We start from the raw sequence: 56533 nt of genomic DNA on the forward strand, positions 1-56533 counted from the left end.
GCTCCTACGGCGACGGGGTCATCTGTAGGAGCGAGCTTGCTCGCGAAAAACCTGAGGCCGCTGCGTTAATCCTGGCTTACCGCGTCATCGTTAACGATCCTCGCGGGCAAGCTCCGCTCCTACGGCGACGGAGTCATCTGTAGGAGCGAGCTTGCTCGCGAAAAACCTGAGGCCGCTGCGTTAATCCTGGCTTACCGCGTCATCGTTAACGATCCTCGCGGGCAAGCTCCGCTCCTACGGTGACGGGGTCATCTGTAGGAGCGAGCTTGCTCGCGAAAAACCTGAGGCCGCTGCGTTAATCCTGGCTAACCGCGTCATCGTTAACGATCCTCGCGGGCAAGCTCCGCTCCTACGGCGACGGGGTCATCTGTAGGAGCGAGCTTGCTCGCGAAAAACCTGAGGCCGCTGCGTTAATCCTGGCTTACCGCGTCATCGTTAACGACCCTCGCGGGCAAGCTCCGCTCCTACGGTGACGGGGTCATCTGTAGGAGCGAGCTTGCTCGCGAAAACCCCGAGAGCGCCGCGTTGACCCTGGTTTTACGCGCGATCGGCAAGCCCCAACCCGCCAAACTCCTCCAACGCATCCCGCAACGCGCCGTCGAAGTAGTCCTTCGAGGCGCGGTCCCAGAGGATGTGGAACGCTGGCGCGTCCACGCTTCCCGAGTGGATGACGATCACATTGATCCGTGCCGCCGCCGTCTGCGCCACCGCTCCCGGCTTGAAGGCCGGAAAACTGAGATCGACGCCGCACAGCTTGGCCATCACCTGGGCAATCACCGCGCCGCTGAGCAGCACGCAAGCATGACTGTCCTGGCGCGGCAGCAGGTAGTGGGCGCGGTGGTCGAGTTCCCAGCGCGCTTCTTCATCGGCGATGCGCTGGCCCTGGTCCGCAGGGCTGCCCAGCAGCAGGTATTCGTTCTGTGACAGGCGCGCCACCCAGCTGCCGTCCGCCTGTGCGGTCGCTCGGTTGGGCGCGTCGGGCAGGGTGAAACCGCGGGCCGTGAGGTACTCGGCGCTGTGTGCGCCGCGAAAGCCGACCCGGGGCAGGTCGGTCTGGTCGATCAGGCGGCAGGGCGGCGTGAGCAATTCGTGGGCTTTCAGACTGGTCATGGCTTAACCCTCCTGGCGTTGGTTGGTGGGGTCGAAGAACGGTAGCTGCACCACTTCGGCCTGGACGACGATGCCGCCTTCGACGCGAATCGGAATGCATTGCCCCGGTGTGCTCTGGTCGATCCCTGCGTAGGCCAGGCCGATGATCCGGCCCAGGCTGGCGGAGTATTCACACGAGGTGACGTTGCCGCTGATGTCCGGGCCGTTGAGCACCAGGTGGCCTTCCAGCGGCTGCACGCTGCCCTTGGGCAAGCTGAAGCCGACCAGTTTGCGTTTCAGCGGCTGGGCTTCGAGGATGTCCACCGAGCGGCGGCCGACGAAGAACGGTTTGTTGCGGCTGACCGCCCAGCCCATGTCGATTTCCGCCGGGTGGGTCATGCCGTCGGTGTCCTGGCTGATGATCACGTGGCCTTTTTCCAGGCGCAGCAGGCGCTGGGTTTCGACGCCGAAGGGACGAATGTCGAAGGCTTTGCCGGCGGCCATCAACGCATCCCACAATGCCAGGCCATGACGTGCGGCAACGTGGATTTCATAACCCAGTTCGCCGACGAAACCGACCCGCAGCAGCCGCGCCTTGATCCCGGCCACCGTGCCCTGGCGCACGCCGAGGTAAGGGAAACCCTCGGCGCTCAGGTCGAGGTCGCTGCACAGCTGTTCCAGCACTTTGCGCGAATCCGGCCCGGCCACGTTCACCGCACAGATCGCGGCGGTGACGTTGGCCACATCCACGTCCAGGCGCCATTGCGCGTTCCACTTGAGCATCTGCTGGTAGATGCGGTCGACGCCGCTGGTGGTGGCGGTGACGTAGAAGTGCTTGTCGGCCAGCCGCGCGCACACGCCGTCGTCGATCACCACCCCGTGTTCATTGGTCATCAGCGCATAACGCGAACGGCCCACCGGCTGCTTGAGAAATGCGAAGGTGTACATCCGGTTGAGCAGTTCGGCGGCATCCGGGCCGCGCACGTCCAGGCCGCCGAGGGTGGACACATCGATCAGCCCGACCTTGTTGCGCACATGCAGGGCTTCGGCCTGCATGCACGCGTCGCGGTCCTCGGCCTTGCCGTAATAGGCCGGGCGCTGCCAGATGCCGGCGGGCATCATCTTCGCCCCGGCCTGCAGGTGCCGCGCATGCATCGGCGTTTGCCGGTAGGGGTCGAAGGCGCGCCCGGCGACGTGGGCGAGTTTCTCCGCCACGAACGGCGGCCGTGCGGTGGTGACCCCGGTTTCGCTGATATTGCGCTGGGTCGCCCAGGCCACCAGGCGCGCGGTCGGCAACGCCGAGTGGCGGCCCTGGGACGGGCCCATGCCGACGGTGGAGTAGCGTTTCACCAACTGCACATCGCGGTAGCCGATGCGGGTGGCGTTGATGATATCCGCCACTTGCAGGTCTTCGTCGAAGTCGACGAAATCCTTGCCCTTGGGGTGCGGGAAGATCGGCCAGTTGAAGTTGACCTGGGCTTCGCTGCGCAGCGGGGTACGCGCTGCGGCAGGGCTCAAGCCGAGGGCGAGGGCGATGTCGTGGGCGGCGTTGCTCGCGTCCGCCAGTACATTGTCCAGTTGGTGCCGACCGTGGACCGAACCGGCCACATTCAGGTTCTGCGGCAGGCCGCTGAGGCTGAACTCTGCACGCGAGTCCTCATAGGCCAATTTGCCGCCGGCCTGGCACAGCAGTTGGTACACCGGCATATAGCCGGCCGACATGCACAGCAGGTCGCAGTCGATCACCTGCCCCTTGTCACTGACCTGGCCCTGAGCGGTGATCTGGCGCACATCGACACCCTTCACATGGCGCAGGCCTTTTTCATGCAAGGCCTCGAACACCGTGCTGTTAGTCAGGCAACGGATCTTGCGCTGCGCCAGCGCGCCGGCCAGGGCCTGGTCGGCGGGGGCGTGGCGCAGGTCGACCACGGCGGCGACGTCCACGCCCTGGTCATGCAGGTCGAGGGCGGCGAGGTAACCGTCATCGTTGCCGGTGAGCACCACCGCGCGTTTGCCGGGCTTGACGGCGTAGAGCTTGATCAGGCGTTGCGCGGCGCTGGTCAGCATCACCCCCGGCAGGTCGTTGTTGCGAAAGATCACCGGCTGGTCGAACGAGCCGCTGCACACCAGGCACTGCTGCGCGCGCACCTTGTACAGGCGCTTGCCCTGGATCACCGGCAGGTAGTTGTCGGTGAACCAGGCGTTGCAGGTGGCCTCGGTGAGCACCTGGATATTCGCGTGTTGCTGCACCGCGCTGAGCAATTCGCGGCGCAGGTTGTCGGCGCGGGTGCCGGCGATATCGAAGCGCGCATAAGTGAGCGAACCGCCGAGGATCGGCTGCTGCTCGATCAGCAGCACCTTCGCCCCGGCATTCGCGGCGGTCAGCGCCGCCTGCAAGCCGGCGGGGCCGGCGCCGATGACGGCGAGGTCGGTGAACAGGTAGGCCTTGTCGTAGTACTCGGGCTGGAAGTTCAGGTCGAGGACGCCCAGGCCGGCTTTTTTACGGATGATCGGCTCCCACACTTTCCACATGCCCTTGGGCTTGTAGAACGAGCGGTAGTAGAAACCCACCGGCATGAATTTGGAGAACTTGCCCATATAGGCATCGCGGTCGTGGTCCAGCGTGCCGTTGACGTTCTGCGCGGTCACCGCCAGGCCGTTGCTCAGCGCGTGGGCATCGGCCAGCACGTTGGGTTCCTGGGGCAATTGCACCAGGCTGTTGGCGTCCTGGCCGGCCATGCTCAGCGGCCCGCGTGGGCGGTGGTATTTGAACGAGCGCGACATCAGAAAGCGCCCGTTGGCGAGCAGGGCGCTGGCGATGCTGTCGCCCTGCAGGCCCTGGTAGGGGTGGCCGTCGAAACTGAAATCGAGTGGCTGATCGCGTTGGATCAGCAGGCCCATGGGGGCGGGGAGGCGGTTCATCCGGCGATCTCCTGGGGGGTGTTGAAGTCGACGCGGTGGGTGAACAGTTCCTTGGGATCGAAGGTGCGCAGGATCTCGTCGGTGACGGTGTGGCGCTCGGCGAGGAACCAGTAGCTGGACGGCGTGTGCATCCACCATTCACGCACTACACCGGCGAGGTTGTCGGTGTTGAACACGTAGTCGGCCCATTCGGCGTCGCTGCAGTTGACCGGATCGGGCATGGGCTTGAACTCGCCGCCGTAGGTGAACTCGCTGATATTGCGCGGCCCGTTGAGCGGGCACATCATGATTTTCATAGTCCGCTCTCCATCAGTGACTGGCCGCCGTGGCGCCCATCTCATTGACTTGCTGGAAGGTCGAGAAACGTTCGAGGCCAAAGGGTTTGATCAGCTCCGGTACCTTGCCGCCGCTGGCGACCAACTCGGCCATGGTCTTGCCGCAGATCGGCGTGGCCTTGAAACCCCAGGTGCCCCAACCGGCGTCGAGGTAGTAATTCTTCACCGGCGACAGGCCCATGATCGGGCTGTAGTCCGGGGTCATGTCGGTGATCCCGGCCCACTGGCGCATCAACTTGGCGTTGGCCAGGAACGGGAACATTTCGATGGCATGGGCCAGCAGGCTTTCCTTGAGGTCCAGGGTCGAGCGTGTGTTGAACAGCGGGTAGGGGTCGGAACCGCCGCCGAACACCACTTCGCCGCGACTGGTTTGCTGCACGTAGCAGTGCAGGGCCGAGGAACTCACCAGCGGGTCGAGGAACGGCTTGAACGGCTGGGTGACCATGGCCTGCAGCGGGAAGGTCTGGATCGGCGAGCGGATGCCGGCCTTGGCCATCAACAGTGAGCTGTGCCCGGCAATCGCCTGCACCGCGCAGCCGCACCGGATGGTGCCGCGATTGGTTTTCACCGCGGTGATGGCGCCGTTTTCAATGATCAGGTCTTGCACTTCGGTGAGCTGATGGATTTCCACGCCGCGCTTGGCCGCCTGCTTGGCGTAGCCCCAGGCCACGGCATCGTGGCGCGCGGTGGCGCCGTCGATGTGCCAGAGCCCGGCGAGCACCGGCAGGTGGCCGGGGTCGAGGTTGAGGCTGGGCACCAGTTCGCGGATCTGCTGGCGGTCGATCATCTCGGTGCGCCCGCCGAAGTGCTTGTTGACCTCGGCGCGCTGGCGGAACGAACGCACGGTGGCGTCGGTGTGGGCCAGGGTCAGTTGGCCGCGCTCGGAGTACATGATGTTGAAATCGAATTCGTTGGACAGCGCCTGGAACATCTTCACTGACTCGGCGTAGAAACGCACCCCTTCGCTGGTCAGGTAGTTGGAGCGGATCACCGCTGTGTTACGCGCGGTGTTGCCGCCGCCCAGATAGGACTTTTCCAGCACGGCAATGTTGCTGATGCCGTGGTACTTGGCCAGGTAGTAGGCGGTCGCCAGGCCGTGGCCGCCGGCGCCGATGATCACCACGTCGTAACTCGACTTGAGTTCTTTGGGCGGCGGCAGATCCACCTCCACCGGGTACTCCGAACTCAGCCCGTATTTCAATAGATTGAATGGCATACGGCCTCCGATTGGCTGCGTAGGGCGTGATGTTGCGCAAGGGCGGCGGTCACGGTGTTTTTCATCAGGAAGGCAATGGTCATCGGGCCGACACCGCCGGGGACCGGGGTGATGGCGGCGACGTGGGGCAGGGCGGCGTCAAAGTCGACATCGCCGACCAGGCGGCTGCGGCCGTCGTCATCGATACGGTTGATGCCGACGTCGATCACCACCGCGCCGGGTTTGAGCCAGCTGGCATCGATCAAGCGTGGGCGGCCCACGGCGGCGATCACGATGTCGGCCTGGCGGCACAGGGCCTGGGCGTTGTGGCTGCGCGAATGCAGCACCGTCACCGAGCAATCGGCCTTGAGCAGCAGCGCCGCCATGGGCTTGCCGACGATGTTCGAGCGGCCGACCACCACCGCGTGTTTACCGCGCAGGTCGCCACAGGTTTGCTCCAGCAGGTACAGGCAACCGCTGGGAGTGCAGGGCGTGAGCACGGCGCGCCCCTGGCTGAGGCCGCCGACGTTCTGGCTGTGGAAACCGTCCACGTCCTTCTGCGGCGCGATGGCTTCCAGGGCGCGCAGTTCGTCCATCTGCTTGGGCAGCGGCAATTGCAAGAGAATGCCGTGGATCGCCGGGTCGGCATTCAACTGGGCGATCAGGATCAACAGTTGTTCGGTGCTGGTGTCGCTGGGCAGCCGATGCTCCACGGAGCGGATGCCCACTTCTTCGGCGCGCAGGATCTTGTTGCGCACATACACCTGGCTGGCGGCGTCGTTGCCCACCAGGATCACCGCCAGGGCCGGTTGAATGGCTTGCTCGTGCAGGCGCGCCACGTCTTCGCGCACTTGCAGCAGTACCCGTGCGGCGGCGGCTTTGCCGTCGATCAGTTTGGGCGCGCTCACCGGAACACCACCGTTCTGTCCTGGTTGAGGAACACCCGATGCTCCAGGTGGTACTTGACCGCCTTGGACAGGGCCACGGTTTCGGTGTCGCGGCCGATGGCGACGAGGTCGTCGGGCTTGTACACGTGGTCCACGCGCTGCACTTCCTGTTCGATGATCGGGCCCTCATCCAGGTCGCTGGTCACATAATGCGCGGTGGCGCCGATCAACTTCACGCCACGCTGATAGGCCTGGTGATAGGGCTTGGCGCCTTTGAAACCGGGCAGGAACGAATGGTGGATATTGATCGCGCGCCCCGACAGTTGCCGGCACAGGTCGTCGGAGAGGATCTGCATGTAGCGCGCCAACACCACCAGTTCGGTGCGGGTGTCGTCGACGATCTTCATCAGCTCGGCTTCCTGCGCGGCCTTGGTGTCCTTGGTCACGGGCAGGTAGATAAAGCGGATGCCCTCGCGCTCGGCCATGGGCCGCAGGTCGAGGTGGTTGGAGACGATGGCGGTGATGGTCATGTCCATCTCGCCCTTGTGGTAGCGGTAGAGCAGGTCGGTGAGGCAGTGGTCGAACTTGCTCACCATCAGCAGCACACGCATCGGCTCGCGGGTGTCGTACAGCGCCCACTGCATGTCGAAGGCCTGGGCGACGTCGGCGAAACCGGCGCGGATCTGTTCCAGGTCGCCGGCGTGCCCATCGTTGAAACGGAACACGGCACGCATGAAGAAGCGACCGCTGAAGTCATCATCGAACTGCGCCATCTCCCCGATGTAGCACGCGTTGTCCGCCAGGTACGTGGTGACGGCAGCGACAATGCCGGACACCGCGGGACAAGTGACCTTGATGATGAAATGGTTTTTTTCGTGTTGCATGACACGTCCTCGGGATGATGGCGGCAGCTCATCGCATAGCGAAAAAACGTCAGAGGACAGCAGGCTCATTCCGTGAGCGCATTTTCTTGTGAGGAATAAAATATTCCTGAAGTGGCTTTATAGGGGAATGGACGCAGGGCGTCTAGGGGTTTTGGGAAAGTTTTTTAACTGAGGGGAAATTTTCCACAGGCCCAGTGGCATCGAACGCTGTTGAAAATGTGGGAGGGGGCTTGCCCCCCTCCCACAATTGGATCTCTGTGCTTCAGGTGTATCGCGAGTCCGGATTATTCTTTGTCGTTGCCGTAATTCATGATCGACAGCAGGCGAATCGGCACCCGCACCAATTCTTCCGGCCCATGGGGAATCTCGCCCTCGAACGTCAGGCTGTCGCCGGCTTCCATCCGATACAGCTGATTCCCATGCCGATAAATCAGCTCCCCTTCCAACAAGTGCAGAAACTCGGTCCCAGGGTGGGCAAAGGTTGGGAACTCCTCGCTGGCGTCGTCCATGCTGACCATGTATGCCTCGAAGCTCTTCTTCGGCCCCCGGGTATGGTTGAGCAGATGGTAGGTATGCCCCTTTTCCGTCCCCCGGCGCACCACTTCCATGCCTTGGTCGGCCTTGACCAGCAAGGCACTGCCGTCCTGTTGATCGTATTCGGCGAACAATTTCGACAACGGCAGCCCGAGCACATCGCACAGGCGGCTGAGGGTGTCGAGGCTGGTGGAGACCTGGGCGTTTTCGATCTTGCTCAACATGCCCTGGCTGATATCGGCAATCTTCGCCACGTCGGACAGCTTCAGGTCCTGGGCCTGGCGCTGGCGTTTGATCTGCAAACCCAGGTATTGCTCGAGTTTGAGGCGGGGGGCGGTTTCGGTGGACATAGTCATCAGATCCTGCACGCTTTCCGTTCAGTAATATTAGTTTCGCACTAGGAAAGTGCAAGCAGCGGCGCTTGGCGGCCGTGCCCAGGCACGTATTCCCACGGGGAAAACAATTTTCCCATATATACAGCACAAAAGCGCTTTCACCGGCACTTCAATCGGCCGCTCGCGAATCTGGCAAGGGTATTGCATTCCTGTGGAGAAACTAACTTTCTTTTTAGGAATAAAAAGACAGTCCAGGCCCACCCACACGGTTTTGCCTTTCGCGAGGAGTGACACGCAATGTTGCCAGCAGAAACCCAGCGCATCATCGACAAGTACGGCATCAAGTACGTGCTTGCGCAGTTTGTGGATATACACGGTGCGGCCAAGACCAAGTCGGTGCCGATTTGCGGGCTCAAGACGGTGGCCGAAGAGGGCGCCGGGTTTGCCGGGTTTGCCATCAGCGGCATGGGCATGGAACCCCACGGCCCGGACTTCATGGCGCGGGGTGACCTGTCCACGCTGACCCCGGTGCCCTGGCAGCCGGGTTACGGGCGCGTGGTGTGCGTCGGGCATGTCGACGGCAAGCCCCATCCCTTTGATAGCCGCTACGTGCTGCAGCAGCAGGTGCAGCGCCTGCAGGACAAGGGCTGGACGCTGAACACCGGCCTGGAACCCGAATTCAACCTGATGCGCCGCGACGAGCAGGGCAAGCTGCAACTGGTCGACCCCAGCGACAACCTCGACAAGCCCTGCTACGACTACAAGGGCCTGTCGCGCTCGCGGGTATTCCTGGAACGCCTGACCGAAGCCTTGCAGGCGGTGGATTTCGAGGTCTATCAGATCGACCACGAAGACGCCAACGGCCAGTTCGAGATCAACTACACCTACAGCGACGCCCTGACCTCGGCCGACCGTTTCACCTTCTTCCGCATGGCTGCCGGCGAGATCGCCAATGACCTGGGCATGATCTGTTCCTTCATGCCCAAGCCCGACCCGAAACGCGCCGGCAACGGCATGCACTTTCATCTGTCGATCAGCAGCGCCGAGAACAAGAACCTGTTCCACGACGCCAGCGACCCGAGCGGCATGGGCCTGTCGAAGCTGGCCTATCACTTCGCCGCCGGCCTGCTCGCCCATGGCCCGGCGCTGTGTGCGTTCGCCGCGCCCACCGTCAACTCCTACAAGCGCCTGGTGGTGGGCCACTCGCTGTCCGGCGCCACCTGGGCCCCGGCCTTTATCGCGTTTGGCGCCAACAACCGTTCGGCCATGGTGCGCGTGCCTTACGGCCGCCTGGAGTTCCGCCTGCCGGATGCCGGCTGCAACCCTTACCTGGTCAGCGCCGCAATCATCGCGGCGGGTCTGGACGGTATCGATCGCCAGTTGGAAATCGACCACGTCTGCAATGAAAACCTCTACAGCCTGAGCCTGGAACAGATCGCCGAGCGCGGCATCAAGACCTTGCCGCAATCCCTCAAGGAAGCCTGCGACGCGCTGGAAGCCGACCCGCTGTTCGCCGAGGTGCTCGGCCCGCAGATCGTGGGTGAGTTCATCAAACTCAAGCGCATGGAGTGGGTGGAATACAGCCGCCATGTGAGCGACTGGGAAGTCCAGCGCTATACCGAATTTTTCTGACACCGTGTGACGGAGACTTGATATGTGTGGAATCGTAGGTCTGTACCTGAAAAACCCCCGGCTGGAACCCCAACTCGGCCAGCTGTTTGAACCGATGTTGCAGGCCATGACCGACCGTGGCCCGGACAGTGCGGGCTTTGCCATCTACGGTGATGAAGTCGCCGATGGCTGGGTCAAGCTGACCCTGCAAGCGACCACCGAGGCCTTCGACTGGAAAGCCCTGATGGGCGAGCTGGAAGGGCGCCTGGGCTGTTCGCTGGACTGGTTTCAGAACGCCAGCGCCGCCGTGTTGAAGGTCCACGCCGACGAAGCCCCGGTACGCCTGGCCCTGGCCGAACTGGCGCCGAGCGTGCGGGTCATGAGCGCCGGGCAGAGCATCGAGATCCTCAAGGGCATGGGCCTGCCCCAGGAGATTTCCCAGCGCTTCGGCCTGGCGAGCATGCAGGGCAGCCACATCATCGGCCACACCCGCATGGCCACCGAAAGCGCGGTGACCATGGAAGGCAGCCACCCGTTTTCCACCGGTGCCGACCTGTGCCTGGTGCATAACGGTTCGCTGTCGAACCACTTCCGCCTGCGCCAGGAACTCAAGCGCGAAGGCATCCATTTCGAAACCGACAACGACACCGAAGTCGCCGCCGGCTACCTGACCTGGCGCCTGCAACAGGGCGACTCGCTCAAAGACGCGCTGGACCACGCCCTGGAAGACCTCGACGGCTTCTTCACCTTCGCCATCGGCACGCGCAACGGTTTTGCGGTGATCCGCGATCCGATCGCGTGCAAGCCGGCGATCCTCGCCGAGACCGACGACTACGTCGCCATGGCCTCCGAGTACCAGGCGCTGTCGAGCCTGCCAGGCATCGAGAATGCCCGCATCTGGGAGCCCGCACCGGCCACTTTGTACATCTGGGAACGCCAGTCAGCTTAAGGAGCGCACACATGAAAACCATCGACCTTTCCACCGCCACCGTGCGTGACCTCAACCAGGCGCTGCACGCCCAGGCCATCGACAACGAGTGGCGCGTCACCCACTCCAACGGCAAGCACAACCTTGCGGTGGGGGTGAATCAGGCGGTGTCCATCGATATCGAAGGCCACGCCGGCTACTACTGCGCGGGCATGAACCAACAGGCGTCGATCACCGTACACGGTAACGTCGGCGTGGGCTGCGCCGAGAACATGATGTCCGGTTCGGTGCGCGTCAAAGGCAGCGCGTCCCAGGCGGCCGGGGCCACGGCCCATGGCGGCTTGCTGGTGATCGAAGGCGACGCGGGGGCGCGTTGCGGGATTTCCATGAAAGGCATCGACATCGTGGTCGGCGGCAGCATCGGCCACATGAGCTGCTTCATGGGCCAGGCCGGGCGTCTGGTCGTCTGCGGCGATGCCGGCGATGCGCTGGGCGATTCGCTGTACGAGACCCACATCTACGTGAAGGGCACGGTCGAGTCGCTGGGCTCCGATTGCGTCGAAAAAGAGATGCGCAGCGAGCACCTGCAAGAGCTGCAGGAGCTGCTCGATCGCGCCGGTTTCGCCCACCGCGCGGCGGATTTCAAGCGCTACGGCTCGGCCCGCCAGCTGTACAACTTCAAAGTCGATAACGCCTCCGCGTACTGAACCAGGAGCTACACCATGAGTGAAAAAAACCCTCCAGTGTTGCGCGAGTCGGCCACCTTCGACCGCCTGACCATCCAGGAAATCCAGCGTGCCGCCGAAACCGGCATCTACGACATTCGCGGCGGCGGTACCAAGCGCAAGTTGCCGCACTTCGATGACTTGCTGCTGCTGGGCGCCAGCGTGTCGCGTTACCCGCTGGAAGGCTATCGCGAGAAGTGCGGCACCGATGTGATCCTCGGCAACCGCTTCGCCAAGAAGCCGATCCACCTGAAGATCCCGGTGACCATCGCCGGCATGAGTTTCGGTGCGTTGTCGGCCAACGCCAAGGAAGCCCTGGGCCGTGGCGCGAGCATCGCCGGCACCAGCACCACCACCGGTGACGGCGGCATGACCCCGGAAGAGCGCGGCCAGTCCCGGCACCTGGTGTACCAGTACCTGCCGTCGCGCTACGGCATGAACCCCGATGACCTGCGCAAGGCCGACGCCATCGAGATCGTCCTCGGCCAGGGCGCCAAGCCCGGCGGTGGCGGCATGTTGCTGGGCATGAAGGTCACCGAACGCGTGGCCGGCATGCGTACCTTGCCGATCGGCGTGGACCAGCGCAGCGCCTGCCGCCACCCGGACTGGACCGGTCCGGACGACTTGGCGATCAAGATTGCCGAGTTGCGCGAAATCACCGATTGGGAAAAACCGATCTACGTGAAAATCGGCGCCAGCCGGCCGTATTACGACGTGAAGCTGGCGGTCAAGGCCGGTGCCGATGTGATCGTGCTCGACGGCATGCAGGGTGGCACCGCGGCGACCCAGGAAGTGTTTATCGAACACGTCGGCATCCCGATTTTGTCGGCGATCCCGCAAGCGGTACAGGCTTTGCAAGAGATGGGCATGCACCGCAAGGTCCAGTTGATTGTGTCGGGCGGGATTCGCAACGGCGCCGATGTGGCCAAGGCCATGGCGATGGGCGCGGATGCGGTGGCCATCGGCACGGCGGCGCTGATTGCCCTGGGCGACAACCACCCACGGCTGGACGCGGAACTGAAAAAGATCGGCTCGGCCGCCGGCTTCTACGACGACTGGCAGAACGGCCGCGACCCGGCCGGCATCACCACCCAGGACCCGGAGCTGTCGAAACGCCTGGACCCGGTGGAAGGCGGGCGTCGTTTGGCCAACTACCTGCGGGTGATGGTGTTGGAGGCCCAGACCATGGCCCGTGCGTGCGGCAAGTCGCACCTGCACAACCTCGACCCCGAGGACCTGGTGGCGCTGACGGTGGAGTCGGCCGCCATGGCCCGGGTGCCGTTGGCGGGGACCCGTTGGATACCGGGTTCCGGTTACTGAGTGACGAGCCGGCTTGCCGGCTGCTACGGCGTTCCACCCCTGTAGGAGCGAGCCTGCTCGCGAAGGTCGTTAACGATAACGCGGGCATCCTGGATGACCGCGTTGCCTGGACGTTTTTCGCGAGCAAGAACTAGGCGTCCCCCTCGCTCCTACATGCATCTCCCCTATCTTTTGCAGGAGCTTTGAACATGATCAATCGTCTTCTCGGCAAATCCCTCTTCGGCTTATTGGCCGCCTGTGCCTTCGCCCCCTTGGCGCAGGCCGCCGATGCGCCCACCTTGAACACCGGCAGCACCGCCTGGATGGTCACCGCCGCGGTGCTGGTGCTGTTCATGTGCCTGCCGGGGCTCGCGCTGTTCTACGGCGGGCTGGTCCGGGCGAAAAACATGCTCTCGCTGTTCACCCAGTGTTTTGGCGTCGCCGGGCTGGTGGGCGTGCTGTGGGTGATCTACGGCTACAGCATGGTGGTGGACACCACGGGCATGGTCGAAGGGCAGGTGACCTTCAACAGTTTTGTCGGCGGCCTGAGCCGCGCGTTCCTGGCGGGGATGACCCCCGAGAGCTTGGTGGGGGATATTCCGGAAGGCGTGTTCGTGACCTTCCAGATGACCTTCGCAATCATCACCCCGGCGCTGATCGCTGGCGCCTTCGCCGAACGCATGAAGTTCTCGGCGGCGCTGCTGTTCATGGCCATCTGGTTCACCCTGGTGTATGCACCGGTGGCGCATATGGTCTGGGGCGGTTCGGGGGCCTTGATGCATAACTGGGGCGTGCTCGACTTTGCCGGCGGCACCGCCGTACACATCAACGCAGGTGTGGCCGCGCTCGCCGCATGCCTGATCCTCGGCAAGCGCAAGGGCTACCAGAACACGCCGATGCCCGCGCATAACCTGAGCCTGACCATGGCCGGTGCGGCGATGCTCTGGGTCGGCTGGTTCGGCTTCAATATCGGCTCCGGCGGCGGCCTCAACGGCACCTCGGGGATTGTCATGCTCAACACCCAACTGGGCGCGTGTGCGGGGATTCTCGGCTGGATGTTCACCGAGTGGTTCAAGGTCGGCAAACCCAGCGCCCTGGGCCTGGCCAGCGGTGCATTGGCCGGTCTGGTGGGGATCACCCCGGCGTGCGCCTATGTCGGCGTCGGCGGCGCGTTGGCCATCGGCTTGCTGTGCGGGGTGTTCTGCTACTTGAGCGTGACGGTGTTGAAGCGGCGCTTCGGCTACGACGACAGCCTCGACGTATTCGGCTTGCACGGCATCGGCGGCATGATCGGCGCGGTGCTCACCGGGGTGTTCTGCGTGCCGTCCATGGGCGGCCTGGTGGAAGGCGTGACCATGGGCGGCCAAGTCGTCGCCCAGATCAAGGGGGTGTTGCTGACCACGGTGTACTGCTTCGTGGTCAGTTGGATCATCCTCAAGGTGGTCAATGCCCTGGTCGGCCTGCGTGCCCATGAGTCGGTGGAAGAGATGGGCCTGGACCTGGCCGAGCACAACGAGCGCGCCTACAACCACTAACGGCCCCCTGTAGGAGCGAGCTTGCTCGCGAAGGTCGTTAACGATAACGCGGGCATCCTGGATGACCGCGTTGCCTGGGCGTTTTTCGCGAGCAAGCTCGCTCCTACAGGTACAGCGCCTGCGCTCGGGGCAGGGCTTTGCGTTGCAACTGGCTCGCCACCAGGGTGTTTTTCAGCCTGCGAGCCCATGAGTCGGGACCTGGCCGCCTACAACCCCTGAGAACCCTGTAGGAGCGAGCTTGCTCGCGAAGGTCGTTAACGATAACGCGGGCATCCTGGATGGCCGCGTTGCCTGGGCGTTTTTCGCGAGCAAGCTCGCTCCTACAGGTGCAGCGCCAGCGCTCGGGGCAGGGCTTTGCGCTGCAACTGGCTCGCCACCAGGGTGTTTTTCAGTAGGTAGGCAATCGTCATCGGCCCCACACCACCCGGCACCGGCGTAATCGCGCTGGCCACGGTGCGTGCGCTGGCGTAGTCCACATCGCCCACCAACCGCGTACCGGTCTCGGTGCTGATGCGGTTGATCCCCACATCGATCACCACCGCGCCAGGCTTGAGCCAGCTGGCATCGATCAACTGCGGCCGACCGACCGCAGCGACGACGATATCGGCCAAGCGGCACAATGCCTGAGCATCGACGCTGCGCGAATGCACCACGGTGACCGAGCAGTTGGCCTGCAACAGCAGGGTCGCCATCGGTTTGCCGACGATGTTCGAGCGGCCAATCACCACCGCGTGCAAGCCACTCAAATCGCCGCAGGTTTCATGCAGCAGGCGCATGCAGCCGCTGGGCGTGCAAGGCGTGAGCACCTCGATGCCTTGCACCAGGCCGCCGACGTTCTCACGGTGGAAACCGTCCACGTCCTTGATCGGGTCAATCGCATGGATCACGGCCGCCTCGTCGATATGCGCCGGCAACGGCAACTGCACCAGCACGCCATTGACCGAAGGGTCGGCGTTCAACTGGGCCAGCAGGTCGAGCACTTGCGCCTGGCTGGCGTCATCCGGCAGCCGGTATTCAAGGGAGCGAATCCCGACTTCCTTGGCCCGCAGCAGTTTGTTGCGCACATACACTTCGCTGGCCGGATCGTCGCCCACCAGCACGACAGCCAGGGCCGGGAAGATTTTTTGCGCGGCAAGCAGCAGGACCTCTTCGCGAACCTCGTCGAGAACCTGGGCAGAAATGGCCTTGCCGTCGATATCGCGGGCAAGGGAAGGGAGAGTGCTGGTCAAAAGCGTCACCGTTGTCTGGAGAAATAGGGGCGCTGAGGGATAAATCCCTCAGCAATAGGCAGCCCAGGGCATTCAGGCTACCAGTTGATGGCAGGCATACACCACCAGCACACCGGCGATCAGTGTGGCGTAGGGCAGCCAGCCGGCGCGGCGTTGGCCGTCATCGGCCTGGATATACAAGTCACTGAGCATGGCCGCGGGGAAGCGACCTTTGTCCTGCACATAGTGGCGGTAGCAGAACACCGGCAGGATCAACAGCGCCAGCAGCAAGCCGGTGACCAGCGTGCCTGCGCCCCAGATATCCGCACCCAGGCCCATGCACGCCAGGTTGACGAAGCTCAGCACGCCGCCGGCCGCCAGCAGCACGGTGGGGGCTTTGTACGGGCGCACCCAGTCGGGGCGGTCGAGGCGGTGGATCCAGCCGGCGTTGAGGTTGAGGAAGTTGAAAATGATGTAGCTGACGTTGGACGCCGCCAGCACGAACACATAGTCCGACATCAGCAACAACAGCAGGTTGAACGACAGGTCGGTCCACATCGCCGCCGTGGGCGCACCGTGTTCGTTGGTGCGCCCCAGGTATTTGGGCAGCCAGCCGTCCACCGACGCCTGATACAGGGTGCGCGACGAGCCGGACATCGAGGTCATGATCGCCAGCAACGTGGCGAGCACCAGCATGATCAGCACGATATTGGCGACCACCTTGCCGCCGCCGATGCTGTCGGCCATCACCTGACCAACGCCCATGCCGCTGTAGATCGCCGGCGACAGCAGGCCGCTGTACACCGCCGGAGTCACTACCGCGCCGCTGGCGTCGAGCACCGCCGGGGTCACCAGTTGGCCCAGCCCCAGGCTGCCTTGAAACGCCAGCGGCACCAGGGTGAACACCAGGATGCACAGCAGGCCGGCGTAGAAGATCGCCTTGAAGGTGTCACGCTTGGGGTCCTTGAACTCGCGGGTGTAGCACACCGCCGTTTCGAACCCGTAGGTGGACCACGCGGCCATGAACAGCCCGCCGGCCATCAGCGACCAGCCGGACATATCCCACGGGCCGTCGATGACTTGCCCGGCCGCGTCATGGGCCAGCGGGTACAGCGGCAGGAAGTTGGCCTGGGTCGCGTCCCCGGTGAACAACGGCACCACGCCCACCAGCAACAGCGGGATCAGCGAGGTGACCCCGAGCACCAGCGTCAGGCGCGCCGAGCGCAGGATGCCGCCATGCTGCACGGCAAACACCGTGAGCAGAATCAACAGGCCAATGGCGAACGTCGCGTTGATGCGCAACGACAGGCCGCTCTTGACCCAACCCAGGTCAAGCAGGGTCAGTTGCCAGGTGTTGATCAGCGCATCGGCGGGAAACAGCGCGGTGAGGATATACCCCGCCGCCAGCCCCGAACCGATGGACAGCACCGGCGACCAGGCCAGCCAGTTGCACCACACCGACACCGGCGCGATCAACTTGCTGTAGCGCACCCAGGCCACCGCGCCGTACACCGAGGCGCCGCCGGACTTGTGCGGGAACAGCCCGGCGATCTCGGCATAGGTGAAGGCCTGGATAAACCCGAACAGGATCGACACGATCCACACGATCCAGGCCGGTTTGCCCACCGTGGCGGCAATCGCGCCGATGGAGAACAGCACCAGCGCGGGCACGCCACTGGCGACCCAGAATGCACCGCGCCAATCGATCTTGCGGTGCAGGCTGCCCACTGAGCTGGCAGCCTGCGGTACAGCCTCGAACGTCGTCGCTTCCATCTTCGTATTCCCATGTCTGAGTAGCGGTTAAGAAGGGCAATCAAAGTGGGCAGTCAAAGTGGGGTGGCACACATCGGTATCGGGACGATCAGCTACGCACGCGGCTCTTGTCCGGGTCATAGAAAATCGCTGCGCTGACCGTGGCGCTGATGCGCTTCTGTAGGCCATCGACTTTGCCAATCTCAAGCAGGGTGCCGGGCTCGGCGCAGCTCACGTCGACCCGGCACAGCGCGATATTGCTGGCCAGCAACGGTGAGCGGCAGGCGCTGGTGATGACGCCGACCTGGGCGCGGCCGTGGTACACCGGGTCGCCGTGGTGGGCCGCCTCGTTGCCGCCGAGGTGCAGACCGACCAGCTTGTGGCTGGGATGGGCGCTGCGCCGCAACAGGGCGTCGCGGCCGATAAAGTCATCGGTCTTGCTCTTGAGTGGCACGCTGAAGCCGATGCCGGCCTCGAACGGGTCGGTCTGGTCGCTGAACTCGTAGCCGGCAAAAATCAGCCCGGCTTCGATGCGCAACAGGTCCAGCGCTTCCAGGCCGAGGGGCACCAGGCCCAAGGGTTGGCCGAGTTGCCAGATGCGGTCCCACACCCGTTCGGCGTCTTCGGGCTGGCACCACACCTCAAAGCCCAGTTCGCCGGTGTAGCCGGTGCGCGAAATCATCAACGGGCAGCCCTCGAAACCGTCCAGCCGGCCGACCAGGAAGCGGAACCAGCCGAGGCTGTCCACGCTCGGTTGGGTGGGCGGCGTCCAGACCATCTGCTTGAGCAGCTCGCGGCTGAGCGGCCCTTGCACCGCCAGGTTGTGAATCTGCTCGCTGGCGGACTTGACCCACACCTTCATCCCCAGTTTGTGGGCCTGCTCGCGCAGCCACACACCGGCGTAGTCTTCGCCGCAGATCCAGCGGAAGTTGTCCGGGCCCAGGCGCAGCAGGGTGCCGTCGTCGAGCATGCCGCCGTGTTCGTGGCACATTGCCGAATAGACCACTTGGCCCACCGCCAGGCGCCGCACGTCGCGGGTCAGGCAGTATTGCAACAGGGCTTCGGCGTCGGGGCCGATGATCTCGAATTTGCGCAGGGCGGTCAGGTCCATCACGGCCACGCGTTCGCGGCAGCCGAGGTATTCCTCGGTGGCGCCATAACCGTCGTAGCGCAACGGCAGCCACCAGTTGCGGTAGTCGATGAAGCTGCCGGTGAGGGCGCTGGTGCGTGAGTGGAACGCGGTCTCACGGGTCAGTATCGGGTCGGCATCGGCCGTGGTTCGAGTGCTCATGGCGATGGAAAAACGCTCCTTCTCGCGGTAGATACGGACATGGATATCGGTCGGGTTCCAGCCATTGGCCGGGTCGATGTCATCCGGGCACGAGGTACTGCCGCACACCAGCTCGGTCATGGCCCGCAGTAGTACGTAGTCGCCGGGCCGCGACCACGGCTCATCCAGGGTCATCTGCTGGTGTGCATCAATGCCGGTGTTGAAGAAGAAATTGATCGCCGGCCAGCCGTTGCGCGCTTGCACGCCGTAGGGCGCGAGTACGCGGCTGAGGTTGTCGCTGCAGTTGTCGTGCCCGAAATAGCCATGGGATTCGTAGTAGCGCGCCGCGCAGGCCAGGGCGAAGGCGTCGTGGCGCCCGACGGTGTCCTGCACCACCTCCAGCATCGGCTGCATCCGGCGGTCGAAAAACTTCGAGAACAGCCCCGGCGCCGGGTAGGCGCTGCCGTTCAGCGTGCGCGTCACGGTCTGGTCGAGGTCCAGCTCCACGCCGCGATCCAGGGCGCGGCGGTCGAGGGCGACGAAGTCCGAACACTGGCGGCCGGCGACATCCAGCACCTGCACGTACTGGCCCTTGGCGACGGTGTAGCCGTGGGCCGTGCCCGCGCGCACGGTGAACTCGTCCAGCACCTCGCCCAATGGCTCGGGCAGGGCAGGCACCAGCAGGGGCGACGGGTTGGCCCGTGTCACCAGCAGGCGCAGTTCGCTGGGCCGGTATTGCCGGTCGACGGCGGTGGGCCCGGCGGGAGCGGCGGCGATCACCAGCAGGCGGTCATGGGCGACAAACTGCCGAGTGTGACCGGGCGGGCTGGCGTCGTCCCACAGCGCGGCGGCCAGGGGCAATGCCTGCGCGTCGATGCCGCGCCGCTTGAGCGCCTGGCCGACACGCGGTGGCACGCGGCAGGCGCTCGAGCCGCTCAGCCCCCAGCTCGCCAGGGCGCTGCGGCCGCTGGCGTCGAGGGCCAGCAGTTCGCAGATTTGCCGGCCTTCGAGGTCGATCACCTGCAGGCCGTCGCCGGGCTGCAGGTCGACCAGGGTCACACCGCCGACGGCCACGCGGTAGCGTTCGAGGTTCGGCGCCCGGGCAAACAGCCCGGGTTCTCGCGGGTGGGAAACACGCGGAGCATTCATCGTGGGCACCCGCTCAGCCGACTGATTTGATGGGCGTCACGGGCTCGCCCAGGTACGCCGCCATCGAGTCGTCCAGGGCCAGCAGCCACGGGGTGTGGTGCGGCGGCGACTGGGTGCCGGTCATCAGCGAGCGGTAGGACTTGTCGCGATAGCCCATGATGTTTTCGGCCTTGTCGTGCTTCCAGTGCAGAAAGGTCTCGTTGACGGCGGCGATGTCGAAATCCGGGTAGTCGGTGGCGTCCACCAGGTGCTGGATGTAGGCGCCCTGGAACTCGAACATCTGCTGGTTGGTTTCCAGGGTCAGTTCCCGTGCCTGCCATTGTTGGCTGTCGGCGATCATCGCGGCCTGGCTGGGCAATGGGATACGCCCCAGGATCACATCGCGGGCATACCAGGCCTGGGCGTCGAACATGTTGAACGAGTACCACTGGTCCTGCATGCCGAGGTAGATCAGCCGCGGGTTGGGTTCCCAGAACACGCCCTTGTAGAGGTTCATCGGCCACAGGCGGTTGTCGGTCCTGAGGCTCAGCTCATCCGGCAGGAACGGGAAGTGGTGCTTGTAGCCGGTACACAGGATCACCGCGTCGATGTGCTTGCTGCTGCCATCGGCAAAGAACGCACGGTTGTTTTCCAGGCGCTGCAGCAGCGGTTTTTCTTCCCAGTTGTCCGGCCACGCATAGCCCATGGGCGTGGTGCGGTAGCAACTGGTGATGCTGCGCGCGCCATATTTGTAGCATTGCGAGCCGATGTCCTCGGCCGAATAGCTGCTGCCGATGATCAGCAGGTCCTTGTCCTTGAATTCCAGCGCCTCGCGAAAGTCATGGGCATGCAGGATGCGCCCGGCGAACTGCTCGAAGCCTTCGAAGTGCGGCACCTTGGGCGTGGAGAAGTGGCCGCAGGCGTTGATCACGTAGTCGAATTCTTCACAGGTCAAGGTGTCGTGGGTGTAGTCGTGGGCGTACACGGTGAAGCGCTGGGTCTGTTCGTCGAAGGTGACCTGGCGCACCACATTGTTGAAGCGGATGTAGTCGCGCACGCCGGCCTTTTCCACGCGGCCCTTGATGTAGTCCCACAACACTTCGCGGGGCGGATAGGAGGCGATGGGCCGGCCGAAATGTTCTTCGAAGGTGTAGTCGGCGAACTCCAGGCATTCCTTGGGGCCGTTGGACCACAGGTAGCGGTACATGCTGCCATGCACCGGCTCGCCGTTTTCGTCCAGGCCGGTGCGCCAGGTGTAGTTCCACATGCCGCCCCAGTCCTGCTGTTTCTCGAAGCACACCAGTTCGGGAATGGCGGCGCCCTTGTCGCGGGCCGACTGGAAGGCGCGAAGTTGTGCCAGGCCGCATGGGCCGGCGCCGATGATTGCTACACGTAGAGTCATGAGCGTGCCTCCTGAAGGGTTTCAGCGAAAGATCACTGTCTTGTCGTGGTTGATGAACACCCGGTGTTCCAGGTGGTATTTCAGGGCTTTGGAAAGGGCGACGGTTTCGGTGTCGCGGCCGATGGCGACCAGTGAATCGGGCAAGTGCGTATGGTCGACGCGCTGGATTTCCTGCTCGATGATCGGGCCCTCGTCGAGGTCGCTGGTGACGTAGTGGGCGGTGGCGCCGATCAGCTTCACCCCCCGGTCATAGGCCTGGTGATACGGCTTGGCGCCCTTGAAACCGGGCAGGAACGAGTGGTGGATGTTGATCGCCCGCCCCGACAGTTGCTGGCACAGGCCGTCGGACAGGATCTGCATGTAGCGCGCGAGCACTACCAGATCGGTCTGGGTGTCTTCGACGATACGCATCAGTTCGGCTTCCTGGCCGGCCTTGGTGTCCTTGGTGATGGGCAGGTAGATGAAGCGGATGCCCTCACGCTCGGCCATCGCCCGCAGGTCCAGGTGGTTGGAGACCACGGCGGTGATGGTCATGTCCATTTCACCTTTGCGGTGGCGGTAGAGCAGGTCGGTGAGGCAATGGTCGAACTTGCTGACCATCAGCAGCACGCGGGTCGGCTGGCGTGAGCTGAACAACTGCCACTGCATGTCGAAGCCGCCGGCGAGCTCGCCCAGGCCTTTGCGCAGGTCGCCGATATCACCGCTGACGCCCTTGTTGAAACGGAACACCGCGCGCATGAAAAACTGCCCGGTGAACTCGTCGTCGAATTGCGCCAACTCGCTGATGTAGCACTGCTGCCGGGCCAGGCAGGCGCTGATCGCGGCGACGATCCCGGACGCCGCCGGGCAGGTGATCTTGAGAATGTAATGTTCGCTTGAGGCGTCCATCGAAGGCTCCTGAATGCGGTGAAGGAAGGCTCAGCCCTTGGCCGTGCGCTTGGTTTTTTGCGGGTCGTCGAAGGGCAGGGCGTGGGTGGTGGCGGCGCCTTCGAAGCTGCCGCGCACCTGCAACGCGATGCCGGGTACGGCGCAGGCGACGCTCATGCGCGCGATGGCCATCGAGCGTTTGCTCAGGCGCGAATACATGCCGCAGGTGATCACGCCGACTTGCTGGTTGCCCTGCCACAAGGTGTCGCCAGCCTCGGCCGGACGCACGCCGTCGAGCAGCACGCCGGTGATCTTGAAGCGCTCCTGGCCGCGCAGGCGCAGGTGTTCCTCGGCGCCTCGGAACGCTTGTTTGCCGGGCGAAACCGTGAAGTCCAGGCCCATCTCCCACAGGGTGTCGCCGGCCTTCTGGTCGGCGAAGGGGTACATCTGCGAGTTGTCGTAGGGGAAAAACATCAGCGAGCTTTCCACTCGCAGCCAGTCCAGGGCGGTGAAGGCGCAGGGAATGATTCCCAGGCTCGCGCCCTGTTCGAGGATGCTGTCCCACAGGAACGGGGCGTCCGCGGCCTTGCAGAAAATCTCGTAGCCGCGCTCGCCGGTGTAGCCGGTGCGGGAGATCATCACCGGGCGCTCGAACAGGCGCGTTTGCAGGTGATGGAAGTACGGCAGCTGGCGGATGCCAGGCACGTGCTCGGCGAGAAAATCCACCGCCAGCGGGCCTTGTAGCGACAGGTCGTGCAGGTCGTCGTCGAACAGCACCGCCACTTGCCGGCCCTGAGCCGAGCGCACCAGCATTTCATGCCCGGTGCCGGCGCCATGCACGACCATGAACGCATTGGGCCCGGTGCGGTAGACGATGCAGTCATCGACGAATTTGCCGTCCTCGTCGAGCATCGACGCATACACCGATTTGCCGGGATAGAGCTTGGCGATGTCGCGGGTGGTGGCCCACTGCAACAGGCTTTCGGCGTGCGGGCCGACGTAGTGGACTTTTTTCAGGCCCGATACATCCATCAGGCCGGCGCGGGTGCGGATCGCTTCGTGGTGGTCGGCCAGCGCGCTGCTGTAGGTCCAGGCGGTGCCCATGCCGTTCCAGTCTTCGAGGTTCGAGCCGAGCGCGCGGTGCCGCTCGGCCAATGCAGAAATACGCCAGGAGTGGGTCATGTGAGATTCCTTGCTGTGAAAAAGAGCACCGGGAAAAGGTTCAGGCGAGTGGATCGAACTGGCGCAGCCACTCGACCAGGGTTTGTCGATAGCGGGTCATGCCCTTGTAGTCGGCGATGGCATCGGGCAGGTCGCGCAGCACGCGGTGCAGGCGGCAGCCCCAGCCGGGGTGGCTGACCAGTTCGTCCAGGCTGATCAGGTAGGTGCGAATGCTGAACATCACTGCGTTGCTGCGCGGCAGGCGCGCCATCACTTGCAGTTCGACCCGCAGATGCACCTGTTGCCCGACGTTCTGCGCGGTGATCCGGCCGCGGTCGGCGCCCCATTGATGGAAGGTTTCCGGCGACGAATCCAGGCGCGGGTTGATGGTCAGGGTCCAGTTCAGGCGCCGGACCGGCTGGCCGGCCTGCAGGTTGAGCAGGTACTTCAGCGCGCGCTCGAACACGCCCATCTGGTGGGCCATGGGCACCGGTGCATGCCACTGTTTGAAACTCATCCCGGCATCGAACGCCAGTGACCAGTCGGCCGGGCTGGTGACCAGGCCGGCGTCCATGTACAGGTCGCCGTCGCGCTGGTCGAGCAGGGCGAAATCCCCTTGTACCTGGCGGCCGATGTATTCCAGCGGTGCGCAGGGCAGGCTGGCGGCATCGCCGAAGATGAACGGTTGATCGATCCGCAGCAGGTGGTTGCGCCAGTGCCAGCGGTCGCCGTCACGCGCCAGGCTGAACCACTGCGGGTAGTCGACGGCGAGGTTTTCCATGAGCATTTGCAGCGCATCCCAGGCCGCCGCTTGCATGTGCGGCATCACCAGGTAGCGGCGCGGGTCGTTGTCCAGGATCAGGGCACGTTCGGCCATTTCCGAGCGGTAGTGCTCGTCGATGTCGAAGGCGTGCTCGTAGACGGAACCCGGGTCGCGGGAGGTGGCTGGTTCGATGTTCACCGAGTACAGGTAGCTGTCCTCGATAAACGGGAACGGGAAGCGACGGATCGCCGCCGGGCTGTTGCGAAAGCTGAAATCGTCGCGATAGCTCAGCACAGGGCTCGATTGCAGGGGCATGGCACTCACTCCTATAGGTCCAGCGAAACGCAGGGGCCGCTGCCGCGTGAGACGCAGGGCATCAGAAATTCGGCCTGCTCGGCCGGGCTGAGGAAACTGTCGCGGTGTTCGATGGCACCGCCTTGATGGCGCGTGATGCACTGGCCGCAGACCCCGCCACGGCACAGGTTGGGCACCTGCAACCCCGCGTGCTCCAAGGCTTCGAGCAGGCTCTGCTCGGCCTCCACGCGCAGGGTGCGGCCACTGCGCAGCAGTTGCAGGTCGAACGGCTGGCCCGGTTGCGCGCCTTTGAACGCCTCGGCATGCAGCCGATTGCGCGGCCAACCGAGGCGATCGGCGTGTTGCTCGACCGCCTCGATCAAGGGTTGCGGGCCACAGGTGTAGACGTGGCTGCCCAGCGGCCGGTTGGCGAGGATGCGGCTCAGGTCCGGGCGGCGGTCGTAGGCGTGCAGGCGCGGGCCGAGGCGCTGTTGCAATTCATCGAGGTAGGCATCGCTGAGGCCTGGCCGGAACAGGTAATGCAGTTCGAAGTCGGCCTGCTGTTGTTCCATCGTGGCGATATAGGCCATGAACGGCGTGATACCGATGCCGGCGGCGATCAGGATGTGCCGGCGTGCGGTGCCATGGGGCGCGAACAGATTGGCCGGCGGCGAAATCCGCAAGGTGTCGCCGACCTGCACCTGGCGATGCAAGTACTGCGAACCGCCGCGAGACGCGTCCTGCAGGCGCACGGCGATGCGGTAGTGGCGCGTGTGCGCCGGGTCGCTGGTCAACGAGTAGGCATTACGCACCGTGCCCTCGGCCAGCGGCAGATGTACCTGGACGTGGCTGCCGGGCGAGAAAGCGGGCAGGGCACCGTCGCAGGCAGTCAGGGTGAACTCGCGCACCACGGGGGTGAGCATTCTGGCCGCACTGACCTGAACCTTGAGGGCGGCGCTCATGGCTGGAACCCCGCGTAGGGCTGGTCGGGGTTGATGCACACGCCGAGGTAAGCCCCCAGGCGCCGGGAAAAGTGTGCGCGCACTTCCAGCCCGACGTTGCAGCCGATGCAGTTCAACACCGGCTCTGGGCCTGCGGTCTGGGTCAGCCCGCAATGGGCGCAATACACCTGGCGCAGGCCGGGCATCGTGCAGGTCACGCTGATCTCGTCGTCTTCCAGGCCGGCGGCGCGGGCCTCGGCGTGAATGCGCCAGACAAAGGCCTCATCGCCCAACAGGTAGAGCCGACAACCCACGGTTGCGCTGGCCAATGCCTGTTGTAAACGCCGGCTGAAGTCGGGTTGTTCGCCGCTCAGCAGCAAAGGCTTGTGCAGGTCGGCGGCAACCGCCATGCCGGCGGTTGCCGATTGCATCACCACGATGGGGCGGTTGTGGGTGTGCGTCATGCGGGCTCTCCAAGGTGCGTTTTGTTTCCTGTTGGGAGAGATACTTTCCTATGAGGAAAATCTTCTCAATCTGGAAAAAGGGCTATGCCTTTGGAGATAAGCCTTGCCGCACTGGCGTTCGGGGCATGGAAGTTGCTGGTCTTGCACTAATGCTCAGCAACCGGACGGGGAGTTATCGAAGAGTGCGAACGCGACCGAAGAGCTGGCCGCTCTGGTTGGGGCCTGTGCGCCCCGAACAGGCGCGCAGCGTGCGCAGGCTGTTGGCCGGGTTGCCCCTGCACGCTGACGGTGCCTTGTCGGGTTTTCTGGACCGTTTCGACGCACTGCTGCCCGCCGCCAGGCTCAACCTGATCCTGGGCGGCGAAGACCTGGGCCCGACGCGACGTGGTTTGATCGAGGGCTGCCAGAACGTGGCGCGCTGCCCCTGGCGCGACGCGAGTGCGATGGACACGCCCCAGGCCTGCGGCCCTTGCCGGCAGCGCGGGGTACACCGATTGGTGTGCGCCTTGCCCGAGGGTGAAAAAGGCGCGTTACTGCTCGACACCCCCAGACGGGCCGGTGCCAGTTGGCGCCAGTTGCTGGAGGAAGCAGCGCAGGCCGTGGCGGTCAGCGTGCGTCTGCGCAGCGACAACCGTGAGCAGCAGCGCAGACAGGCAACGTCGCGCCACGGCGCGCTGGCCCGTGAGCTGCACGATTCGGTGGCGCAACAGTTGGGTTACCTGGCGTTCCAGGCCCACGGCTTGCAGTCACAGCTGGGCGCGCCTGCCCTGCAGGACCTGTGCGCCGGCCTCAGCCAGTTGCAACGCCAGGTGCGCGAGCTGATCACCAGCGCACGCCTGACCATGGACGGACGCTCGCTGCGCCAGGCCCTGGCCGACTCCGTCGCGGAGTTTTCGCGGCGTTGCATCATCGTGTTCGAGTTGGATAACCGCCTGGCCGACGATGCCCTGAGCCCGGAAACCGAATTGCAGATCCTGCAGATCGTTCGCGAGGCCCTGGCCAATGCGGTGCGCCATTCCCACGCGCGGCATGTGCGTATCGAACTGCGCCAGACCCAGGACGGCGATGCCTCGGTGTCGGTGGAGGACGATGGCATCGGCTTGAGCCCGGCTTGCGATGAGCATAACCATTTCGGCCTGGCGATTATCCGCGAGCGCGCCGCCAGCATCGGCGCGCGGCTGAGCATTGAAGCGATCCGCCCGCACGGCGTGCGCGTGCATCTTGGCCTGCGCCGCCACCACGACCTGCCACACGGGAGTCTCGATGGACTGCACGACCTTATTACTGATCGATGATCACCCACTGTTTCGCAAAGGCCTGGCGCAACTGTTCGATGCCAGCGACGACTTTGAAGTGGTGGGGCAGGCGGCCAGTGGCCGGGAGGGCATCAACCTGGCCGTGAGCCTGACGCCGCAGCAGGTGTTGCTGGACCTGCACATGCCTGGCCTCAGCGGCCTGCAGGTGCTGGACGAACTGCGCCAATTGCGCCTGGACTGCCAGGTGGTGGTGCTCACCGCTTCGATGGACCGCGCCGAACTGCTCAGCGCCCTGCGCCTGGGCGCCAGCGGTTATGTGCTCAAGGAAACCGAGCCCGAGGCGTTGCTGGCGTATATGCGCAACTGCCACAAGGGCGCGATCATGCTCGACTCAACCCTGATCGCCTTGCTCGCCGACCCGGCCGAGCCCAGGCCACACGGTGAGACGCCGGGCGGTGAAAACCTCACCGAACGCGAAGGCCAGACCCTGGCGCTGATCGCCGCCGGCATGAGCAATAAACAGATCGGCAGGGAGCTGGGGATCAGCGACGGCACGGTGAAAATCTATGTGCGCAGCCTGTTGCAGAAACTCAACCTGCATTCGCGCCTGGAGCTGGCGGCCCGGGTGCACAGCGGCGCCTTGCTCAAACACGAGGAGCGTCACTAGATGAGGGAAAGCTCTGACGCTTGGGTGCAGACATCGCCCGCGCACCTGATGGATTGTTTTCCCGCCGCCTTGCTGCACCTGCGCGACAACGGCCAGATCGCTCACTTCAACCTGGCCTGGGCCGAGTTGATGGGCGCGCCGGGCGCGGAACGCAACGTCGTCGACTACGTCCACCAGGAAGACCGCCCGCTGTGGCGCCAGGCCTTGCATGAGCTGCGCCGGCGTCCCGAGACCTCGTTCAACCAACGCCTGCGCTTCGTGCATCCGTGCGGCGAGCTGCGCTGGTTCGAGGTCAGTCTCAAGCGCGGCCCGCAGGGCTTCTACCTGGTGGCCGGAGATATCACCGCGCACAAGCGCCGCGAAATCGCCCTGCAGGCCAGCCAACGCAGCAGCATGAGCTTGCTCGACAGCATGCCTGGGCTGATCTATCGCGGCCGTAACAACCGCGACTGGACCATGGAATTCGTCAGTGCCGGCTGCCTGCAATTGACCGGCTACCCCGCCGAGCGGTTGGTGGACAACCATGAGTTCACCTACAACAGCCTGATCCTCGCCGAGGATGCCGACTACGTATGGCGCGAGGTGCAATATGCGTTGTCGCGCCAGGAACCGTTCGAACTCAATTACCAGATTCGTTGCGCCGACCAGTCGATCAAACACGTATGGGAGAAGGGCGTGGGGATCTATGCCGATACCTGCGAGGTGCTGGGCATCGAGGGCGCGATTTTCGAGCGCAGAGTTCTGTAGGAGCCGGCTTGCCGGCGATGGTCGTCAACGATGACGCGGGAAGCCTGGATGCCCGCGTCGGCTGTGGTTTTTTCGCTGGCAAGCCAGCTCCTACCATGGGGCATAACCCTGTAGGAGCCGGCTTGCCAGCGATGGTCGTCAACGATGACGCGGCAAGCCTGGATGCCCGCGGCGGCTGTGGGTTTTTCGCTGGCAAGCCAGCTCCTACCGTGGGGGCATAACCCTGTAGGAGCCGGCTTGCCAGCGATGGTCGTCAACGATGACGCGGCAAGCCTGGATGCCCGCGGTGGCTGTGGGTTTTTCGCTGGCAAGCCAGCTCCTACCATGGGGCATAACCCTGTAGGAGGCGGCTTGCCGGCGATGGTCGTTAACGATGACGCGGGACGCCTGGATGCCCGCGGCGGCTGTGGTTTTTTCGCTGGCAAGCCAGCTCCTACCGTGGGGGCATAACCCTGTAGGAGCCGGCTTGCCGGCGAGGGTCGTTAACGATGACGCGGGAAGCCTGGACGCCCGCGGTGGCTGTGGGTTTTTCGCTGGCAAGCCAGCTCCTACCATGGGGCATAACCCTGTAGGAGCCGGCTTGCCGGCGATGGTCGTCAACGATGACGCGGGAAGCCTGGATGCCCGCGGTGGCTGTGGGTTTTTCGCTGGCAAGCCAGCTCCTACCGTGGGGGCATAACCCTGTAGGAGCCGGCTTGCCGGCGATGGTCGTTAACGATGACGCGGGACGCCTGGATGCCCGCGGTGGCTGTGGGTTTTTCGCTGGCAAGCCAGCTCCTACCATGGGGCATAACCCTGTAGGAGCCGGCTTGCCGGCGATGGTCGTTAACGATGACGGGGGAAGCCTGGATGCCTGCGGTGGCTGTGGTTTTTTCGCTGGCAAGCCAGCTCCTACAGGGGATGGTTCAGTTTTTTGTTTGGCTTAATGGGCGCCGGCGGCTTTGTTCAGATCGCTTTCGGCCCATTCGGTGTACACACAGGCATCCGCCGTGGCCCAGCGCACGCGCACCGGGTCGCCGGCCTTGAGCGGCATGCCGGCGGCGGACAATGCCTTGACCGTCATCGAGGTGCCGCCCAGGGTTTTCACGCTGCAGGTCTGGCTTTCACCGAGGAACAGCACTTCGCCGACGATGGCCGACACTTCGTTCCAGCCTGCGGTCAATGGTTGCCCGGCGGCCTGTTCGACGCTCAGCGCGAGGGCTTTTTCCGGGCGCACCATCAGCAGCACGTCCTGCTCGCTGCGCAGGCCGCCGGTCAGGCGGATCGACAGGGATTGGCCTTCGAACGACGCCGCCGCGTTGCCCTGGGCCTTGAGCTTGAGGAAGTTGGAGTTGCCCAGGAATGAGGCGACAAACGCATTCGGCGGGTTCTGGTACAGGTCGAAACCGCTGCCCAGGCCGACGATCTTGCCGTGGCTGAAAATCGCGATGCGCTGGGACAGGCGCATGGCTTCTTCCTGGTCGTGGGTCACGTAGACGATGGTGATGCCCAGGCGCCGATGCAACTGGCGCAGCTCGTCCTGCAAGTCTTCACGCAGCTTCTTGTCGAGGGCGCCGAGCGGTTCGTCCATCAGCAGGATACGCGGCTCATACACCAGCGCCCGGGCGATGGCGACGCGCTGTTGCTGGCCGCCAGACAGTTGCGACGGGCGGCGATGGGCGAACTGTTCCAGTTGCACCAGCTTGAGCATGGCGTCGACGCGCTTCTCGCGCTCGGCACTGGCCAGTTTGCGGATCGCCAGGGGGAAGGCGATGTTGTCGCGTACCGACAGGTGCGGGAACAGCGAGTAGCGTTGGAACACCATGCCGATGTCGCGCTTGTGCGGCGGTACGTTGACCAGCGATTGGCCGCTCACCAGGATCTCGCCGCTGCTCGGCGTTTCAAAGCCGGCGAGCATCGACAGGGTGGTGCTTTTGCCCGAGCCGCTGGAGCCGAGGAAGGTGAGGAACTCGCCGTCCTTGATGTCCAGCGAGATGTTGTCCACGGCGGCGAATTCGCCATAGAACTTGTTCAGGTTGCGCAGGCTGACCAGGGGTTGGCCAGGGTTCTGCGCGGCATCTTGGATCACTGCACTCATGTTCTGCTCCTGGGCGCTCAAGCGCGGGTTTCTGTGCGCCGGCGAACGGCGGCGGCGATGACCATGACCAGCACCGAGAGGCCGATCAGCAGCGTCGAGGCGACGGCGATCACGGGTGTCAGGTCCTGACGCAGGGTGGTCCACATTTTCACGGGAAGGGTTTGCAGGGTCGGGCTGGCCATCATCACGCTGAGCACCACTTCGTCCCATGACACGAGAAAGGCGAACAGCGCACCGGCCACCATCCCCGGGCGAATCGCCGGGAAGGTCACCTTGAACACCGCCTGCAGGCGCGACGCGCCGCAGATCACCGCGGCGTCTTCAATCGACTGATCGAACAGTTTCAGCGAGTTGATGATCGAGATGATGGTGAACGGCAACGCGACAATCACGTGGCTGACCACAAAGGCGAACATCGTGCCGGTGTAGCCGAGCTTGAGGAACAGCGCGTACACCGCCACGGCGATGATCACCAGTGGCACGATCATCGGCAGTGTGAACAGGCCATAGAGCAGTTCGCGGCCGGGGAAGCGCCCGCGCACCAGGGCAAATGCGCTGGGCAGGCCCAGCGCCACGGCGAACACCGTGGTCAGCACGGCGACCTTGAGGCTGGCCAGCGCCGCGTTCATCCAGTCGGCGTTGGAGAAGAACTGGCCGTACCATTTCAGCGTCCAGCCCGGTGGCGGGAACACCAGCCATTGCGACGAGCCGAACGACAGCAGCACGATAAACACGATCGGCAGCAGCAGGAACAGCCCAATCAAACCGGTGGTGGCGTAGAGGCCCAGACGCATCCTGCGGCTCATGGCATTCGGAGTCAGCAGCATGACGGCTTACCTCGCATGGCTGGCGCCAACCGGGGATTCCGGCTGAAGCTTCAGGTAGAAGTAGAACAGCACCAGCGTGATGAAGATCAGCAACGCGGCGCCGGCACTGGCCAGGCCCCAATTGAGGAACGACTGCACCTGCTGGATGATGAACTCGGGCAGCATCATGTTCTGCGCACCGCCGAGCAGCGCCGGGGTGACGTAGTAACCGAGGGACATCACGAACACCATCAACCCGCCGGAAAACAACCCCGGCCGGCACAGCGGCAGGAACACCCGGAAGAAGTTGGTCCACGGGCTCGCGCCACAGATGGAGCCAGCCTGCAGGATCATCGGGTCGATGGCCTGCATGGTCGCCTGCAACGGCAGCACGATGAACGGGATCATGATGTAGCTCATGCCGATCACCACGCCCGTCAGGTTGTGCACCATCTCCAGGGGCACATCGATGATGCCCATGGCCAGCAGCGCCTTGTTGATCACCCCCGAGGCTTGCAGCAGCACCAGCCAGGAATAGGTGCGGGCCAGCAGGCTGGTCCACATCGACAGCAGCACGATATTCAGCATCCAGCGGCCCCAGCCGCGTGGCACCAGGGTAATCGCCCAGGCCAGCGGGAAGCCCAGCAACAGGCTGAACAGGGTCACCAGGCCCGCCACCGAAAAGGTGTTGAGCAGCACGCGGGCGTAGGCCGAGTTGGCGAACAGCTGTTCATAGTTGCCCAGGCCCGGCACGGGCTCCAGCACGCCGCGCAGCAACAGCCCGATCAGCGGTGCGAGGAAGAACAGGCCGAGGAACAGCAGGGCCGGGATCAGGTTGCCCGCCCCGCGCCAGCGCTGGGCCAGGGGCGGCGATACGGCTTTGCTGCAAACCGCGCCGGCAGCGCCGAGGGCGCTCCCGGTCGGTGTGGTTGCCGTCATTTTCATTTGACTAGCCATTCATTCCACCGTGTCGCAATGGCCGGACCGTTCTTGGCCCAGTAGGCGAAATCGAGGGTGATCTGGTCCTTGGCATACGCCGTCGGCAGGTTGGGCGCCAGGACTGAATCCAGGCGCTGCACGCTGTCGATGTTCACCGGTGCATAGGCGGTCAGGTTGGAGAAATCGGCCTGGCCCTTGGCGCTGCTGGCACTGGCCAGGAACTTCATCGCGGCGGCTTTGTTTTTGGTGCCCTTAGGCACGACGAGGATGTCGGCCATGACCAGGTTCTGCTTCCAGCTGACGCCCACCGGTGCGCCATCTTCCTGCAGGGCGTGGATGCGACCGTTCCAGAACTGGCCCATGCTGACTTCGCCGGAGGCCAGCAGTTGCTGCGATTGCGCGCCGCCGCCCCACCAGACGATGTCTTTTTTGATGGTGTCGAGTTTCTTGAAGGCGCGGTCCAGGTCCAGGGGGTAGAGCTTGTCGGCGGGCACGCCGTCGGCGAGCAGGGCCAGTTCGAGCACGCCAGGGCTGGGCCATTTGTAGAGGGCGCGTTTGCCGGGGTAGGTCTTGGTGTCGAACAGCGCGGTCCAATCCTGGGGCTTGGCGGCGCCGAGCTTGCCTTCGTTGTAGCCGAGCACGAAGGAGAAGAAGAACGAACCGACGCCATGGTCGGAGACGAAGCGCGGGTCGATCTTGTCGCGCTGGATCACCGAGAAGTCCAGCGGTTCGAGCAGGCCTTCGGCGGCGGCACGCAAGGCGAAGTCGGCCTCGACGTCTACCACGTCCCACTGCACGTTGCCGCTTTCGACCATGGCCTTGAGCTTGCCGTAGTCGGTCGGGCCGTCCTGCACCACGGTGATGCCGCTGGCCTTGCTGAAAGGGTCGGCCCACGCCTGCTTCTGCGCATCCTGGGTGCTACCGCCCCAGCTCACGAAATTCACGTTTTCAGCCGCCAGGGCCGCGTGAGTGACCGTAGCCAATAAACCCGCGAACAGCACTGCGGTTGCACGTTTGTTCAACACCATTTTCACGCCCTCATTTGTTGTGTTTTTGAGCGGGCTTGGTAATGCCCGCCTATCGGGAGCAGTAGGTCCATCGGAGCCTCTAATCGAGGCCCAAAAGGCGACCGTGCCAAGGGCTGTTATTGGTGCTGTCCCTGGCGGGCGCACTTGGCGAAAGCGTTCGGTCTATGGAATATCATATTATGGTATTCCAAACTTTGTGCAAGCATTTTGCCTTACCGGTTATCCGTCACTCGGTGAAGGGAATGCTCTCGACCACCTCCAGGTCGTAGCCAGTCAGCCCGGCGTATTTCAGGGGCGGGCCGAGGTGACGCAGCTTGCCGACGCCCAGGTCCTGCAATATCTGCGCCCCGGTGCCGACTTCCGAATAAATCCGCGATTGCGAACGGTTGAACTGGCGCGGCGCCTGGGTCAGTTGCGGTACGCGCTCCAGCAACGCCTGGGACGATTCATGATTGGCCAGCACCACCACCACGCCACGACCTTCGGCCGCGACGCGTTGCAGGGCGGCCCACAGCGTCCAGTTGGACGGACCGCTGTAGTCGGCGCCGACCAGGTCACGCAGCGGGTCGATCACATGCACGCGCACCAGCGTAGGTTCATCGCGGCGCAACGGGCCCATCACCATGGCCATGTGTACGCCACCGTCGATGCGGTCTTCAAAGGTGATCAGGCGGAACGTGCCATGCACCGTGGGCAGGTCGCGTTCGCCAATGCGCGCCACGGTGCGTTCGGTGCTGAGGCGGTAGTGAATCAGGTCGGCGATAGTGCCGATCTTGATCCCGTGCTTGCGCGCGAAGATCTCCAGCTCAGGTCGGCGGGCCATGGTGCCATCGTCGTTCATCACTTCGACGATCACCGAGGCTGGCGTATGCCCGGCCAGGCGTGCCAGGTCACAGCCGGCTTCGGTGTGGCCGGCGCGGGTCAGCACGCCGCCGTCTTTGGCGCGCAACGGAAAGATGTGCCCGGGCTGCACGATATCGGCCGGCCCGGCATTCACGTCCACGGCTGCCGCCACCGTGCGTGCGCGGTCGGCGGCAGAGATACCGGTGGTCACACCGCTGGCCGCTTCGATGGACACGGTAAACGCGGTGCTGAACGCGCTGCCATTGCTCGGTACCATCTGCTCAAGGCCCAGGCGCTGGCAGTGTTCGTCGGTGAGGGTCAGGCAGATCAGACCACGGGCTTCACGGGCCATGAAACTGATAGCCTCGGCACTGCAGCACGCCGCAGGCAGCAGCAGGTCGCCTTCGTTTTCCCGGTCTTCGTCGTCTACCAGGAGCACCATCTTGCCTTGGCGGTAGTCTTCGATGATGTCTGCGATGCTGTTGAAGGACATGTTGGGTGCTCGATTTGTTGGTTGTATGTATTATGGTATACCACAAAAACCAAGCAAGAGGATGTCGCGATGAAGGCCTACTGGATTGCCCATGTAGATGTGTCCGATGCAGAGCAGTACACGCAGTACACCCAACGCGCGCCGGCGGCGTTTGCGCAGTTTGGCGGGCGGTTTCTGGCCAGGGGCGGGCGCAGCGAAGCGATGGAAGGCGGGCCGGCGCGGCAGCGTAATGTGGTGATTGAGTTCGATAGCTATGAGCAGGCGGTGGCGTGTTACGAATCTGCCGAGTATCAGGCGGCGAAGGCCCACCGTGAGGGGGTAGGGCAGGCGCAGATCATCATCGTGGAAGGCCTGGCGCCTTAGGTATATCAGTCCAAGTATTGTTCCCAATGTGGGAGGGGGCTTGCTCCCGATGGCAGTGGTTCAGTCACCTCATTCAGTGGCTGACACACCGTTATCGGGGGCAAGCCCCCTCCCACATTGGGTTCGGTGGTGTGGAATAGGATGCGTTGCAGCGCCCTGGTTTCGACGATGAGCAGGGCTGATTCACGCGCTTCAAACTGTGGGAGGGGGCTTGCCCCCGATAACGGTGTGTCAGCCAACGACGATGTTGAATATGCCACTGCCATCGGGAGCAAGCCCCCTCCCACATTTGAACCGAGTTCAGCTTGAGGATCAGCGGATGAAGTGGATCTTGCCGCTGTCGTCATTCCCGATGTAGATGCCATACACCCCGGCCTGGCGTTCCTCGATGTAGCGTTCGAGGATCTGCCGGATCGCCGGGTAGTAGATGCTGTCCCAGGGAATGTCCTCGGGCGCGAAGAATTGATAGTCGAGGGTCTCCGGCCCGAACTGGCCGGTGATCTCCAGCGCGATGGCGCGGAAGATGATGTACACCTCGCTGATCTTCGGCACGCTGAAGATCGAGTAGGGCGAGACGATCTCGGCGCGCACGCCGCTTTCTTCCCAGACTTCGCGCAACGCGGCCTGCTCGGTGGTCTCGCCGCCTTCCATGAAACCGGCCGGCAGGGTCCAGGTGCCGGGGCGCGGTGGGATCGCCCGTTGGCACAGCAGGTACTTGCCGTCCTGCTCAATGATGCAGCCGGCGATGATCTTGGGATTGATGTAGTGGATATAGCCGCAACCGCGGCACATCAGGCGCTCATGCGTATCGCCCGGTGGCAGCTGGTGACCGAGGTCACTGCCGCCGCATTTGGGGCAAAAGCTTGGCCTGAACACGGTCAGTGACCTATACGCGGTTCTTTGAGGGCGATGGGCAGGATGATTTCGGGGATCTTGCCGGTCTCTTCCTGTTTGCGCTTGAGGTAATCCAGGGCCACGGCCGCCGCGGCGCGCACGTGATCGACGCAGGCCTGGTGGGCGGCGAGTGGGTCGCCGCTCTTGATCGCCTGGACCATGCGTTCCATTTCCTGATTGCTGGTGCCGCGACGGTTTTCCTGGGACACCGACGTCGCACGCAGGTAGCTGATACGCGCCTGCAACTGACGCAACTGGGTGGCGGCCACGTGGTTGCCGGAGCCTTCGAGCAACACGTCGTAGAACCCCTGTACCGAATCGATGACCTGTTGCAGTTCGCCGTCCTTGAGGGCCTTGCGGTTTTCCTCCAGGGCTTTTTCCAGGGCCTTGATGTCCTTGGCCTTGGCGCGCAGGGTGAACAGCTGCACGATCAAACCTTCGAGCACGCAGCGCAGTTCATAGATGTCGACGGCATCGGCCAGGGTGATGATCGCCACCTGGGGGCCCTTGGCATCGGCGAATTCCACCAGGCCTTCGGACTCCAGGTGACGCAAGGCTTCGCGTACCGAGGTACGGCTGACGCCGAGGCGGTCGCACAGGTCGCGTTCCACCAGGCGATCACCCGGCAGCAGCTGGAAGTTCATGATGGCGCTGCGCAGTTTCTCCAGCACGATTTCGCGCAGGGTGACTGGGTTGTGATTGACCTTGAAGCTGTCGTCGAGGGGCAGGCGTTTCATGGGGGCTGCTCTGAATGGGGCGGTTAACGGGAGGCCTCGGCATCGGCTTCGGCGAAGGCTTCCCGGGCCAGCCGGAAGCTGTCCACGGCGGCGGGAACCCCGCAATAGATGCCGACCTGAAGCAGAATTTCGCGTATTTGTTCACGACTCAGGCCGTTACGCAAGGCGCCGCGCACATGCAGCTTGAGCTCGTGGGGCCGATTGAGGGCCGAAATCATTGCCAAGTTTATCATGCTGCGTTCTTTAAGCGACAAACCCTCCCGGCCCCACACATGGCCCCAGCAGTATTCGGTGACCATCTCTTGCAAGGGGCGGGTGAAGTCGTCGGCGTTCTCGATCGAGCGCTGCACATAGGCTTCGCCCAGCACCTGGGTGCGGATCTTCAGGCCCTGCTCATACTTTTCGTTGCTCATTGCACACAGCTCCTCAAGCCAGGGTGGGCAGCGGGCCCAGCTTGCCTTTGTGATAGATCATCGGCGTGACCGGTTGCTCGGGCAGGATCAGGTTCTTCACGGCGCCGACGATGATCGCGTGATCGCCGCCGTCGTATTCGCGCCACAGCTCGCACTCGATGATCGCCGTGGCCTTGGCCAGCAGCGGGTTGCCCAATTCGCTCAGGTGCCACTCGATACCCTTGGCTTTTTCCTTGCCTTTGCTGGCGAAGGCATAGGCTTCGGCGGTCTGGTCGGCGGACAGCAAGTGGATCGCAAAGCGCTTGCTGTCACGCAGGATCGGGTAGGTGTCCGACGCATAGTTGGGGCAGAACAGCACCAGGGCCGGGTCGATCGACAGCGCGCTGAACGCGCTGGCGGTGATGCCGACGATGCCGCCGTCCGGGTCGAGGGTGGTGACCACCGTGACCCCGGACGGGAACGAGCTCATGACGTCTTTGTAAATGCCGGGTTCGATCATGGTTGTGGACTCTTAACGCATCACAAAAGGATCAGGCATGGGCGCCTGGGAGAGGTTGATCCACACCGTCTTCAGCTCGGTGTAGGCCAGCACTGAATCGATGCCGCTTTCGCGTCCGTAGCCGCTGTTCTTGAAGCCGCCGATGGGCGCCATGGCCGACACCGCGCGGTAGGTGTTGACCCAGATGATCCCCGAGCGCACGTCGCGCGCCAGGCGGTGGGCGCGCCCGAGGTCGCGGGTCCAGATACCGGCAGCGAGGCCGAACTGCGAGTCGTTGGCGATGGCCAGTGCTTCGGCTTCGTCCTTGAAACGGATGACCGAGGCCACCGGCCCGAATACTTCCTCTTGCATGATCTTCATCGAGTTGCGGTCGCACTCGAACAGCGTCGGCTCATAGAACCAGCCTTCGCCGAGGTTCTGCGGGCGCTTGCCGCCGGTGCGCAGGCGTGCCCCTTCGGCGATGGCGTCCGCCACCAGGCCTTCGACCACGGCCAGTTGCTGCGCGGTGGCCATGGGGCCCATTTCGCTGGCGTCGTCTTGCGGGTTGCCGATGCGGATGCGTTGGGCGCGCGCTACCAGGCGCTCGACGAATTCGTCGTAGATAGCGTCCTGCACCAGCAGGCGCGAACCGGAGACGCAACTCTGCCCGGACGCCGCGTAGATGCCGGCGATTGCACCATTGATGGCGCTGTCGAGGTCGGCGTCGGCAAAAATGATATTCGGCGACTTGCCGCCCAGTTCCAGGGAGAGTTTGGCGAAGTTCTCCGCGCTGCTGCGCACCACATGCCTTGCCGTGGCCGCGCCGCCGGTGAAGGCGATCTTGCGCACCAGCGGGTGGCGGGTGAGGGCGGCGCCGGTGCTGGGGCCAAAGCCTGTGACCACGTTGACCACGCCCGCTGGAATGCCGGCTTCGAGGGCCAGGCGCGCCAGTTCCAGGACGGTCGCCGAGGCATGTTCCGACGGCTTGATCACGATGGTATTGCCCGCCGCCAGGGCCGGCGCGAGTTTGATCGCGGTCAGGTACAGCGGGCTGTTCCACGGAATGATCGCAGCGACTACGCCCATGGCTTCATGCACGGTGTAGGCGAACAGGTCGGGCTTGTCCAACGGCAGGGTGCCGCCTTCGAGCTTGTCGGCCAGGCCGGCGGTATAGTGGAAAAACTCCGGCAGGTAGCTGACCTGGCCACGGGTTTCGCGGATCAGCTTGCCGTTGTCGCGGCTTTCCAGCTGGGCCAGGTGTTCCTTGTTCGCGGCGATCAGGTCACCCAGGCGGCGCAGCAGTTTGCCCCGCGCGGTGGCGGTGAGGCCGCGCCAGGCCGGGCTGTCGAAGGCACTTTGCGCGGCCTGCACGGCGCGCTCCACGTCGGCTTCGTCGGCGTCGGGCAATTGCGCCCAGGGTTCGGCCAGGGCCGGGTTGAGGCTGTCGAAGGTCTTGCCGGAGAGGGCATCGACCCATTCACCGCCGATGCACATCTGGAAGCGTGCGAGTGTCATGCAACGATCCCCTTGATTGGAGTGTTTTGGGCGTACACCGTGTCGAGGAACCCCAGCAGCAACTGGTTGACCAGGCGCGGCGATTCTACCGGCATCATATGCCGTTGCTCGGCCAGCACCGCAACGCTGGCGCCGGGAATGCGATCGGCCAGTTGCCGGGCCATTTCCGGGGTCGAGCCAGGGTCGAGTTCGCCGGTGGCGACCAGGGTCGGTGCGCGCAACCCCGGGAGGTCGTCGGCACGGTACATGTCCTGGGTCGCAAACAGTTCATAGGTGGTCAGGTAACCCTGGGGGTCGTTGCCCGCCAGGGTTTCACGCAGCGCGGCGATCTGCGCCGGGTTGGCCGCCTGGTATTCACGGCTGAACCAGCGCGACAGTGCGGCTTCGGCATTCGCGTCGGGGCCGTGTTCGGCGGCCTGGGCGGTACGTGCGATGACCCCGGCACGCTGTTCAGGGCTGCGGTTGAACACACTGTTGAGCACCACCAGGCCCTTCAGACGCTCGGGGTAATGCAAGGCAAACGCCCGCGCGACCAGGCCGCCCATGGAAAACCCGATCACCGTGGCCTGGGGCAGTTGCAGGTGGTCGAGCAGTTCCAGCAACTGATCGGCATAGCCGAGCAGCGGGGTGTCGGCGGCCGGGCGCGGGCTGGCGCCATGGCCGAGCATGTCATAGGTGATCACGCGGTAGTTCGTGGCCAGGCCAACGACTTGCCCGCCCCACATTTCTTTATTCAGGCCCACGCCGTGGATCAAAACCACAGGCTGGCCTTGGCCGGTCGCCAGATAACTGGTGCCAGCCGGGGTGCGTTCAGCGGTGAGCCGAATCATGGAGCGCTCCTGCATGCTTTTTGTTGGGGTGGCCGGTCTTGCTTACTGGGCTTTTTCAGCCGCCAGCTCTTCCAGGTCGATATAACGGTTGCCGATGCGCGGATGCAGGCGGCCGCCATCGGCGCAACCCAGGACCACGACGATTTCGTCGGCACGCGGCGCATCTTCGATCTGCATCTCCAGGGTGATGTAGTGCGAACGCAGGCCTTCGTCGTCCTTGTGCATCATCGGGATCTGGATCGACGTGCCCGGGCCGCCGCGCTTGTTGGTAAAACTCAGGTAGCTCTTGGCCTTGACCGCCTCACGGTAGTGGTTGCCGAAGCGCAGGGTGTGGATGATCGCGCTGGCATGTTCGATCTCGCCGTCGGCACCGACCACTGCCGCCTTGCCGTAGGCCTCGATTTTTTCCGCGCCGCCGATGATGCCCACCAGGCGCTCGACCATCAGCGCGCCGAGGTCGGAGCAATTGGCACGGATCTCAGGCTTGAGGTCTTCGACGAAACCGCGACCCAGCCAAGGGTTTTTCAGCACCACGGCCAGGCCGACCATGGTCACGGGAGTGTCCGCGGCTTTACCGCCTTCGATAAAGGTTTCTTCTACGTAGCTGACGATCTTGCGGATTTCGAAACTCATGGGCTGCTCCGTCTGATGTGAGAGGTCTGCGTATGATGGTATACCATAATACGAGAATCGCAATAGACGTCAGCACGTTCGAATGATCGGCGGTTGCACGCCAGCCTTATCCGCGGATGCGGACAGTGACGCCGAGGTCGGCGGGAGGTATTGGCGTGTTGATGCACCTCAAGGCGACCGGTTGCGCGGTCGGGCTCAAGGTAGAGGCTGGCGTGGGGTAAGCAGCAGAGGCGGTGAGTGGCTCACCGCCTTGCATTGGCGGGGGTTAGAACTTGAAGCGGCCTACCAGGCCTTTGAGCTGCCCGGAGATATCCGTCAAACGGCCAGAGCCGGTCTGCGCCGAGTGGGCAAAGTCTTCCACCAGTTGGGCATCGGCGTGGATTTGCGCGATGTGCTGGTTGATCTGTTCGGCGACCTGGTGCTGTTCCTCGGCGGCGGTGGCGATCTGGGTGTTCTGGTCGCGGATCGAGTCCACCGAGCCTTGGATCTTGTCGAAGCTGTCGCGGGCCTGCTGGATGCGTTCCACACTGGTTTGCGACACCTGCAGGCTGCCCTGCATCTGCAGGGTGACTTCCTGGGTGCGGCGCGCGAGGTTGCCGAGCAGGCTGTCAATCTCGCCGGTGGAGTCGGCGGTGCGGCGGGCCAGGGCGCGCACTTCGTCGGCGACCACCGCGAAGCCGCGGCCCTGGTCACCGGCGCGCGCGGCTTCAATCGCCGCGTTGAGCGCCAGCAGGTTGGTCTGCTCGGCAATCGAGCGGATCGTGTCGAGGATGGTGTTGATGTTTTTGCTGTCCTGCTCCAACTGCTGCATGGTCTGGGTCGACTTCTGCAGGTCTTCGCTCAGTTTGAGCACGCTGCCGGTGGCTTCGCCGATATGCTGCTGGCCGTCGTGTACATCGCGGTAGCCTGCGTCGGCGCTGGACGCGGCGGCGCTGCAGGAGCGGGCGACTTCGTTGGCGGTGGCCACCATTTCGTTGAATGCGGTACTCACCAGCTCCACGGCTTCACGTTGGCGACCGGCGGCCTGGTTCAGGTTGTTGGCCACTTCGCGGGTGTCGGCGGCGGCGCTTTGCAGGTCGGAGGATGCGCTGCCGATGCGCTGTACCAACTGGGCGATCATGCCCAGGAACTGGTTGAACCAGCCGGCCAGGCTAGCGGTTTCGTCCTTGCCTTGCACCTTGAGTTGGCGGGTGAGGTCGCCTTCACCTTCGGCGATTTCTTGCAGACCGTCGGCGACCCCGCGAATCGGGCGCACGATCATGCTGGCGAAGCTCGCGCCGACAATCGCGAAGACCACGGCGAGTACCGCTGCGATGGCTGCGATCAGCCAGGTCAGGCGGGTGGCGTCGGCCATGACTTCGTCGCGCTTGATCAAGCCGATAAAGCGCCAGCCCAGGTCTTTGGAGCTGACCACGTTGGCCATGTAAGCCACACCATCAATATCCACTCGGGTCACGCCGTCACCGCGCTTGGCCAGTTCGGCGTAGTTGGCGCCGAGTTCGGTCATCGGCTTGAAGTTGTGCTTGGCATCGCTGGGGTCCACCAGCACGTTGCCGTTGGCTTCCACCAGCATCAGGTAGCCGCTGTCGCCCAGCTTGATGTTGCGCACCAGTTCGGTGAGCTGCTTGAGCGAGACGTCCAGGCCGACCACGCCGAGCAGGGTGCCGCTGGCGTCGACCACGGTGTGGACCGTGCCGATCAGCACCACATCGTCCGGCGCCCAGTAATAGGCCCCGGTCCGCACGGTGGTGCCCGGAGCGGCCACGGCGGCTTTGTACCAGGGGCGTACACGCGGGTCGTAGTTGTTCAGTTTGGTGTCGTCTGGCCAGCTCGCATAACCGCCGTCGCTCAGGCCCAGGGACAGGTAGGCGGTGCTTGGATGGCTTTTGGCGAACTGCTCGAATATCGCCAGTAGCTCTTTATTCGTTGGCGTCAGCGGGATTTGTGCGGCGTCGGCACCGGCGTAGTTCTTCAGCTCCTTGGCCGCGACAACGCGAGGGTCTTTGGCCACGTACTCGACGTTCTGGCTGATGCCGTCGAAGAACTGCTTCATGCCGTTATCGATCTGACGGATCTCGCGGCCGCTGCTGTCGAGGAAATTGGCCACAGCCGCCTCGCGCAGGTTCAGCACCACCAGCACCGCCACCAGGATAACCGGCACGCACGCGATGGCCGCAAACGCCCAGGTCAGCTTTTGCTTGATATTCATGACTTCTCCCGCGGGTATTTATAGTTTTGGCAAGGGGAAAACAGTAGCGTCGCATGTATTGTTATGAGGGGTGCGCCCATGCGTACCCCTTATATCGACCGTCGGGGCACGCACTTGAGGCCGTGGAGGCGTTCAGCCGATACGGTTGCCGCCCAGCGCATCGCGCTGCATCGACTGCAGGTTGTTCTCGATGGTTTCGCAGATGGTTTCCATCTGGATCTGATGTTCGCTGGAGTGAAACGGGCTTTGCAGGTCGGTGCCGATACGCTCGATGGCCAGCAGCATGAAGCCCACCACCGTGGAGGCCAGCGGGGTGAACCAGCCCAGGGATTCGACCAGGCCCACCGGCACGATCAGGCAGAACAACGAAATGAACAGGCGCGGGAAGTACACGTAAGGGTAGGGCAGCGGGGTATTGGCGATGCGTTCCATGCCGCCCTGGGCGTTGGACAAATCCACCAGCGTCGACTCCAGCCGCGCCAGGCGGATGCTGTCCAGGTGCCCGGCCTTGTATTCCCTGGCCAACAGCGCCGCCGAGCCGGTGAGGATGTCATTGGCGAAATTGTTGGTGGCGCCGTTGCGCGCAAATTCCTCGGCCGGGATAAATGCCCGCACCTCGTCCGGGCACGGCCGGCCCTTGAGATGGGCGGCCAGGCAGTTCACATAGGCCACATGGCGGCGCAACAGGGTGGCCTTTACCGGGTTCACGTCGTTGCCGAGGTCATCCAATAGCGTCAGCACCTGCCGCGCGAAACTGCGCGAATTGTTGACCATCGCGCCCCATAAGGTGCGCGCTTCCCACCAGCGGTTGTAGGCGCTGCTGTTACGAAAACTGATCAGCACCACCAGCGCTGAGCCGAGCAAGGTCAGGGGCATCAGCGGCAGGTTGATCTTGGTGGTGAGAAACAGCATGAAGTCCACGGTGACGGCGACGTCCCACAGCAACAGCCAGAACAGGGCCCAACCGACATAACCCATGGTTTTGATGATCAGGCGGTATTTTTTGACGATGGCGGCTTTCAAACGGAGACCTCGCGGCGAGCGGTAAGCAACAGTGCCTAAGCTCGGACGTTGGTTTGCCGTGAAAGGTTCGCGGTCAAGGATTGCACAGGCTGAATCGTTTCTCAGTGCTGAGCCAGAACACTCGCCAGTAACCCGGGAAAACGCGCCTCAAGCACATCCGCGCGCAACGAATTCAGATGCGCGGTGCCGACGCTGCGGGTGTGGACCAGCCCGGCATCGCGCAGCACGCGGAAGTGGTGGGACATGCTGGATTTCGGCCGCCCGCCGTCCAGTTCGCCGCAGGTGGCCTCGGGCACGTCGGCCAGGTAGCGGATGATTTCCAGGCGCACCGGGTCGCTCAAGGCGTAGAGCACGCGTTCGAGTGTCAGGTCTTGCAGGGCGGGGTGTTTGAAAGCTCGCATAAAACAAATGATAACAGGGCTGGTGTTGAATACCATAGTTCGAATACCATCGAACTATCGAATCAATCACTCGCTCCTGGAGGTGCCTGATGGCTGCCTTGTTTGAACCCTACAAACTCAAAGACGTGACCTTGCGCAATCGCATCGCGATCCCGCCGATGTGCCAGTACATGGCCAACGACGGCATCGTCAACGACTGGCACCACGTTCACCTGGCCAGCATGGCCCGTGGCGGCGCCGGTTTGCTGGTGGTCGAAGCCACCGCGGTGTCCCCTGAAGGCCGTATCACTCCTGGTTGTGCAGGTATCTGGAGCGATGCCCACGCCCAGGCGTTCGTGCCGATGGTCAAGGCCATCAAGGCTGCTGGCGCGGTGCCAGGCATTCAGATCGCCCACGCCGGCCGCAAGGCCAGTGCCAACCGCCCATGGGAAGGCGACGACCATATCCCCGCTTCCGATGCGCGCAGTTGGGAAACCATTGCGCCTTCGGCCATTGCGTTCGGCGCCAACCTGCCTAACGTGCCGCGCGCCATGACCCTGGACGACATCGCCCGCGTGCGCCAGGACTTCGTCGACGCCGCCCGCCGTGCCCGCGACGCCGGTTTTGAATGGATCGAACTGCACTTCGCCCACGGCTACCTGGGCCAGAGCTTTTTCTCCGAACATTCCAACCAGCGCACCGACGCCTACGGCGGCAGCTTCGACAATCGCAGCCGTTTCCTCCTGGAAACCCTGGCCGCCGTGCGCGAAGTCTGGCCGGAAAACCTGCCGTTGACCGCGCGTTTCGGCGTGATCGAATACGACGGCCGTGACGAGCAGACGCTGACCGAATCCATCGAACTGGCCCGTCGCTTCAAGGCCGGTGGCCTCGACCTGCTGAGCGTCAGCGTCGGCTTCACCATTGCTGACACCCAGATCCCGTGGGGCCCGGCGTTCCTGGGGCCGATCGCTGAGCGCGTGCGTCGCGAAGCCGGTATCCCGGTCACTTCGGCCTGGGGGTTTGGCACGCCGCAATTGGCGGAAGGTGCGTTGCAGGCCGGGCAGGTGGATTTGGTCTCGGTGGGGCGCGCGCATCTGGCTGATCCGCATTGGGCGTACTTTGCCGCCAAGGAACTGGGGGTAGAGAACGCCTCCTGGACCTTGCCTGCGCCGTATGCCTATTGGTTGGAACGCTATCGCTGAGGCGGCCGCTCAGCCCGACCTGTGGGAGATGTCACACCGATGCCGGCAGGCCCGCCGCCATCGAAGCCTCGCTAAAGCTCGACATCTCCCACATTTGATCTCCAGGGCTGACAGAAAGTGTTCTTGCGCCCCGCCTTGCGGGTGCCGTCGAGCCTCACGGTTGTCGAGCGAGGGTGGGGCTTATAACGGCGTCAGCACATTCATCACCGTATCCAGCGCCACCCGCGTGTCGTCCAGTTGCACCAGCGAGGCATGCCGGGCGCCGAGGGCGTCGCGGTTCTGGATCGCGGTGAGGATCGCCTTGTGCCGGGGCAGGCTCAGGCCCTGGATATCCGGGCGGCGGTTGGTGATGTTGATCGACTCGCGCAGCGGCAGCGACAGCATGTTGCACATATACGCCAGCAGGTCGTTGCGCGTGGCGTCGGCAATCGCACGGTGGAAGTCCAGGTCGGCCTGTAGCAGCGCGTCGTGGGTCTGCGCGGTTTCCATGCCGAGGTAGGCTTTTTCGATGGTGGCGATGTCTTCAGCGGTCGCGGTGGTCGCGGCCATGGCGGCGATTTCCGGTTCGAGGATGCGCCGCACGCCAGCCAGGGTGTTGAAGAACTCGCTATGGGGGGTGGACTGCATCAACCAGGACAGTACGTCCGGGTCGAGCAGGTGCCACTTCACCCGCGGCCGCACCACCGCGCCTACCCGTGGCTTGGAATACACCAGGCCCTTGGCGCTGAGCACCCGGGTCGCCTCGCGCAATACCGAGCGGCTGACCTTGTACTCCTCACACAGCGTGGCCTCCATGGGCAGTCGTTCTTCTGGCTTGAAGCGACCGGAAACGATGTGCATGCCCAAGTCCTGGACGATCTGGGCATGCATGCTCTTGCGCGGCTTGGACGGCTGGTGATCCATAACGACAGGGATGCTCTGGCTAAATAGGCGGCATCATAGCATCCCAATTAGTGGGAATGACGTGGGACTTCGGCCCCGCGGCAACCCACCAGGAAATCGAAGTCGCAGCCCTGGTCCGCCTGCAGCACATGGTCGATGTACAGCTGGCGGTAGCCGCCGACGATCAGCTTCTGCGGTGGTTTCAGGTCAGCCATGCGCGCCGCCAGCTCGGCGTCGGGGATGTCCAGGTGCAAGCGCCCGTTGGCGCAGTCGAGTTCGATCCAGTCGCCTTCGCGCACCGCAGCCAACGGCCCGCCGGCAGCGGCTTCCGGTGCGACGTGCAAGACCACCGTGCCATACGCCGTGCCGCTCATGCGCGCATCGGAAATCCGCACCATGTCGGTCACGCCCTGGGCCAGCAGCTTGGCGGGCAGGCCCATGTTGCCGACTTCGGCCATGCCCGGATAACCCTTGGGCCCACAGTTTTTCATGACCAGGATCGAGTGGGCGTCCACCTCCAGTTCCGGGTCGTTGATGCGCGCCTTGTACATGTCGAAATCCTCGAACACCACGGCGCGGCCACGGTGCTGCATCAGCTCCGCGCTGGCGGCCGACGGCTTGAGCACCGCGCCCAGCGGGGCCAGGTTGCCGCGCAGCACACAGATGCCGCCGTCGGCGCGGATCGGGTTGTCGAGGGTGCGGATCACTTCGTCCTGGCCGTAGATCGGCGAGTCCTTGGTGTTCTCGCCCAGCGACTTGCCGTTGACGGTCAAGGCGTTCGGGTGCGGGATCAGGTTGGCTTCACCGAGCCGGCGCAGCACCGCCGGCAGGCCACCGGCGTAGTAGAACTCTTCCATCAAGAAACGCCCGGACGGTTGCAGGTCGACGATGGTCGGCATGCCGCGCCCGATGCGCGTCCAGTCGTCCAGGTCCAGTTCCACGCCGATGCGCCCGGCGATGGCTTTGAGGTGGATCACCGCATTGGTCGAACCGCCGATGGCCGCGTTCACGCGGATCGCGTTTTCGAAGGCTTCCTTGGTGAGGATCTTCGACAGCTTCAAGTCTTCGCGCACCATCTCCACCGCACGCATGCCGGACATATGCGCCAGCACATAACGCCGTGCATCCACCGCCGGGATCGCCGCGTTGTGGGGCAGGGAGGTGCCGAGTGCCTCGGCCATGCAGGCCATGGTCGACGCGGTGCCCATGGTGTTGCAGGTGCCCGCCGAACGCGACATGCCGCCCTCGGCCGCGAGGAAGTCATCCAGGCTGATGGTGCCGGCCTTGACCTGTTCGCTGAGCTGCCACACCACCGTGCCCGAGCCGATGTCCTGGCCCTTGTGCTTGCCGTTGAGCATCGGCCCGCCGGTGACCACGATGGCCGGCACGTCGCAACTGGCCGCGCCCATCAGCAGCGCCGGGGTGGTTTTGTCGCAGCCGGTCAGCAATACCACGCCGTCGATGGGGTTGCCGCGAATCGCTTCTTCCACGTCCATGCTCGCCAGGTTGCGCGTGAGCATGGCGGTAGGGCGCAGGTTCGATTCGCCATTGGAGAACACCGGGAATTCCACGGGGAAGCCGCCGGCCTCGATCACGCCGCGTTTGACATGCTCGGCGATCTGGCGGAAATGCGCGTTGCACGGCGTCAATTCCGACCAGGTATTGCAGATACCGATGATCGGTTTGCCATGGAACTGATGGTCGGCGATGCCCTGGTTCTTCATCCAGCTGCGGTACATGAAGCCGTTCTTGTCGGCGGTACCGAACCACTGGGCGGAGCGTAGGCCGGGCTTTTTATCAGGCATGATGGTTTCTCTTATTGTATGACTATATGTTCTATGCGTGCTTAAACATAAGCGCAAAATCGAAGCTTTGGAAGAGTTGTTTTGCAAATAGTCCTACTATATAGTCTGACTTAACTGAGGTATGGCCCTGGCGGATTTTCGCGAGAGGCGTCCCCCGAGCTTCTATAAAAACAACAATCGGAGATCGACCCCCATGAGCCAGGAACTGCGGCTTATACGGCGCATCACGCTGAAACTGATTCCCTTCCTCATCCTGCTGTACCTGATCGCCTACGTGGACCGCTCCGCCGTGGGTTTCGCCAAGCTGCACATGGGCGCCGACGTCGGCATCGGTGATGCGGCCTACGGTTTGGGCGCGGGTCTGTTCTTCATTGGCTATTTCCTGTTCGAGATCCCCAGCAACCTGATGCTCGATCGCTTCGGCGCGCGGCGCTGGTTCGCGCGCATCATGCTCACCTGGGGCGCCATCACCATCGGCATGGCGTTCGTGCAGGGGCCACACAGCTTCTATGTGATGCGCTTTCTGCTCGGCGCGGCGGAGGCCGGGTTCTTTCCTGGCGTTCTGTACTACATCACTCAGTGGTTCCCGGTGCGCCATCGCGGCAAGATCCTCGGGCTGTTCATCCTCTCCCAGCCGATCGCGATGATGATCACCGGCCCCGTGTCCGGCGGCCTGCTGGGCATGGACGGCGTCCTCGGCCTGCACGGCTGGCAATGGCTGTTCATCGTCATCGGCACCCCGGCGCTCCTGCTCACCTGGCCGGTGCTGCGCTACCTGCCGGACGGCCCCAAGCAGGTCAACTGGATGAGCGAGGACGAAAAAACCTGGCTCACCGGCGAACTGGCCAAGGACCTGCAAGCCTACGGCCAGACCCGCCACGGCAATCCACTGCACGCCCTCAAGGACAAGCGCGTGCTGCTGCTGGCGCTGTTCTACCTGCCGGTGACCCTGAGCATCTACGGCCTGGGCCTGTGGTTGCCGACCCTGATCAAGCAGTTCGGCGGCACGGACCTGGTTACCGGCTTTGTGTCGGCGGTGCCGTATATCTTCGGCATCGTCGGGCTGTTGATCATCCCGCGCAGTTCCGACCGTTTGAACGACCGCTATGGCCACCTGGCGGTGCTCTATGTACTGGGTGCCATCGGCCTGTTCTGCAGTGCCTGGCTGAGTGTGCCGGTGCTGCAAATGGCCGCGCTGTGCCTGGCGGCGTTCGCACTGTTTTCCTGCACGGCGGTGTTCTGGACCCTGCCGGGGCGGTTTTTCGCTGGCGCCAGTGCGGCAGCGGGCATTGCGTTGATCAACTCGGTGGGCAACCTCGGCGGCTATATCGGCCCGTTCGTGATCGGCGCGCTCAAGGAATACACCGGCAACCTGGCTTCGGGCTTGTACTTTTTGTCCCTGGTGATGGTGTTCGGGCTGGTCTTGACCGGCGTTGTCTACCGCGTGCTGGAGCGCAAGCATGTGCTGCCTGCCGAGCAATTCGCCGCCAGTGCCCGTGGCGCCACACGTACTTAATCGAGGAGAAGTTTCATGCGTTTAGTTCAGTTCGAGGTGTCCAACGGCGAGCGCCGGGTCGGTGTGGTGGAGGGCAGCCAGGTGCGCGAAGTGCTCAGCGCCCACAGTGTGCGCGAGTTGGCGCTGGCCGCGATCGAAGCCGGCGTGGGCCTGGTGCAGCAGGTGCAGAGCCTCGGCCTGGGCGACAGTCATCATTACGCCGAGCTGCTGGCCGACCTGAAGATCCTGCCACCGCTGGACCACCCGGACCCGGCCCATATGCTGATCAGCGGCACCGGCCTGACCCACCTGGGCAGCGCGTCGGCGCGGGACAAGATGCACCAGCAGGCCGGTGACGACAGCGCGTTGACCGACACCATGCGTATCTTCAAGTGGGGCGTGGAAGGCGGCAAACCGGCGGCCGGCCAGGCGGGCGTGCAGCCGGAGTGGTTCTACAAGGGCGACGGCAGCATCGTGGTGCGCCCCGGCGCGGCGTTCCCGGTGCCGCCCTTTGCCGAAGACGCCGGCGAAGAGCCGGAGATCGGCGGGCTGTATGTGATCGGCCACGACCGCAAGCCCTATCGCCTGGGGTTCGCGGTGGGCAACGAGTTCTCCGACCATGTGATGGAACGCAAGAACTACCTGTACCTGGCCCATTCCAAACTGCGCAGTTGCAGCTACGGCCCGGAGTTGCGCGTGGGCGAGTTGCCCCGGCATCTTGCGGGCACCAGCCGCATCCTGCGCAACGGCGAGGCGATCTGGCAGAACGAGTTCCTCAGTGGCGAGGCCAATATGTGCCACAGTCTGGAAAACCTTGAGTACCACCACTTCAAGTACAGCCAGTTCCTCAAACCCGGCGATGTACACATTCATTTCTTCGGCACCGCCACCCTGTCATTCGCCGACGGTATACGTACCCAACCGGGCGATGTGTTCGAGATCAGCCAGGCCGAGTTCGGCGCGCCGCTGGTCAATCGTGTCGGCAGTGCCGACGCCGTCTTCGAACCCGGCGACGTCATCACCCTTTAAAGGAGAGCCACATGCCCCAGTTCCTTGGTCACAACTACATCGGCGGCCAGCGCAGCGCCAACGGCAGCCTCAAGCTGCAGAGCGTCGATGCGGCGACCGGCGAAGCCTTGCCCCAGGATTTCTACCAGGCGACCCCGCAGGAAGTCGACGCCGCCGCCAAGGCCGCGGCGGCGGCTTACCCGGCGTACCGCGCCCTGAGTGCATCGCGCCGCGCGCAGTTCCTTGACGCAATCGCCGATGAGCTGGACGCGCTGGGCGATGCCTTCGTCGAACTGGTCTGCCGTGAAACCGCGCTGCCCGCTGCGCGTATCAAAGGCGAGCGCGGCCGCACCAGCGGGCAGATGCGGCTGTTCGCCACGGTGTTGCGTCGCGGCGATTTCTACGGCGCGCGCATCGACAAGGCACTGCCGGATCGCCAGCCGCTGCCACGCCCGGACCTGCGCCAGTACCGCATCGGCCTGGGCCCGGTTGCGGTGTTTGGCGCGAGCAACTTCCCCCTGGCGTTTTCCACGGCGGGCGGGGATACCGCCGCCGCGCTGGCGGCCGGCTGCCCGGTGGTGTTCAAGGCCCACAGTGGGCATATGGCCACGGCCGAGCGCGTCGCCGATGCGATCATTCGCGCGGCCGAGACCACCGAGATGCCGGCGGGTGTGTTCAACATGATCTTTGGTGGCGGCGTCGGTGAAGCGCTGGTCAAGCACCCGGCGATCCAGGCGGTCGGCTTTACCGGCTCGCTCAAGGGCGGGCGCGCCCTGTGCGACATGGCGGCGGCGCGTCCGCAGCCGATCCCGGTATTCGCCGAGATGTCGAGCATCAACCCGGTCATCGTGTTGCCCCAGGCCCTGCAGGCGCGGGCCGAAACCGTGGCACGCGAGCTGACTGCCTCGGTGGTGCAAGGCTGCGGCCAGTTCTGTACCAACCCCGGTCTGGTGATCGGCCTCGCGTCGCCGGCCTTCAGCGCGTTCACCCAGCAGGTGGCGCAACTGATCGGCGATCAGCCGGCGCAGACCATGCTCAATGCCGGCACCTTGAGCAGCTATGACAAGGGCCTGCAAAAACTGCTGGCGCACCCCGGCATCCAACACCTGGCCGGTCAGGCTCAAGCCGGGCATCAGGCGCGGCCGCAGTTGTTCAAGGCCGATGTCAGCCTGCTGATCGACGGCGATGAAGTGCTGCAAGAGGAAGTGTTCGGCCCCACCACGGTGTTCGTCGAAGTCGCCGACCAGGCCCAGCTCAGCGCCGCCTTGCATGGCCTGCACGGCCAGCTCACGGCGACGATCATCGGCGAGCCGGCCGACCTGCAACAGTTCGCCGAACTCACGCCGCTGCTGGAGCAGAAAGTCGGGCGTATCCTGCTCAACGGTTACCCGACCGGCGTGGAAGTCTGCGATGCGATGGTGCATGGCGGGCCGTACCCGGCGACGTCGGATGCGCGTGGCACCTCGGTCGGCAGCCTGGCCATCGACCGCTTCCTGCGCCCGGTGTGTTTCCAGAACTACCCGGACAGCCTGCTGCCCGACGCGTTGAAAAACGCCAACCCGTTGCGTATCCAGCGCCTGGTGGATGGCACACCGTCACGCGACTCGCTGTAACGCGCACCTGAGAACAATAACAATCCAGGAGGCAACATGTCGTTTCACGCCGTCAGCGCACACCGTGCGCAACTGGGGGAGGGCCCGTTCTGGGACGTGCCCACCCAGGCCCTGTATTGGGTCGACATCGCTGGCAAACAGGCGCTGCGCCTGCTGGACGGGCAGTTGCAGGCCTGGCGGTTGCCGGAGCATGTGTCCGCGTTTATCCCGTGTGAACGCGGCGATGCGCTGGTGACCTTGAGCAGCGGCGTCTACCGACTGGACCTGGCGAGCGCCGCCTTGAGCCTGTTCTGCGTGGCCGACCCGCACGCGGGCAACCGTGGCAATGAAGCGCGCTGCGACGCCCAGGGCCGCCTGTGGCTGGGCACCATGCAGAACAACATCGGCGAGCACGGCGAAGACCTGCCCGTTACGCGACGTTCCGGCGGGCTGTTTCGCGTGGATGCCGATGCGCGGGTCACGCCGTTGCTGCACGGCCTGGGTATTCCCAACACCTTGCTGTGGAGCGATGACGGCCGCCAGGTGCATTTCGGCGACAGCCTCGACGGCACGCTGTATCGGCATGCGATCCAAGCGAACGGCCAACTCGACCCCGCCCAGCCCTGGTTCGGCCCGCATGGGCGCGGCGGGCCGGACGGGTCGGCGATGGACAGTCAGGGCTACATCTGGAACGCGCGCTGGAACGGCAGTTGCCTGCTGCGCCTGACGCCGGACGGTGAAGTCGATCGCATCGTCGAACTGCCCGTCAGCCGCCCCACCAGTTGCGTGTTCGGCGGGCCCGACCTCACCACCCTGTACATCACCAGCGCCGCCAGCCCCTTGGATCACCCCTTGGACGGTGCGGTGTTGGCCATGGAGGTCGATGTGCCCGGCAAACCGTGTCACCGCTTTGCTGGCTGAACGCTATACCGCTTCACCGCTTTACCCCTGTAGGAGCGAGCTTGCTCGCGAAAAACGTTAACGATGACGCGCGCATCCTGAATGCACGCGGCGCTCTCTGGCTTTTCGCGAGCAAGCTCGCTCCTACAAAAAAAAGAAAACAACAATAAGGAGTCAACCGTATGAATCGTCGTCGTGCTATCCGTTCCTTGTGCTGCGCCGCTGTGGCGGTCTCGGCCATCAGCTTGAGTGGGCTGTCGCTGGCCGCTGAAGCAGTAAAAATCGGCTTCCTGGTCAAACAAGCCGAAGAACCCTGGTTCCAGACCGAATGGGCCTTCGCCGAAAAGGCCGGCAAGGAACATGGTTTCACTGTGATCAAGATCGCCGTGCCCGACGGCGAGAAGACCCTCTCAGCCATCGACAGCCTGGCCGCCAACGGCGCCAAGGGCTTTGTGATCTGCCCGCCGGACGTGTCCCTCGGCCCGGCCATTGTCGCCAAGGCCAAGGTCAACGGCTTGAAAGTCATGGCCGTGGATGATCGCTTCGTCGACGCCAAGGGCAATTTCATGGAAGACGTGCCGTACCTGGGCATGGCCGCGTTCGAAGTCGGTCAGAAGCAAGGCGCGGCGATGGCCGCCGAGGCGAAGAAACGTGGTTGGGACTGGAAGGACACCTACGCGGTGATCAACACCTTCAACGAACTCGACACCGGTAAAAAACGCACCGACGGTTCGATCAAATCCCTCGAAGAAGCCGGCATCCCCAAAGACCATATCCTCACCGCCGCGCTCAAGACCCTCGACGTGCCCGGCAGCATGGACGCCACCAACTCGGCCCTGGTCAAGCTGCCCAGCGGCGCGAAGAACCTGATCATCGGCGGCATGAACGACAACACCGTGCTCGGCGGCGTGCGCGCCACCGAAAGCGCCGGCTTCAAAGCCGCCAACGTGATCGGCATCGGCATCAACGGCACCGACGCCATTGGCGAGTTGAAGAAAGCCAACAGCGGTTTCTTCGGTTCGATGCTGCCCAGCCCGCACATCGAGGGCTACAACACCGCGCTGATGATGTACGAGTGGGTCACCACCGGTAAGGAACCGCCGAAGTACACCGCGATGGACGAAGTGACGCTGATCACCCGCGCCAACTTCCAGGAAGAACTGACCAAGATCGGGCTGTGGAAATGAGCGCAGCGGCACTGCGCTTTGACGGCATCGGCAAAACCTTCCCCGGGGTCAAGGCGCTGGACAGCATCAGTTTCACTGCCCACCCGGGGCAGGTACACGCGTTGATGGGCGAGAACGGCGCGGGCAAGTCGACGCTGCTGAAGATCCTCGGCGGCGCCTACATCCCGAGCAGCGGCAGCGTGCAGATCGGCGCGCAGACGATGGCCTTCAAATGCGCGGCCGACAGCATTGCCAGCGGCGTCGCGGTGATCCACCAGGAGCTGCATCTGGTGCCGGAAATGAGCGTCGCCGAGAACCTGTTCCTCGGGCATTTGCCGGCGCGTTTCGGCGTGGTCAACCGCGGCCAGTTGCGCCAGCGGGCGCTGGCGTGCCTCAAGGGCCTGGCCGATGAAATCGACCCGCAGGAAAAGCTCGGGCGCCTGTCCCTGGGCCAGCGCCAACTGGTGGAAATCGCCAAGGCGCTGTCGCGGGGCGCGCATGTGATTGCCTTCGATGAACCCACCAGCAGCCTGTCGGCCCGCGAGATCGACCGGCTGATGGCGATCATCACGCGCCTGCGCGACGAGGGCAAAGTGGTGCTGTACGTGTCCCACCGCATGGAAGAAGTGTTCCGCATCTGCGACGCGGTCACGGTGTTCAAGGACGGCCGCTACGTGCGTACCTTCGACGACATGCGTGCGCTGAGTCACGACCAGTTGGTCACCTGCATGGTCGGTCGCGACATCCAGGACATTTACGACTATCGGCCGCGCACGCACGGCGAGGTGGCGCTCAAGGTCGACGGTTTGCTCGGCCCGGGCTTGCGTGAACCGGTCAGCTTTGAGGTGCGCAAGGGCGAGATCCTCGGCCTGTTCGGCTTGGTCGGCGCCGGGCGCACCGAGCTGTTTCGCCTGCTCAGCGGCTTGCAGCGCGCCACGGCGGGGCAGTTGGAACTGTGCGGGCAAGCGCTGCAATTGCGCTCCCCGCGCGACGCCATCGCCGCCGGCGTGCTGCTGTGCCCGGAGGACCGCAAGAAGGAGGGCATCATCCCGCTGGGCAGCGTGGCCGAGAACATCAACATCAGCGCACGCGGCGCCCATTCCCGGTTCGGCTGGCTGCTGCGCGAGGGCTGGGAGCAGGGCAACGCCGAGCAGCAAATCCGCGGGATGAAGGTCAAGACGCCGAGCGCCGCGCAGAAAATCATGTACCTGTCCGGCGGCAATCAGCAGAAGGCCATTCTCGGCCGCTGGCTGTCGATGCCGATGAAGGTGCTGCTGCTGGACGAGCCGACGCGGGGCATCGACATCGGCGCCAAGTCGGAGATCTACCAGATCATCCATGACCTGGCGGCGAGCGGCATCGCGGTGATTGTGGTGTCCAGCGACTTGATGGAGGTGATGGGGGTTTCCGATCGCATTCTGGTGCTGTGTGAAGGCGCTTTGCGCGGCGAACAACGGCGCGAACACGCCACTGAATCCAACTTGCTGCAACTGGCCTTGCCGCGTGGCCTGGCGAACTGAGAGACGACTATGACAACCCAACACAACGCGTTGCCGACGGCACGCAAACCCTTGGACCTGCGCGCGCTGCTCGACAACTGGGCGATGCTGCTCGCGGCGCTGGCGATTTTCCTGCTGTGTGCCTTGCTGATCGACAACTTCCTCTCGCCGCTGAACATGCGCGGGCTGGGCCTGGCGATTTCCACCGTGGGCATCGCCGCCTGCACCATGCTGTTCTGCCTGGCGTCGGGGCACTTCGACTTGTCGGTGGGCTCGGTGATCGCCTGCGCCGGGGTGGTGGCCGCGATTGTGATGCGCGACACCGACAGCGTCATGCTCGGCATCGGCGCGGCGCTGCTGATGGGCCTGATTGTCGGGCTGATCAACGGCATCGTCATCGCCAAGCTGCGGGTCAATGCGCTGATCACCACCTTGGCGACCATGCAGATCGTGCGCGGCCTGGCCTATATCTTTGCCGACGGCAAGGCGGTGGGGGTGTCCCAGGATCAGTTCTTCGTGTTCGGCAACGGCCAGTTATTGGGCGTGCCGGTGCCGATCCTGATCACCATCGTCTGCTTCCTGTTCTTCGGCTGGCTGCTCAACTACACCACCTACGGGCGCAACACCATGGCCATCGGCGGCAACCCGGAAGCCGCGCTGTTGGCCGGGGTCAACGTGGACCGCACGAAGATCCTGATCTTTGCCGTGCATGGCCTGATCGGCGCGTTGGCCGGGGTGATCCTCGCGTCACGCATGACCTCGGGCCAGCCGATGATCGGCCAGGGCTTCGAGCTGACGGTGATTTCCGCCTGCGTGCTGGGCGGGGTGTCGCTCAGCGGTGGCATCGGCATGATCCGCCATGTGATCGCCGGGGTGCTGATCCTGGCGATCATCGAGAACGCGATGAACCTGAAGAACATCGACACCTTCTACCAGTACGTGATCCGCGGCTCGATCCTGCTGCTGGCGGTGGTGATCGATCGCATGAAACAACGCTGAGCTCCTTCCTTTGCATTAGCGGAAGAACTCGCCGGGAGTGGCGTCGAATTGCTGGCGAAACGCGTTGATAAACGCCGACGTGGATTCATACCCGCACGCCAACGCCACATCCGTCACCCGCTCGC

General features: G+C 64.0%; 53 protein-coding genes and 1 pseudogene (1 of these 54 only partly in view). 19 read left to right on the plus strand and 35 right to left on the minus strand.

Annotated elements, in window-relative coordinates; translation table 11 throughout:
- Positions 1-537: 537 nt before the first annotated feature.
- The 7 genes from JN756_RS12590 to JN756_RS12620 all read right to left on the minus strand — a co-directional run bounded on the left by JN756_RS12590 (position 538) and on the right by JN756_RS12620 (position 8196).
- A complete protein-coding gene (locus JN756_RS12590) occupies positions 538-1110 on the minus strand; it encodes a sarcosine oxidase subunit gamma (RefSeq protein WP_201022137.1) in 573 nt (190 codons plus the stop codon).
- 3 nt (positions 1111-1113) lie between these two features.
- Positions 1114-4011 carry a 2Fe-2S iron-sulfur cluster-binding protein gene (locus JN756_RS12595; RefSeq protein WP_201022138.1) on the minus strand — a complete coding sequence of 966 codons (2898 nt, stop codon included), beginning with the start codon at positions 4009-4011 and terminating at the stop codon, positions 1114-1116.
- Positions 4008-4307 carry a sarcosine oxidase subunit delta gene (locus JN756_RS12600; protein WP_057005905.1) on the minus strand — a complete coding sequence of 100 codons (300 nt, stop codon included), beginning with the start codon at positions 4305-4307 and terminating at the stop codon, positions 4008-4010. Before JN756_RS12600 ends, JN756_RS12595 begins: the two co-directional genes overlap by 4 nt.
- A gap of 13 nt (positions 4308-4320) precedes the next feature.
- A complete protein-coding gene (locus tag JN756_RS12605) occupies positions 4321-5562 on the minus strand; it encodes an FAD-dependent oxidoreductase (protein ID WP_046383920.1) in 1242 nt (413 codons plus the stop codon).
- A complete protein-coding gene (gene folD / locus JN756_RS12610) occupies positions 5544-6449 on the minus strand; it encodes a bifunctional methylenetetrahydrofolate dehydrogenase/methenyltetrahydrofolate cyclohydrolase FolD (RefSeq protein WP_079443521.1) in 906 nt (301 codons plus the stop codon). The genes JN756_RS12605 and folD (JN756_RS12610) overlap by 19 nt, the downstream gene beginning before the upstream one ends.
- Positions 6446-7312, minus strand: coding sequence for a formyltetrahydrofolate deformylase (purU, locus tag JN756_RS12615; protein ID WP_046383918.1), 867 nt, complete (start codon positions 7310-7312; stop codon positions 6446-6448). The genes folD (JN756_RS12610) and purU (JN756_RS12615) overlap by 4 nt, the downstream gene beginning before the upstream one ends.
- A gap of 284 nt (positions 7313-7596) precedes the next feature.
- A complete protein-coding gene (locus JN756_RS12620) occupies positions 7597-8196 on the minus strand; it encodes a helix-turn-helix domain-containing protein (RefSeq protein WP_046383917.1) in 600 nt (199 codons plus the stop codon).
- 282 nt (positions 8197-8478) lie between these two features.
- Between JN756_RS12620 and glnT the strand changes: the two genes are divergently transcribed.
- The 5 genes from glnT to JN756_RS12645 all read left to right on the plus strand — a co-directional run bounded on the left by glnT (position 8479) and on the right by JN756_RS12645 (position 14279).
- On the plus strand, positions 8479-9813 hold the full coding sequence (gene glnT, locus JN756_RS12625) for a type III glutamate--ammonia ligase (protein ID WP_057005902.1): 1335 nt from the start codon (positions 8479-8481) through the stop codon (positions 9811-9813).
- A 22-nt stretch (positions 9814-9835) separates the two neighbouring features.
- Positions 9836-10741, plus strand: coding sequence for a class II glutamine amidotransferase (locus tag JN756_RS12630; protein ID WP_046383915.1), 906 nt, complete (start codon positions 9836-9838; stop codon positions 10739-10741).
- Positions 10742-10752: 11 nt separating this feature from the next.
- Positions 10753-11427 carry a GltB/FmdC/FwdC-like GXGXG domain-containing protein gene (locus tag JN756_RS12635; protein ID WP_046383914.1) on the plus strand — a complete coding sequence of 225 codons (675 nt, stop codon included), beginning with the start codon at positions 10753-10755 and terminating at the stop codon, positions 11425-11427.
- A 15-nt stretch (positions 11428-11442) separates the two neighbouring features.
- Entirely contained in the window at positions 11443-12765 is a 1323-nt protein-coding gene (locus JN756_RS12640; RefSeq protein ID WP_201022139.1) for an FMN-binding glutamate synthase family protein, read from the plus strand.
- Positions 12766-12953: 188 nt separating this feature from the next.
- Complete coding sequence (locus JN756_RS12645) at positions 12954-14279, plus strand: ammonium transporter (protein WP_046383912.1); 1326 nt, start codon at positions 12954-12956, stop codon at positions 14277-14279.
- A 320-nt stretch (positions 14280-14599) separates the two neighbouring features.
- Here the strand turns inward: JN756_RS12645 and folD (JN756_RS12650) are convergent, their stop codons facing one another.
- The 9 genes from folD (JN756_RS12650) to JN756_RS12690 form a co-directional block, all read right to left on the minus strand.
- The gene (gene folD / locus JN756_RS12650; RefSeq protein WP_201022140.1) at positions 14600-15517 is read right to left on the minus strand and encodes a bifunctional methylenetetrahydrofolate dehydrogenase/methenyltetrahydrofolate cyclohydrolase FolD; all 918 of its coding nucleotides are present in this window, start codon (positions 15515-15517) and stop codon (positions 14600-14602) included.
- Positions 15518-15580: 63 nt separating this feature from the next.
- Positions 15581-17260 (minus strand): APC family permease, encoded by a 1680-nt coding sequence (locus JN756_RS12655; RefSeq protein ID WP_046383910.1) that lies wholly within the window; start codon positions 17258-17260, stop codon positions 15581-15583.
- 88 nt (positions 17261-17348) lie between these two features.
- Entirely contained in the window at positions 17349-19658 is a 2310-nt protein-coding gene (locus JN756_RS12660; RefSeq protein WP_201022141.1) for a trimethylamine N-oxide demethylase, read from the minus strand.
- A 13-nt stretch (positions 19659-19671) separates the two neighbouring features.
- Complete coding sequence (locus tag JN756_RS12665) at positions 19672-21039, minus strand: trimethylamine monooxygenase (protein ID WP_201022142.1); 1368 nt, start codon at positions 21037-21039, stop codon at positions 19672-19674.
- A 21-nt stretch (positions 21040-21060) separates the two neighbouring features.
- The gene (gene purU / locus JN756_RS12670; protein ID WP_046383908.1) at positions 21061-21927 is read right to left on the minus strand and encodes a formyltetrahydrofolate deformylase; all 867 of its coding nucleotides are present in this window, start codon (positions 21925-21927) and stop codon (positions 21061-21063) included.
- A gap of 30 nt (positions 21928-21957) precedes the next feature.
- Complete coding sequence (locus JN756_RS12675; RefSeq protein WP_177031830.1) at positions 21958-23088, minus strand: aminomethyl transferase family protein; 1131 nt, start codon at positions 23086-23088, stop codon at positions 21958-21960.
- A 40-nt stretch (positions 23089-23128) separates the two neighbouring features.
- Positions 23129-24145, minus strand: a complete 1017-nt coding sequence (locus JN756_RS12680) for a heme-dependent oxidative N-demethylase family protein (RefSeq protein ID WP_201022143.1) — start codon at positions 24143-24145, stop codon at positions 23129-23131.
- Positions 24146-24156: 11 nt separating this feature from the next.
- On the minus strand, positions 24157-25086 hold the full coding sequence (locus JN756_RS12685; RefSeq protein ID WP_046383905.1) for a PDR/VanB family oxidoreductase: 930 nt from the start codon (positions 25084-25086) through the stop codon (positions 24157-24159).
- Positions 25083-25529: a dimethylamine monooxygenase subunit DmmA family protein gene (locus tag JN756_RS12690; RefSeq protein WP_046383904.1), complete on the minus strand. Its 447-nt coding sequence runs from the start codon at positions 25527-25529 to the stop codon at positions 25083-25085. Before JN756_RS12690 ends, JN756_RS12685 begins: the two co-directional genes overlap by 4 nt.
- A gap of 182 nt (positions 25530-25711) precedes the next feature.
- Here JN756_RS12690 and JN756_RS12695 point away from each other — a divergent pair, with 182 nt between their 5' ends.
- From JN756_RS12695 to JN756_RS12715, 5 genes are read left to right on the plus strand one after another with little or no spacing between them, the layout of a single operon-like run.
- Positions 25712-26824: a sensor histidine kinase gene (locus JN756_RS12695; RefSeq protein ID WP_232591586.1), complete on the plus strand. Its 1113-nt coding sequence runs from the start codon at positions 25712-25714 to the stop codon at positions 26822-26824.
- A complete protein-coding gene (locus JN756_RS12700) occupies positions 26793-27452 on the plus strand; it encodes a response regulator (protein WP_046383903.1) in 660 nt (219 codons plus the stop codon). Before JN756_RS12695 ends, JN756_RS12700 begins: the two co-directional genes overlap by 32 nt.
- Entirely contained in the window at positions 27453-28199 is a 747-nt protein-coding gene (locus JN756_RS12705; protein ID WP_057006014.1) for a PAS domain-containing protein, read from the plus strand.
- Positions 28200-28207: 8 nt separating this feature from the next.
- Positions 28208-28420, plus strand: coding sequence for a hypothetical protein (locus tag JN756_RS12710; RefSeq protein ID WP_502941138.1), 213 nt, complete (start codon positions 28208-28210; stop codon positions 28418-28420).
- A gap of 16 nt (positions 28421-28436) precedes the next feature.
- A complete protein-coding gene (locus tag JN756_RS12715) occupies positions 28437-28649 on the plus strand; it encodes a hypothetical protein (protein WP_502941139.1) in 213 nt (70 codons plus the stop codon).
- A 472-nt stretch (positions 28650-29121) separates the two neighbouring features.
- On the opposite strand, the gene JN756_RS12720 is transcribed toward JN756_RS12715, so the two are convergent.
- The 5 genes from JN756_RS12720 to ribBA form a co-directional block, all read right to left on the minus strand.
- On the minus strand, positions 29122-30276 hold the full coding sequence (locus JN756_RS12720; RefSeq protein ID WP_057006017.1) for an ABC transporter ATP-binding protein: 1155 nt from the start codon (positions 30274-30276) through the stop codon (positions 29122-29124).
- A gap of 17 nt (positions 30277-30293) precedes the next feature.
- Positions 30294-31103 (minus strand): ABC transporter permease, encoded by an 810-nt coding sequence (locus JN756_RS12725; RefSeq protein ID WP_046383898.1) that lies wholly within the window; start codon positions 31101-31103, stop codon positions 30294-30296.
- A 6-nt stretch (positions 31104-31109) separates the two neighbouring features.
- Complete coding sequence (locus JN756_RS12730; protein WP_046383897.1) at positions 31110-32027, minus strand: ABC transporter permease; 918 nt, start codon at positions 32025-32027, stop codon at positions 31110-31112.
- A complete protein-coding gene (locus JN756_RS12735) occupies positions 32024-33049 on the minus strand; it encodes an ABC transporter substrate-binding protein (RefSeq protein WP_201022144.1) in 1026 nt (341 codons plus the stop codon). The genes JN756_RS12730 and JN756_RS12735 overlap by 4 nt, the downstream gene beginning before the upstream one ends.
- Positions 33050-33275: 226 nt before the next feature.
- Positions 33276-34385 (minus strand): bifunctional 3,4-dihydroxy-2-butanone-4-phosphate synthase/GTP cyclohydrolase II, encoded by a 1110-nt coding sequence (gene ribBA / locus JN756_RS12740; RefSeq protein WP_079443541.1) that lies wholly within the window; start codon positions 34383-34385, stop codon positions 33276-33278.
- Between the two features lie 69 nt (positions 34386-34454).
- Here ribBA and JN756_RS12745 point away from each other — a divergent pair, with 69 nt between their 5' ends.
- Positions 34455-34748, plus strand: coding sequence for a DUF1330 domain-containing protein (locus JN756_RS12745; RefSeq protein ID WP_046383894.1), 294 nt, complete (start codon positions 34455-34457; stop codon positions 34746-34748).
- A 312-nt stretch (positions 34749-35060) separates the two neighbouring features.
- Here the strand turns inward: JN756_RS12745 and JN756_RS12750 are convergent, their stop codons facing one another.
- From JN756_RS12750 to JN756_RS12795, 11 genes and pseudogenes are all read right to left on the minus strand, one after another.
- Entirely contained in the window at positions 35061-35624 is a 564-nt protein-coding gene (locus JN756_RS12750) for an NUDIX hydrolase (RefSeq protein ID WP_046383893.1), read from the minus strand.
- A 2-nt stretch (positions 35625-35626) separates the two neighbouring features.
- The gene (locus JN756_RS12755) at positions 35627-36379 is read right to left on the minus strand and encodes a GntR family transcriptional regulator (protein WP_126589594.1); all 753 of its coding nucleotides are present in this window, start codon (positions 36377-36379) and stop codon (positions 35627-35629) included.
- 23 nt (positions 36380-36402) lie between these two features.
- The gene (locus tag JN756_RS12760; RefSeq protein WP_046383892.1) at positions 36403-36792 is read right to left on the minus strand and encodes a carboxymuconolactone decarboxylase family protein; all 390 of its coding nucleotides are present in this window, start codon (positions 36790-36792) and stop codon (positions 36403-36405) included.
- Positions 36793-36805: 13 nt separating this feature from the next.
- Positions 36806-37291, minus strand: coding sequence for a flavin reductase family protein (locus JN756_RS12765; protein WP_010567340.1), 486 nt, complete (start codon positions 37289-37291; stop codon positions 36806-36808).
- 12 nt (positions 37292-37303) lie between these two features.
- Positions 37304-38785 (minus strand): aldehyde dehydrogenase, encoded by a 1482-nt coding sequence (locus JN756_RS12770; protein ID WP_046383891.1) that lies wholly within the window; start codon positions 38783-38785, stop codon positions 37304-37306.
- A complete protein-coding gene (locus tag JN756_RS12775) occupies positions 38782-39615 on the minus strand; it encodes an alpha/beta fold hydrolase (RefSeq protein WP_046383890.1) in 834 nt (277 codons plus the stop codon). Before JN756_RS12775 ends, JN756_RS12770 begins: the two co-directional genes overlap by 4 nt.
- 42 nt (positions 39616-39657) lie before the next feature.
- Positions 39658-40248, minus strand: a complete 591-nt coding sequence (locus tag JN756_RS12780; protein ID WP_046383889.1) for an amino acid synthesis family protein — start codon at positions 40246-40248, stop codon at positions 39658-39660.
- A gap of 265 nt (positions 40249-40513) precedes the next feature.
- Positions 40514-41368, minus strand: coding sequence for a methyl-accepting chemotaxis protein (locus JN756_RS32395; RefSeq protein WP_370737513.1), 855 nt, complete (start codon positions 41366-41368; stop codon positions 40514-40516).
- Positions 41369-41374: 6 nt separating this feature from the next.
- Positions 41375-42457, minus strand: a pseudogene (locus tag JN756_RS32400) (HAMP domain-containing protein); the annotation flags it as partial.
- 132 nt (positions 42458-42589) lie between these two features.
- On the minus strand, positions 42590-43480 hold the full coding sequence (locus tag JN756_RS12790; protein WP_017847896.1) for a bestrophin family protein: 891 nt from the start codon (positions 43478-43480) through the stop codon (positions 42590-42592).
- Between the two features lie 101 nt (positions 43481-43581).
- Positions 43582-43881, minus strand: coding sequence for an ArsR/SmtB family transcription factor (locus JN756_RS12795; protein WP_201022145.1), 300 nt, complete (start codon positions 43879-43881; stop codon positions 43582-43584).
- An 89-nt stretch (positions 43882-43970) separates the two neighbouring features.
- Here JN756_RS12795 and JN756_RS12800 point away from each other — a divergent pair, with 89 nt between their 5' ends.
- Positions 43971-45062: an NADH:flavin oxidoreductase/NADH oxidase gene (locus JN756_RS12800; protein ID WP_046383887.1), complete on the plus strand. Its 1092-nt coding sequence runs from the start codon at positions 43971-43973 to the stop codon at positions 45060-45062.
- A gap of 180 nt (positions 45063-45242) precedes the next feature.
- On the opposite strand, the gene JN756_RS12805 is transcribed toward JN756_RS12800, so the two are convergent.
- Both JN756_RS12805 and JN756_RS12810 read right to left on the minus strand, forming a co-directional pair.
- A complete protein-coding gene (locus JN756_RS12805) occupies positions 45243-45965 on the minus strand; it encodes a FadR/GntR family transcriptional regulator (protein WP_017847891.1) in 723 nt (240 codons plus the stop codon).
- A gap of 47 nt (positions 45966-46012) precedes the next feature.
- The gene (locus JN756_RS12810; protein ID WP_017847890.1) at positions 46013-47749 is read right to left on the minus strand and encodes an IlvD/Edd family dehydratase; all 1737 of its coding nucleotides are present in this window, start codon (positions 47747-47749) and stop codon (positions 46013-46015) included.
- Between the two features lie 193 nt (positions 47750-47942).
- On the opposite strand from JN756_RS12810, the gene JN756_RS12815 reads away from it, so the two are divergent.
- From JN756_RS12815 to araH, 7 genes are all read left to right on the plus strand, one after another.
- Positions 47943-49265: an MFS transporter gene (locus JN756_RS12815; protein WP_017847889.1), complete on the plus strand. Its 1323-nt coding sequence runs from the start codon at positions 47943-47945 to the stop codon at positions 49263-49265.
- A gap of 15 nt (positions 49266-49280) precedes the next feature.
- Entirely contained in the window at positions 49281-50273 is a 993-nt protein-coding gene (araD1, locus tag JN756_RS12820; protein WP_046383885.1) for an AraD1 family protein, read from the plus strand.
- 11 nt (positions 50274-50284) lie between these two features.
- On the plus strand, positions 50285-51865 hold the full coding sequence (locus tag JN756_RS12825; protein WP_057006023.1) for an aldehyde dehydrogenase (NADP(+)): 1581 nt from the start codon (positions 50285-50287) through the stop codon (positions 51863-51865).
- Between the two features lie 36 nt (positions 51866-51901).
- Complete coding sequence (locus JN756_RS12830) at positions 51902-52765, plus strand: SMP-30/gluconolactonase/LRE family protein (protein ID WP_046383883.1); 864 nt, start codon at positions 51902-51904, stop codon at positions 52763-52765.
- Between the two features lie 161 nt (positions 52766-52926).
- Positions 52927-53931: a substrate-binding domain-containing protein gene (locus JN756_RS12835; protein WP_090234820.1), complete on the plus strand. Its 1005-nt coding sequence runs from the start codon at positions 52927-52929 to the stop codon at positions 53929-53931.
- Complete coding sequence (gene araG / locus JN756_RS12840) at positions 53928-55430, plus strand: L-arabinose ABC transporter ATP-binding protein AraG (protein WP_250690878.1); 1503 nt, start codon at positions 53928-53930, stop codon at positions 55428-55430. The genes JN756_RS12835 and araG overlap by 4 nt, the downstream gene beginning before the upstream one ends.
- A 9-nt stretch (positions 55431-55439) precedes the next feature.
- On the plus strand, positions 55440-56408 hold the full coding sequence (araH, locus tag JN756_RS12845) for an L-arabinose ABC transporter permease AraH (RefSeq protein ID WP_046383881.1): 969 nt from the start codon (positions 55440-55442) through the stop codon (positions 56406-56408).
- Between the two features lie 15 nt (positions 56409-56423).
- Here the strand turns inward: araH and JN756_RS12850 are convergent, their stop codons facing one another.
- A protein-coding gene (locus tag JN756_RS12850) for an AraC family transcriptional regulator (protein WP_079443550.1) crosses the window boundary here: on the minus strand, positions 56424-56533 show its 3' end. It continues 679 nt past the right edge of the window; 110 of the gene's 789 nt are visible here — the last part of the coding sequence; its start codon lies off the right edge, out of view; the stop codon is at positions 56424-56426.

The organism is Pseudomonas sp. Y39-6 (assembly GCF_023651955.1).
In the GTDB taxonomy this organism is placed as follows: Bacteria; Pseudomonadota; Gammaproteobacteria; order Pseudomonadales; family Pseudomonadaceae; genus Aquipseudomonas; species Aquipseudomonas veronii.

What these genes read in the sequence shown, in the direction of transcription:
- JN756_RS12640 (WP_201022139.1), top strand. Translation starts at nt 11,443, where the DNA reads ATGAGTGAAAAAAACCCTCCAGTGTTGCGCGAGTCGGCCACCTTCGAC.
- araG (WP_250690878.1), top strand. Translation starts at nt 53,928, where the DNA reads ATGAGCGCAGCGGCACTGCGCTTTGACGGCATCGGCAAAACCTTCCCC.
- JN756_RS12720 (WP_057006017.1), bottom strand. Translation starts at nt 30,276, where the DNA reads ATGAGTGCAGTGATCCAAGATGCCGCGCAGAACCCTGGCCAACCCCTG.
- JN756_RS12730 (WP_046383897.1), bottom strand. Translation starts at nt 32,027, where the DNA reads ATGAAAATGACGGCAACCACACCGACCGGGAGCGCCCTCGGCGCTGCC.
- JN756_RS12590 (WP_201022137.1), bottom strand. Translation starts at nt 1,110, where the DNA reads ATGACCAGTCTGAAAGCCCACGAATTGCTCACGCCGCCCTGCCGCCTG.
- JN756_RS12725 (WP_046383898.1), bottom strand. Translation starts at nt 31,103, where the DNA reads ATGCTGCTGACTCCGAATGCCATGAGCCGCAGGATGCGTCTGGGCCTC.
- JN756_RS12665 (WP_201022142.1), bottom strand. Translation starts at nt 21,039, where the DNA reads ATGACTCTACGTGTAGCAATCATCGGCGCCGGCCCATGCGGCCTGGCA.
- JN756_RS12660 (WP_201022141.1), bottom strand. Translation starts at nt 19,658, where the DNA reads ATGAATGCTCCGCGTGTTTCCCACCCGCGAGAACCCGGGCTGTTTGCC.
- JN756_RS12745 (WP_046383894.1), top strand. Translation starts at nt 34,455, where the DNA reads ATGAAGGCCTACTGGATTGCCCATGTAGATGTGTCCGATGCAGAGCAG.
- araD1 (WP_046383885.1), top strand. Translation starts at nt 49,281, where the DNA reads ATGCGTTTAGTTCAGTTCGAGGTGTCCAACGGCGAGCGCCGGGTCGGT.
- JN756_RS12815 (WP_017847889.1), top strand. Translation starts at nt 47,943, where the DNA reads ATGAGCCAGGAACTGCGGCTTATACGGCGCATCACGCTGAAACTGATT.
- JN756_RS12775 (WP_046383890.1), bottom strand. Translation starts at nt 39,615, where the DNA reads ATGATTCGGCTCACCGCTGAACGCACCCCGGCTGGCACCAGTTATCTG.
- JN756_RS12680 (WP_201022143.1), bottom strand. Translation starts at nt 24,145, where the DNA reads ATGCCCCTGCAATCGAGCCCTGTGCTGAGCTATCGCGACGATTTCAGC.
- purU (WP_046383918.1), bottom strand. Translation starts at nt 7,312, where the DNA reads ATGCAACACGAAAAAAACCATTTCATCATCAAGGTCACTTGTCCCGCG.
- JN756_RS12755 (WP_126589594.1), bottom strand. Translation starts at nt 36,379, where the DNA reads ATGAAACGCCTGCCCCTCGACGACAGCTTCAAGGTCAATCACAACCCA.
- JN756_RS12830 (WP_046383883.1), top strand. Translation starts at nt 51,902, where the DNA reads ATGTCGTTTCACGCCGTCAGCGCACACCGTGCGCAACTGGGGGAGGGC.
- JN756_RS12805 (WP_017847891.1), bottom strand. Translation starts at nt 45,965, where the DNA reads ATGGATCACCAGCCGTCCAAGCCGCGCAAGAGCATGCATGCCCAGATC.
- JN756_RS12810 (WP_017847890.1), bottom strand. Translation starts at nt 47,749, where the DNA reads ATGCCTGATAAAAAGCCCGGCCTACGCTCCGCCCAGTGGTTCGGTACC.
- JN756_RS12825 (WP_057006023.1), top strand. Translation starts at nt 50,285, where the DNA reads ATGCCCCAGTTCCTTGGTCACAACTACATCGGCGGCCAGCGCAGCGCC.
- JN756_RS12595 (WP_201022138.1), bottom strand. Translation starts at nt 4,011, where the DNA reads ATGAACCGCCTCCCCGCCCCCATGGGCCTGCTGATCCAACGCGATCAG.
- JN756_RS12735 (WP_201022144.1), bottom strand. Translation starts at nt 33,049, where the DNA reads ATGGTGTTGAACAAACGTGCAACCGCAGTGCTGTTCGCGGGTTTATTG.
- JN756_RS12795 (WP_201022145.1), bottom strand. Translation starts at nt 43,881, where the DNA reads ATGCGAGCTTTCAAACACCCCGCCCTGCAAGACCTGACACTCGAACGC.
- JN756_RS12700 (WP_046383903.1), top strand. Translation starts at nt 26,793, where the DNA reads ATGGACTGCACGACCTTATTACTGATCGATGATCACCCACTGTTTCGC.
- araH (WP_046383881.1), top strand. Translation starts at nt 55,440, where the DNA reads ATGACAACCCAACACAACGCGTTGCCGACGGCACGCAAACCCTTGGAC.
- JN756_RS12600 (WP_057005905.1), bottom strand. Translation starts at nt 4,307, where the DNA reads ATGAAAATCATGATGTGCCCGCTCAACGGGCCGCGCAATATCAGCGAG.
- ribBA (WP_079443541.1), bottom strand. Translation starts at nt 34,385, where the DNA reads ATGTCCTTCAACAGCATCGCAGACATCATCGAAGACTACCGCCAAGGC.
- JN756_RS32395 (WP_370737513.1), bottom strand. Translation starts at nt 41,368, where the DNA reads ATGATCGCCCAGTTGGTACAGCGCATCGGCAGCGCATCCTCCGACCTG.
- JN756_RS12765 (WP_010567340.1), bottom strand. Translation starts at nt 37,291, where the DNA reads ATGATCGAACCCGGCATTTACAAAGACGTCATGAGCTCGTTCCCGTCC.
- JN756_RS12770 (WP_046383891.1), bottom strand. Translation starts at nt 38,785, where the DNA reads ATGACACTCGCACGCTTCCAGATGTGCATCGGCGGTGAATGGGTCGAT.
- glnT (WP_057005902.1), top strand. Translation starts at nt 8,479, where the DNA reads ATGTTGCCAGCAGAAACCCAGCGCATCATCGACAAGTACGGCATCAAG.
- JN756_RS12605 (WP_046383920.1), bottom strand. Translation starts at nt 5,562, where the DNA reads ATGCCATTCAATCTATTGAAATACGGGCTGAGTTCGGAGTACCCGGTG.
- JN756_RS12835 (WP_090234820.1), top strand. Translation starts at nt 52,927, where the DNA reads ATGAATCGTCGTCGTGCTATCCGTTCCTTGTGCTGCGCCGCTGTGGCG.
- JN756_RS12620 (WP_046383917.1), bottom strand. Translation starts at nt 8,196, where the DNA reads ATGTCCACCGAAACCGCCCCCCGCCTCAAACTCGAGCAATACCTGGGT.
- purU (WP_046383908.1), bottom strand. Translation starts at nt 21,927, where the DNA reads ATGGACGCCTCAAGCGAACATTACATTCTCAAGATCACCTGCCCGGCG.
- JN756_RS12635 (WP_046383914.1), top strand. Translation starts at nt 10,753, where the DNA reads ATGAAAACCATCGACCTTTCCACCGCCACCGTGCGTGACCTCAACCAG.
- JN756_RS12645 (WP_046383912.1), top strand. Translation starts at nt 12,954, where the DNA reads ATGATCAATCGTCTTCTCGGCAAATCCCTCTTCGGCTTATTGGCCGCC.
- JN756_RS12780 (WP_046383889.1), bottom strand. Translation starts at nt 40,248, where the DNA reads ATGAGTTTCGAAATCCGCAAGATCGTCAGCTACGTAGAAGAAACCTTT.
- JN756_RS12675 (WP_177031830.1), bottom strand. Translation starts at nt 23,088, where the DNA reads ATGACCCACTCCTGGCGTATTTCTGCATTGGCCGAGCGGCACCGCGCG.
- JN756_RS12800 (WP_046383887.1), top strand. Translation starts at nt 43,971, where the DNA reads ATGGCTGCCTTGTTTGAACCCTACAAACTCAAAGACGTGACCTTGCGC.
- JN756_RS12655 (WP_046383910.1), bottom strand. Translation starts at nt 17,260, where the DNA reads ATGGAAGCGACGACGTTCGAGGCTGTACCGCAGGCTGCCAGCTCAGTG.
- JN756_RS12705 (WP_057006014.1), top strand. Translation starts at nt 27,453, where the DNA reads ATGAGGGAAAGCTCTGACGCTTGGGTGCAGACATCGCCCGCGCACCTG.
- JN756_RS12760 (WP_046383892.1), bottom strand. Translation starts at nt 36,792, where the DNA reads ATGAGCAACGAAAAGTATGAGCAGGGCCTGAAGATCCGCACCCAGGTG.
- JN756_RS12630 (WP_046383915.1), top strand. Translation starts at nt 9,836, where the DNA reads ATGTGTGGAATCGTAGGTCTGTACCTGAAAAACCCCCGGCTGGAACCC.
- JN756_RS12690 (WP_046383904.1), bottom strand. Translation starts at nt 25,529, where the DNA reads ATGACGCACACCCACAACCGCCCCATCGTGGTGATGCAATCGGCAACC.
- JN756_RS12685 (WP_046383905.1), bottom strand. Translation starts at nt 25,086, where the DNA reads ATGAGCGCCGCCCTCAAGGTTCAGGTCAGTGCGGCCAGAATGCTCACC.